The organism is Enterocloster alcoholdehydrogenati (genome assembly GCF_013282095.1).
In the GTDB taxonomy this organism is placed as follows: domain Bacteria; phylum Bacillota; class Clostridia; order Lachnospirales; family Lachnospiraceae; genus Enterocloster; species Enterocloster alcoholdehydrogenati.
The window spans coordinates 1-57671 of record NZ_BLTJ01000011.1 but is presented as its reverse complement, the minus strand read 5'-3'; the positions used below and the strand labels follow the sequence as shown (position 1 = coordinate 57671).

At 45.8% G+C, this 57671-nt stretch carries 53 protein-coding genes and 4 pseudogenes; 17 read left to right on the top strand and 40 right to left on the bottom strand.

The window, feature by feature from the left end; translation table 11 throughout:
• Positions 1 to 24 precede the first annotated feature (24 nt).
• The 21 genes from HW447_RS12990 to HW447_RS12890 all read right to left on the bottom strand — a co-directional run bounded on the left by HW447_RS12990 (position 25) and on the right by HW447_RS12890 (position 14690).
• The gene (locus tag HW447_RS12990; protein ID WP_024729853.1) at positions 25 to 480 is read right to left on the bottom strand and encodes a hypothetical protein; all 456 of its coding nucleotides are present in this window, start codon (positions 478 to 480) and stop codon (positions 25 to 27) included.
• Positions 481 to 492: 12 nt separating this feature from the next.
• The gene (locus tag HW447_RS12985) at positions 493 to 933 is read right to left on the bottom strand and encodes a DUF7659 family protein (RefSeq protein ID WP_024729854.1); all 441 of its coding nucleotides are present in this window, start codon (positions 931 to 933) and stop codon (positions 493 to 495) included.
• Positions 934 to 1114: 181 nt separating this feature from the next.
• On the bottom strand, positions 1115 to 1798 hold the full coding sequence (locus tag HW447_RS12980; protein WP_024729855.1) for a YkgJ family cysteine cluster protein: 684 nt from the start codon (positions 1796 to 1798) through the stop codon (positions 1115 to 1117).
• 96 nt (positions 1799 to 1894) lie between these two features.
• Positions 1895 to 2143 (bottom strand): hypothetical protein, encoded by a 249-nt coding sequence (locus tag HW447_RS12975; protein WP_024738449.1) that lies wholly within the window; start codon positions 2141 to 2143, stop codon positions 1895 to 1897.
• Between the two features lie 38 nt (positions 2144 to 2181).
• Complete coding sequence (locus tag HW447_RS12970; protein WP_024729857.1) at positions 2182 to 2721, bottom strand: sigma-70 RNA polymerase sigma factor region 4 domain-containing protein; 540 nt, start codon at positions 2719 to 2721, stop codon at positions 2182 to 2184.
• Positions 2722 to 2819: 98 nt separating this feature from the next.
• Positions 2820 to 3665: a hypothetical protein gene (locus tag HW447_RS12965; protein ID WP_024729858.1), complete on the bottom strand. Its 846-nt coding sequence runs from the start codon at positions 3663 to 3665 to the stop codon at positions 2820 to 2822.
• A gap of 41 nt (positions 3666 to 3706) precedes the next feature.
• Positions 3707 to 4780: a DUF932 domain-containing protein gene (locus tag HW447_RS12960; RefSeq protein ID WP_024729859.1), complete on the bottom strand. Its 1074-nt coding sequence runs from the start codon at positions 4778 to 4780 to the stop codon at positions 3707 to 3709.
• Positions 4781 to 4812: 32 nt separating this feature from the next.
• Positions 4813 to 5628 carry a hypothetical protein gene (locus HW447_RS12955; protein ID WP_024729860.1) on the bottom strand — a complete coding sequence of 272 codons (816 nt, stop codon included), beginning with the start codon at positions 5626 to 5628 and terminating at the stop codon, positions 4813 to 4815.
• A 109-nt stretch (positions 5629 to 5737) separates the two neighbouring features.
• Positions 5738 to 6145 carry a single-stranded DNA-binding protein gene (locus tag HW447_RS12950; protein ID WP_024729861.1) on the bottom strand — a complete coding sequence of 136 codons (408 nt, stop codon included), beginning with the start codon at positions 6143 to 6145 and terminating at the stop codon, positions 5738 to 5740.
• A gap of 274 nt (positions 6146 to 6419) precedes the next feature.
• Positions 6420 to 7025 (bottom strand): hypothetical protein, encoded by a 606-nt coding sequence (locus tag HW447_RS12945; protein ID WP_009258038.1) that lies wholly within the window; start codon positions 7023 to 7025, stop codon positions 6420 to 6422.
• A 167-nt stretch (positions 7026 to 7192) separates the two neighbouring features.
• Entirely contained in the window at positions 7193 to 7633 is a 441-nt protein-coding gene (locus tag HW447_RS12940) for a hypothetical protein (RefSeq protein WP_330589212.1), read from the bottom strand.
• A gap of 44 nt (positions 7634 to 7677) precedes the next feature.
• Entirely contained in the window at positions 7678 to 8379 is a 702-nt protein-coding gene (locus HW447_RS12935; RefSeq protein WP_024729863.1) for a hypothetical protein, read from the bottom strand.
• Between the two features lie 62 nt (positions 8380 to 8441).
• Positions 8442 to 9017, bottom strand: a complete 576-nt coding sequence (locus HW447_RS12930; RefSeq protein WP_024729864.1) for a sigma-70 family RNA polymerase sigma factor — start codon at positions 9015 to 9017, stop codon at positions 8442 to 8444.
• 15 nt (positions 9018 to 9032) lie between these two features.
• The gene (locus HW447_RS12925; RefSeq protein ID WP_009258042.1) at positions 9033 to 9449 is read right to left on the bottom strand and encodes a zinc-finger-containing protein; all 417 of its coding nucleotides are present in this window, start codon (positions 9447 to 9449) and stop codon (positions 9033 to 9035) included.
• Between the two features lie 68 nt (positions 9450 to 9517).
• Positions 9518 to 9856 carry a hypothetical protein gene (locus tag HW447_RS12920; RefSeq protein ID WP_024729865.1) on the bottom strand — a complete coding sequence of 113 codons (339 nt, stop codon included), beginning with the start codon at positions 9854 to 9856 and terminating at the stop codon, positions 9518 to 9520.
• Between the two features lie 86 nt (positions 9857 to 9942).
• Positions 9943 to 10164 carry a DUF6133 family protein gene (locus tag HW447_RS12915; RefSeq protein WP_009258044.1) on the bottom strand — a complete coding sequence of 74 codons (222 nt, stop codon included), beginning with the start codon at positions 10162 to 10164 and terminating at the stop codon, positions 9943 to 9945.
• A gap of 64 nt (positions 10165 to 10228) precedes the next feature.
• Positions 10229 to 10375, bottom strand: coding sequence for a hypothetical protein (locus HW447_RS12910; protein ID WP_169897207.1), 147 nt, complete (start codon positions 10373 to 10375; stop codon positions 10229 to 10231).
• A 329-nt stretch (positions 10376 to 10704) separates the two neighbouring features.
• Positions 10705 to 11583, bottom strand: coding sequence for a hypothetical protein (locus HW447_RS12905; RefSeq protein ID WP_024729866.1), 879 nt, complete (start codon positions 11581 to 11583; stop codon positions 10705 to 10707).
• Positions 11580 to 12512: a type II secretion system F family protein gene (locus tag HW447_RS12900; RefSeq protein WP_024729867.1), complete on the bottom strand. Its 933-nt coding sequence runs from the start codon at positions 12510 to 12512 to the stop codon at positions 11580 to 11582. The genes HW447_RS12905 and HW447_RS12900 overlap by 4 nt, the downstream gene beginning before the upstream one ends.
• Positions 12461 to 13891 (bottom strand): ATPase, T2SS/T4P/T4SS family, encoded by a 1431-nt coding sequence (locus tag HW447_RS12895; RefSeq protein ID WP_024729868.1) that lies wholly within the window; start codon positions 13889 to 13891, stop codon positions 12461 to 12463. The genes HW447_RS12900 and HW447_RS12895 overlap by 52 nt, the downstream gene beginning before the upstream one ends.
• Entirely contained in the window at positions 13884 to 14690 is an 807-nt protein-coding gene (locus HW447_RS12890) for a hypothetical protein (RefSeq protein WP_024729869.1), read from the bottom strand. Before HW447_RS12890 ends, HW447_RS12895 begins: the two co-directional genes overlap by 8 nt.
• 111 nt (positions 14691 to 14801) lie before the next feature.
• Between HW447_RS12890 and HW447_RS12885 the strand changes: the two genes are divergently transcribed.
• A complete protein-coding gene (locus HW447_RS12885; RefSeq protein ID WP_024729870.1) occupies positions 14802 to 16229 on the top strand; it encodes an ATP-binding protein in 1428 nt (475 codons plus the stop codon).
• A gap of 38 nt (positions 16230 to 16267) precedes the next feature.
• Here HW447_RS12885 and cpaB read toward each other — a convergent pair whose 3' ends face one another.
• The 19 genes and pseudogenes from cpaB to HW447_RS12790 form a co-directional block, all read right to left on the bottom strand.
• Positions 16268 to 17113 (bottom strand): Flp pilus assembly protein CpaB, encoded by an 846-nt coding sequence (gene cpaB, locus HW447_RS12880; protein WP_024729871.1) that lies wholly within the window; start codon positions 17111 to 17113, stop codon positions 16268 to 16270.
• 15 nt (positions 17114 to 17128) lie between these two features.
• Positions 17129 to 17626: a prepilin peptidase gene (locus HW447_RS12875; RefSeq protein WP_009258050.1), complete on the bottom strand. Its 498-nt coding sequence runs from the start codon at positions 17624 to 17626 to the stop codon at positions 17129 to 17131.
• A complete protein-coding gene (locus HW447_RS12870) occupies positions 17598 to 19295 on the bottom strand; it encodes a hypothetical protein (RefSeq protein WP_024729872.1) in 1698 nt (565 codons plus the stop codon). Before HW447_RS12870 ends, HW447_RS12875 begins: the two co-directional genes overlap by 29 nt.
• Before the next feature lie 80 nt (positions 19296 to 19375).
• On the bottom strand, positions 19376 to 19945 hold the full coding sequence (locus HW447_RS12865) for a DUF6550 family protein (RefSeq protein WP_024729873.1): 570 nt from the start codon (positions 19943 to 19945) through the stop codon (positions 19376 to 19378).
• 72 nt (positions 19946 to 20017) lie between these two features.
• The gene (locus HW447_RS12860) at positions 20018 to 20353 is read right to left on the bottom strand and encodes a hypothetical protein (RefSeq protein ID WP_243176303.1); all 336 of its coding nucleotides are present in this window, start codon (positions 20351 to 20353) and stop codon (positions 20018 to 20020) included.
• 173 nt (positions 20354 to 20526) lie between these two features.
• On the bottom strand, positions 20527 to 20991 hold the full coding sequence (locus HW447_RS12855) for a DUF4320 family protein (RefSeq protein WP_024729875.1): 465 nt from the start codon (positions 20989 to 20991) through the stop codon (positions 20527 to 20529).
• A 267-nt stretch (positions 20992 to 21258) separates the two neighbouring features.
• The gene (locus tag HW447_RS12850) at positions 21259 to 22704 is read right to left on the bottom strand and encodes a S1 RNA-binding domain-containing protein (RefSeq protein WP_330589210.1); all 1446 of its coding nucleotides are present in this window, start codon (positions 22702 to 22704) and stop codon (positions 21259 to 21261) included.
• A gap of 174 nt (positions 22705 to 22878) precedes the next feature.
• The gene (locus tag HW447_RS12845) at positions 22879 to 24801 is read right to left on the bottom strand and encodes a VirD4-like conjugal transfer protein, CD1115 family (RefSeq protein WP_349146680.1); all 1923 of its coding nucleotides are present in this window, start codon (positions 24799 to 24801) and stop codon (positions 22879 to 22881) included.
• A gap of 11 nt (positions 24802 to 24812) precedes the next feature.
• The gene (locus HW447_RS12840) at positions 24813 to 25799 is read right to left on the bottom strand and encodes a hypothetical protein (protein WP_243176301.1); all 987 of its coding nucleotides are present in this window, start codon (positions 25797 to 25799) and stop codon (positions 24813 to 24815) included.
• Positions 25800 to 26084: 285 nt separating this feature from the next.
• Positions 26085 to 26747, bottom strand: coding sequence for a DUF6100 family protein (locus tag HW447_RS12835; protein WP_024729878.1), 663 nt, complete (start codon positions 26745 to 26747; stop codon positions 26085 to 26087).
• Positions 26748 to 27275 (bottom strand): DUF5697 family protein, encoded by a 528-nt coding sequence (locus HW447_RS12830; protein WP_024729879.1) that lies wholly within the window; start codon positions 27273 to 27275, stop codon positions 26748 to 26750. It lies immediately after the preceding gene.
• Between the two features lie 150 nt (positions 27276 to 27425).
• Positions 27426 to 28172: pseudogene (locus tag HW447_RS12825) on the bottom strand (radical SAM protein); the annotation flags it as partial.
• 285 nt (positions 28173 to 28457) lie between these two features.
• Positions 28458 to 31505 carry a PrgI family protein gene (locus tag HW447_RS12820; protein ID WP_024729881.1) on the bottom strand — a complete coding sequence of 1016 codons (3048 nt, stop codon included), beginning with the start codon at positions 31503 to 31505 and terminating at the stop codon, positions 28458 to 28460.
• Positions 31506 to 31541: 36 nt separating this feature from the next.
• Complete coding sequence (locus HW447_RS12815; RefSeq protein WP_024729882.1) at positions 31542 to 32918, bottom strand: C39 family peptidase; 1377 nt, start codon at positions 32916 to 32918, stop codon at positions 31542 to 31544.
• Entirely contained in the window at positions 32918 to 33910 is a 993-nt protein-coding gene (locus HW447_RS12810; RefSeq protein ID WP_024729883.1) for a hypothetical protein, read from the bottom strand. Before HW447_RS12810 ends, HW447_RS12815 begins: the two co-directional genes overlap by 1 nt.
• Positions 33911 to 33921: 11 nt before the next feature.
• The gene (locus HW447_RS12805; protein WP_009258066.1) at positions 33922 to 34632 is read right to left on the bottom strand and encodes a hypothetical protein; all 711 of its coding nucleotides are present in this window, start codon (positions 34630 to 34632) and stop codon (positions 33922 to 33924) included.
• A 40-nt stretch (positions 34633 to 34672) separates the two neighbouring features.
• Entirely contained in the window at positions 34673 to 34984 is a 312-nt protein-coding gene (locus HW447_RS12800; RefSeq protein WP_227123557.1) for a fimbrial protein, read from the bottom strand.
• Positions 34985 to 35317: 333 nt separating this feature from the next.
• A complete protein-coding gene (locus HW447_RS12795; protein ID WP_009258068.1) occupies positions 35318 to 35869 on the bottom strand; it encodes a hypothetical protein in 552 nt (183 codons plus the stop codon).
• A 16-nt stretch (positions 35870 to 35885) separates the two neighbouring features.
• Entirely contained in the window at positions 35886 to 37022 is a 1137-nt protein-coding gene (locus HW447_RS12790; RefSeq protein WP_024729884.1) for a MarR family transcriptional regulator, read from the bottom strand.
• Between the two features lie 380 nt (positions 37023 to 37402).
• Here HW447_RS12790 and HW447_RS12785 point away from each other — a divergent pair.
• The 16 genes and pseudogenes from HW447_RS12785 to HW447_RS12710 all read left to right on the top strand — a co-directional run.
• Positions 37403 to 37894, top strand: a pseudogene (locus HW447_RS12785) (lysine--tRNA ligase); the annotation flags it as partial.
• A 237-nt stretch (positions 37895 to 38131) separates the two neighbouring features.
• Positions 38132 to 38368, top strand: a complete 237-nt coding sequence (locus HW447_RS12780; protein ID WP_176255651.1) for a DUF6462 family protein — start codon at positions 38132 to 38134, stop codon at positions 38366 to 38368.
• A gap of 34 nt (positions 38369 to 38402) precedes the next feature.
• Complete coding sequence (locus HW447_RS12775) at positions 38403 to 38660, top strand: excisionase (RefSeq protein ID WP_176255650.1); 258 nt, start codon at positions 38403 to 38405, stop codon at positions 38658 to 38660.
• Positions 38639 to 39424, top strand: coding sequence for a ParA family protein (locus tag HW447_RS12770; protein WP_176255649.1), 786 nt, complete (start codon positions 38639 to 38641; stop codon positions 39422 to 39424). Before HW447_RS12775 ends, HW447_RS12770 begins: the two co-directional genes overlap by 22 nt.
• Positions 39414 to 40339 (top strand): annotated as a pseudogene (locus HW447_RS12765) (ParB/RepB/Spo0J family partition protein). The gene HW447_RS12770 and the pseudogene HW447_RS12765 overlap by 11 nt, the downstream one beginning before the upstream one ends.
• A 64-nt stretch (positions 40340 to 40403) precedes the next feature.
• Positions 40404 to 41382 (top strand): annotated as a pseudogene (locus HW447_RS18420) (DUF6017 domain-containing protein).
• 86 nt (positions 41383 to 41468) lie between these two features.
• Positions 41469 to 41690: a hypothetical protein gene (locus tag HW447_RS12755; RefSeq protein ID WP_243176300.1), complete on the top strand. Its 222-nt coding sequence runs from the start codon at positions 41469 to 41471 to the stop codon at positions 41688 to 41690.
• A gap of 498 nt (positions 41691 to 42188) precedes the next feature.
• Entirely contained in the window at positions 42189 to 42407 is a 219-nt protein-coding gene (locus HW447_RS12750) for a helix-turn-helix domain-containing protein (protein WP_039861699.1), read from the top strand.
• Complete coding sequence (dptF, locus tag HW447_RS12745; protein ID WP_176255648.1) at positions 42407 to 44131, top strand: DNA phosphorothioation-dependent restriction protein DptF; 1725 nt, start codon at positions 42407 to 42409, stop codon at positions 44129 to 44131. The genes HW447_RS12750 and dptF overlap by 1 nt, the downstream gene beginning before the upstream one ends.
• Positions 44128 to 45540, top strand: coding sequence for a DNA phosphorothioation-dependent restriction protein DptG (dptG, locus tag HW447_RS12740; RefSeq protein ID WP_176255647.1), 1413 nt, complete (start codon positions 44128 to 44130; stop codon positions 45538 to 45540). Before dptF ends, dptG begins: the two co-directional genes overlap by 4 nt.
• The gene (locus HW447_RS18025) at positions 45521 to 50857 is read left to right on the top strand and encodes a helicase HerA domain-containing protein (RefSeq protein WP_176255646.1); all 5337 of its coding nucleotides are present in this window, start codon (positions 45521 to 45523) and stop codon (positions 50855 to 50857) included. Before dptG ends, HW447_RS18025 begins: the two co-directional genes overlap by 20 nt.
• A gap of 68 nt (positions 50858 to 50925) precedes the next feature.
• A complete protein-coding gene (gene dndB / locus HW447_RS12730) occupies positions 50926 to 51999 on the top strand; it encodes a DNA sulfur modification protein DndB (RefSeq protein WP_176255645.1) in 1074 nt (357 codons plus the stop codon).
• Between the two features lie 11 nt (positions 52000 to 52010).
• Positions 52011 to 53585, top strand: a complete 1575-nt coding sequence (gene dndC, locus HW447_RS12725; protein ID WP_176255644.1) for a DNA phosphorothioation system sulfurtransferase DndC — start codon at positions 52011 to 52013, stop codon at positions 53583 to 53585.
• Complete coding sequence (gene dndD / locus HW447_RS12720) at positions 53582 to 55531, top strand: DNA sulfur modification protein DndD (protein ID WP_176255643.1); 1950 nt, start codon at positions 53582 to 53584, stop codon at positions 55529 to 55531. The genes dndC and dndD overlap by 4 nt, the downstream gene beginning before the upstream one ends.
• Position 55532: 1 nt before the next feature.
• Positions 55533 to 55916 carry a DNA sulfur modification protein DndE gene (dndE, locus tag HW447_RS12715; RefSeq protein WP_039861719.1) on the top strand — a complete coding sequence of 128 codons (384 nt, stop codon included), beginning with the start codon at positions 55533 to 55535 and terminating at the stop codon, positions 55914 to 55916.
• Positions 55916 to 57067, top strand: a complete 1152-nt coding sequence (locus tag HW447_RS12710) for a cysteine desulfurase family protein (protein WP_176255642.1) — start codon at positions 55916 to 55918, stop codon at positions 57065 to 57067. The genes dndE and HW447_RS12710 overlap by 1 nt, the downstream gene beginning before the upstream one ends.
• The last annotated feature ends 604 nt before the right edge of the window (positions 57068 to 57671 follow it).

Here is a 57671-nt window from a genome sequence, read left to right as displayed (position 1 = left end):
TCCATTTATGTGGTTTGGTACAGTTTAGACAGTGAAACCTTCCATACTGCAGCGAAGAATGCAGTAGTCGGTCCGAAGGCTTTTCATGTGCCGCAGAATATCTTCTTTGGACTGGTAGCCCTCCAAATTCAACACCTGCCGTTCTGGACACCCCTTCTCGCTGGTCAGGTTGCAGTACCAGTACCCGCTTTTGGTCTGGTAGACCTTCCGATTTCTCTTGTGACCGGGAATCGTGAGCGTCAAATGCAGACCGCCGACGCCATACTCTGCATGAACGAGCATAAAAGTCGCTTTATACAGCTCGCGTTCTTCCTTTTCTACAAAACCGCAGAGGTCAGGCAGCCTGGGGCACCTTCCAGATGTGTGGGGCATATCGCGCCGATTCCGTTGGAATTTTCCCCGGCACCAGCAATCCCGCACCTCGCATTTTTCACAATCCACAGCGCCATGAAGCGGTGGGAAATAGTGTTGCTGCTCCATCACATGGCCTCCTTAAAAACAGTCATTCTGCATTACTTTTTGGCAGGCCAAGTCCAAACCAGCTTTCAGCTGAGGCATGGCCTCCATGTATTGGGGAGTGATACCCAGGGCATCAAGCGTGTCTTGAACATCGCCGGTATAGCCGTATTCGTGGTTGGAAAGTTCAGTCAGGAACATTTCATAAATGAAATTGTCTCCAGCTTTATCAGCGGCAATGGCCTCCTCAAGCTCCTTGCGGTGCCGGGCAAACATTTCATGCAGCTTCGGCGCATCGCTTTTGCGGTAAAATCCACCGGTGCCAGCGATCGCATACACCTGATTCATGTCGGAAGGGCGCAGGCCGAGCCGGCGCATTCCCTCTGCGAACTGCTGTTGATCGAACGCAAAAAACATGGGAAAGGCGTTGACTTCCTCCTGCTGGCGATTCCGCAGCTCCTGATATTGGTTTTTCATATTATGCGGCCTCCTTTTTCCTCTGCTGTACAGATAGCCTGACACGCCATTCTTCTGGACGGGGCTGACTGCGGCAAATCCGTTCTAAAAGGTCTTTATTCGCACAAACAGCATATTGCTTCCACTGAGGCCCTGGCCCTTGACGGGTCAGGTGCTCCAAGGCATACATCATCACAGCACCCTACCTTTCCACCTCGAATTGCCGAAGCTTTTCTAACAGCAGGCGGGTGTTCTGCGCGTATTGCTCAAGGAACGGCTGATCCAAATCGAAGTTATAATATCGGTAAAACAGCACTTGGAAGGTCATCTGTTTGCATAGTTCCGGAGAGATCGAGCGCATCCGCTTACCGATTTCCGTGATAGCGGCATATTCCTGTTTCAAATACTCTTTCTCCACTCTGGGGAAATTGCGATAAAACCAGTCTTTGACGGAAACCTTTCCGCCGTTGAAATGATACTGCTGATTGCGGTCAAAGCAGAGGCAGTATTCAAAATCACGGCCCCGCTCGCCGGGTCCTACAGAAAAGGGATAGAGCCGGCAGGTCCGTGGGCGTGCCTCGTAGATGCTGCACAACCCATCCTTCAGGAAAATACAGGAATCGTCCGGCCCCGTGGTTTTCAGCATGAAGATGGGAAAGCACTCTTGGGTCAGCGGCATAGGCTCGCAGTATCGGGTCAACACATCGTCTATAGTGCAGATGTTGGGATCACAGCCACGCAAATAGTTTGCCAACCGGTAGGCATCCAGGCTCTCCACCATCAAACTATCCTTGATATGACGGCAGCATTGTCCACACCTGCGGCACTGGTAGTCCACACAGTCTTTGGCATGAACGGACACTACTATTGTTTTTTGATCATCCATGACAATCCTCCGAAAAAAGGGCCGTGGCGGGAAATCCGTCACGGCCCAAAACATATAGGACAAGCTCTGTTGTCCCGGTATCTTCTTACAACCGCTTTACGCGCACACGGCCAGACTCACCATCGGGAGCGGGTTGCAGGCCGCCAGCGGAAAAGGGGCCATTGAGAGGCAGTAATTGGAGTTGAGCGTTTCAAAGCGTACCATATCATCTGACTGATCGTGGATGGCTACCACACGGGAGGTATGATAGATCTTACCACCTGCATGAAGAAGTGCGCCCTGTCCAATCACCAGCGGACGCAGAAGTGCTCCGCGCATCACAATAGATTTTTTTGATTTCGTCATATACTTCGACCTCCATTCTGTTTGTGGTAGATAGAGGGTTACTCGCGGCATAACCTCAAAAACACAGTATGGACCTCATCAAGAAGTTCCTGGATGCGTTTCATCGGTATTTTTTCGTGGCTGGAAATCTCCCTGATGCCATAGCCGTAACCCTTCATGCGGACAATTTTCATCTGTTGTTCAGAAACATGGGAAGCCAGATCATGGAGCATCTGCTGCATTTCAAATTCCTGCATGAGACGGTCCTGACCCGGCAGCACCTCTTCCAGCGGAACGCCATCCGAGTATAGGCCCAGATGGATGCTGATGACTTCTGTATTACGCTTGCGGCGCGCCTGTGTACGGAAATAATCGTATAAGCGAAATTTCATTTGTCGAATCGCAATAGTGCTAAAAGAATACTTTTGTGCAGATGCGCTATTACAGTAGTCCTGCACAGCCTTCAAATACGGGAAAATAACCACATCATAGAATTCATTCTCTGGAAGATGGTTGTCATTGAGAAATTTATAGACCAGGCCATGGTGTTCAGCGGCAAAATCCTGCTGCTCCTTTGTCAACGGTACTTCACACAACATAAATTTTCCTCCGTTCTAAATAAAAAAGGGATACCTCCGACTTACGCCGGAGGTGTCCCTTGATGATGTATCATGCGGCATTGCCGCAACAAAAACAGTTACGCCGGCAACTGTTCATAGTCGCCGTTGATCTCGCCGACCACATAGCTTCCATCCGAGGCCGGGGCCGCAGTGGCAGATTCCGGGATCTCATAGTCGCAATCGTTGGCCCGCTGTTCCTCATTGATCAGCGCCCGCTGAATGTTGATAGTTTTGATTTGCCCCTTGAAGACATTGGCATAGGCGCGGATCTGGGCCAGCTCTTCCCCCTGGAAATCACGCAAAAGGCGGAAAGTTGCAACGCTATAATCATTGCTGCCGTTGCTATCTTTCTTGAGGCCGATCTGGACCAGACTGCCATAGGTGGCACGCTGGCGATAGACAAAAGCCCTGTTCAGGAACTCCTTGAACGGCCTGATGCTGGTGGGCGGCAGGGAGACCAGCAGAGGCATATATTCACCACTGCGCAGCAGATAGAGATGCCTCATATTCTTGCACGCCTTGCCGCGGCCGCCATCCTTGGCCGATCCATACGCATTCATGGGGCAGGTAGCACACGCACCTCCCGGTACGCCGATCCCTGTTTTGCCATCTACAGAGGAGCAGAGCGGTTTGGTGTCTTCGTCATACTCGCTGCCTTCCGGCCACAGAGTATAGGCAGAGTGGTTGTAGAGGATGATGCCCTCCAGCGTCCGGGTATAATCCGGATTGTCGGGATCTTCCGTGGGAACTTCAAACTGCAGGGCGCCGCCGGCGGGAATCTTCACCCGCTGGAAGCTCATCATCTGAAGCCCATCCGCATCTTCTGCGATCTCATCGCGGCTGAAGTCGCCCTCCACCATCGCCGGAAGCAAGAATTTGTTCTGCTCGTTTGCGGCCACCATAGAAGTGTTCTGTTCGTACATAGTTCATTCCTCCTGTTAATTTTTTGATGGATGGCAGCCATTTAAGCGGCCATCTGGTTAATTCGGCTCCACTGCCGTGCCGGCATGGAGAGAATGTTGTAGCCGATGCCTTCCAGCGCGGTTGCCCGGTCATAGTCCTTAACATCCTGGCTGTGGCGCGTTACGGCGTTGGACAGACCATATAAGGTCAGATCGTTGCCTTCAATCAACCGCTGCAGCACACCGGAGCTTTCATCGTCCGTGATGTGAAAATCCTTGCTTACGAGCTTCACAATGTCAGGGACAGCGGCAGTATTCATGGGGGCATCCTTGGCTTCCCGCATCATGTTGACCACACGGGTAAAGCGTACCTCGTCTACTACGGCCCGCACCGTGTCCTGGATCTTCATGGCGAAGGCTTTGTCATCGGCCTCCAGCGTCTTTTCCGAATACAGCTGGTAGTTCTCCGAAGCCTCATTGACACGGCCTACATGGTTGCGGCGCGTCTGGGCGTCGTTTACCACCATACCGTTGCTGCACACCAGACGATAGACCAGCGGCTGGATGCTCACCGAGCCCAGGCCTACCTCGCTGTTGCTGATAATAATACCGGACTGCACGATGTCACCGGGTACGACCTCTGCCTCCAAACGGGTGTTGACAACCTTGATGTACATACGGCTGTCGGTGAGCTGGCAGCTCTCAAAGTGCATCCCTTCCATCTCCTGAAGGACTGGAAGGACAATCCCGGCAATATCGAGGTTGTCGATACGCCGGTAGCGGTTGCTGAGAAACGCCCGCGCTGTGCCGTCTATGGTGCGAACCATACGCACAGCCGGCTCCCGCTGGAACCAGGCATTCACATTCTGCGCCAGCAGCTCGGGGTATTCCTCCAGCATCTTGTCATAATAGGCTGCCGGGATCTTGAGGTGCGTTCCGATCTGCCTGTGTGCGATGGCGTTGACCTCCAGCGGCTCCACGGCATAATCACCGGATTGGTCGTAAGCGTTGAGATACAGCCCGCCACCAAAAGGCTCCAACCGGAGACTCCGGGTGTCCAGCATATAATCGGCCTTCAAATCGTTCTGCCGCTGGATTTCCTGTGCCATTTCCACAAGACTGATCCCTGATTTCATGTTATTTCACTCCCTTCTCATGACGATGGCGGTTACCAGGAGACCTGGATGCCCTGCGCTGTTGTTTCAGCAGCCAGACCGTTGCTCTCAAACACTTCCACCAGACGAGGCCAGTAGACCTTTGCCGGAAAGTTGGAAAGATGTTCCTGCGGGACAAGCTCTTCACCCTGCTGGATGCAGATGTCCCCGTTTTCTTTCAGTGTGAGTTTGCTGTGGCCGCGTGAGTTCAGGTCAGCAATCAGCGTCTCCATGACTGTGCGCCCGTTGTTCTCATACCAGATACGCGGGTCGATAGGCTGCTTGTTGGGCGGGATGTCTGCCTGTTCCCCCTGTTCCGTCCCCGCTTTAGACAGCGGTACGATCTTGAGCAGGTCACAGCGAATGGTTGCGTCCTTACCGAAGGTGATGTCCGCATGGTCGAACGCCTCCACATTGTAAAGGCGGATACGCCCTGTGCCGTTGCTGCGAATCAAATCCGCCGGCCTCTTTTCACACCACTCAAAGCAGGCGTTGGGAAAAGATGAACGCAGATAAGTCAAAATCCGGTGGTTGGCATAGCGGAGCAGCAGATCGTCTGGTACAGGTCCTTCAAGCTCCGGCACCGTAAAGGTGTTCTGCGCGATACCCTCGGCATGGAGCTGGCGTTCCCTCTGCTGACGCTGACGGCGGCGCCTGGCCTGCTGCATATAGGGGAGCAGGAGGATCAGCACGACCCAAAGCCCCCAGAGGGTAAATACCCCTATCAGAAGCCACGCTTGCCAGGGTCCGCGTACCAAAGCCATGATGGCGATGACAGCACCGATCAGGATTGTGATGCTGCCGCTCAAAAGTCCTTTGTCGTTACTCATGTTGTTACCGTCCTTCCTTTTAAGTTTTGCTTGAAAACAAAAAAAGGGACCGCACCAAGCTTCAGTTCATTCTGAAAACTTGATACGGTCCCTCTTGCAGTGCCGGATTTTATTCCGGCAGGGATTCGCGGTCGCCGTCCATTACCTCGGAGGGGGCTGGAGCGGTTGCCGCTGCGTCAGAGTCATGCTGCTCATGTTCCGCTTTTGCTCTGGAAGATTGCCCAGGAAGAAAGCCAAAGTCCGTCAGCCATACTTTCAACTTTTTGACTGTGGCCCCGTCCTTTTGCCGTACATCCACCAGTTTCTGCGATCCAGTGAGCCAGATCATGCTTCCCTTTTTGACCTTGAGCCGTGCGAGCCGGGCAGCCTGGTCGCCGCGGGCCCATACTTGATAGAAGTTCGGATGTTCACCTCCGGAGCGTTCCATCAAATCAAAACAAACATACGGCTGCTTTGACTGGCTCTCTTTGGGAGTAAGCTCGTGCATGACTCGGCCAAATACATAGATTTGTGCCATAACACTCCTTTCTTCGCCATCGGCGTTACTATCTATATATAAAAAGTGCCAGCGGATACCAACCCGAAAAGGGCGTGGCAATACCACTGACACTTGATACAGCATACAAACTTAACTGCGTGTGCAATGCAGGGCTTTGGGCCTTGCGGTACAGATGTTTCATCTGTATCCCACATGGGGAACGCACAAAAATCAATTACAGGTTAAGTGTAACACCGTATCTTGTGTTTGTCAAGTGATATAATACTATATATAGATATTTTAGCCCGGCGAGTTACAATATGTGGTTCATGTGGCGGTAGTAATCGTCCAACAGGTAGAATTTCAGTTCCTTGGCCCGGGGTGTACCATAGTTGAAGGTCAGCGCATAGAGATTGCCTGTTCCATCTATACCGAGGGGGCCGAGCCAGCAGTCGGCAGTGTTGCCGTTGAGATACCAGAGCTGAATGTCCTGGTAAGCATCTTCCGAAACAAGCCCTGATGCGGCCAGACGCTGGGCGTCTTCGTCTTCAATCAGGGTGGAGGAAAGAAAACGGCGGTAAAGTTCATCCGGCAGACCGAGAGCCTGTTGGTAGGTCAGCGGATTCGGGTGATTCAGCCACCAGCGGGTGACATCTTCAAAGGTGCGCAGATGTGGTTTAGCTCCAAGCGCCCGAAAGCTGCGGATGAACGATTTCACCTTGTCCGGGGATGGCGCAGAAGGGATTGGGATTTCACGCACTTCGTTGTCTGAAAAGGAAAAGGCAATCCGCTCACCGCATCTGTCCTCCAGCATGAGTGCGGAGCGGGATAATGGAGAGACCAGAAAGTGCTCCATAGCAAAGGTATGATCCAGAAACTGTTGGATTTTGTATTGCTCAATCGTGTGTGGTTTGTACATGGGGGTAGCCCTCCTTTTTAGATTCTACCTATTAAATAGGAAAAATCCCCCGTTTTTCTGCAGCAAATCAAACTTTGTAAAAATAGTGGATAGAGGAGTAAGAAAAAGAGATACGATGCTGTGGTTATGTAGCCTGCACCGTATCCCTTTCCTATTTTGCCGTAGGTTTAGCCGTTCTCCTTAGCCTGTTCCTCTTGGACAGCCGGCTCGCCAAGGGCCTCATATCCCAGGAAGCTGTTGGTGGAGAGAGCCGCGTCCAGATAGTCGTTTCCAACAGTGGGGTGGCTGCTGCTTTGAAAGTAAAAACGATACCGGGCGCCAATCTGGAACTTGGCGGACTTACTTAACAGTAAAGTGCGCTCCGCACCTTGTTCGTCTATTAGTTGGATCTTGCGATACTGCCGCATCATAGGCGAGACAACGCTGGAGCAGACGCCTTCTACGATCTCATACTGGCCCCGGGCGATGGTGCTCCATAAGCTCCTAACCAGTACCAGAGAGGCAAGAAAGATTATGCTGCCCAGTACCAGCAGGATATGGTCTGTGGTAATAATGAAGATGATTAGGCTGAGGGCAATGCTTGCGAGCCCGGCCAAAAAGGTCAACAAAATCTTTCGCCGCAGCACGAACGGGAATTGGTTCCATTGATTCTTCATGTGGTAATCCTCTCAAAAATGATTTGCTGGCGCAGGTAGAGGTTGGCAACGGCCAGCGTTACTGCCTGACTGCTCCGGCTGTTTTTCATTATGCCGGCGATATTATAGCAGGTGGTTTCGTCGTCGCCGTACACGGCCTCCATCAAGAACTGCTCATTGGGAAGATAGGCAACATCCTGCTCTACACACTTGATGATCTCGGCGGTGGACAGCAGAGCTTGCTGGGCCAGCCTCATAACACGGGTCTCATAGTCGGTACGCCGGTCTTTTTGGAATAATTTTAGCGCCTGTTGAATAGGGACTCGGCGGCCTGCCACCAGTTTGACAAATGAGATGCTCCTCATCAGCATTGATCCGCTGGCTGGAATAATGCCGAGAGAACTCAACAAATCATACAGAGCATCGTATTCCGTTTCACCGCAGCCAGATACCAGCAGACCTCGGGTGAGCAGCCGATTTACGCAGGCATCCCAAGAGCGGGAAATACAATCTCCCAGAGAGGACACCAGCTTGTCACACTGGAGGGAAATATCCTCTCGTTTAGAAATTCGCCAGTTTAGGGCGGTCCAAACGACCATTTCCTGCATATCCACCATGTAAGTTTGCCCGCTCAGGCGGATGACCGGGCAGGACCGGCCACAGCCATTCGTTTCCCGGTCCAGACGGCCGATTGCAGTATATAGGGTTTTCTGTTCCATTCATCAGTACCTCCTTCTTTTATATATCCTTTACTGCGGAAAGGCCGCGGTTTTCAACAAATTCAGAGCAGGCTTTTCAGGAACTTGGAGTCTCTGCGCAGTTTTGCGGTGGAACGCGAGATCCATGCCCCCACATGGGAGGGCGGCACCTGATAAAGCTCCGCGATGTCTGTGACCCGCATTCCTTGAAGTTTGAGGGCAAGCGCCTCAATGCCAAGCCGGGTTACACCATCGTAATCTTTTTTACAGGCATCCAGCAATGACAGAGTTTCTATCAGAGATACTTGGGTGTTAAAGGTGTCGGGCCGGGACTCCAGGGCCTCTCCGTCTGCCGCCAGTTCTCCATGTTCTCCAATAATAAGCCTGCTGAATTTTTTCTTCCTGTTGCAGATCGCCCGGCAATAGGACAGAAGCCCGTTTTTAACGACCGTTTTGGCGTAGGTAGAAAACTGGGCCCGTCCGTCATTCTTATAAGTAGACGCGGCTTTACAGAGCCAAAGGCACCCCTCTTGGAACAGGTCTCCATATTCCATACCGCAAATAGTCGGATTAACATGGATGTAGTCACAAATGACCCAATGTACAATAGAAAGATTCCGGGCAACAAGTTCCTGCTGCTGTTCTGTTAAACTGGTCATCGTTTCACCCCCCCTTTAAGCGGCCGAATGCAGATTGCCCAAAGGAGCAGCGGCTTTGTAACAGAGGCGAATTACCTCATCGCACATCCCGTCAGAAAACATGCCAATATGTGCCTGCTGGTCATTTAGTCCCAGTTTGGCCTGGAGCCAGATGTAGACCTCCCATTTTTCCATGTGCCGGCTCTGCTGCAGATGCTCCAGCGCCCGGTGAGCCAGGATTCGTTTGTGCCGGAGATCCCCATTTGCCAGAGTCCCCATAGGCCGGTGTGTCCGGTCATGGGCACTCACATAGGCATCACAAGCCGGCCAGCGATCACAGAGATAGATATATTTGCCCTGGGAACGGCGGTTACAGCCATAGACTGTGCTGGCGGGGCGAAGAGAGGCGTTAGCATGGCAATAAGGGCATTGGATATGTTTTTGCTTCGTCATAAAAATCATCACCTCCAAATGCGTATAGATGACGGCGCAAAGGCGTCTTTCAGTGTGAAAAAACAGTGTTAATTGCAGCCCGGGTCCAGAGAAAGTTGTCTGAGCGCACAGGCGGAAGGCTCCGGTGTGTGCCATTCGATGTACTTGGAAAAGGCGGCGTCAAAGGCGCGCCGGGACAAAATGGCAATGCACTCAGACGAATCTACAGTTTCTCCGGATAGTCTTTGGATGTCCTCGGCAGAAAGCAGCATAACCTGTCCGCACTCATCCACAGCCAGAAGAAAACCGGAACAGGGCGTTGTCCGGCCGCACATGCAGTGGCCGCAATCGCAGCTTACAAAGATAGCGTTGCGCCAGTTGCCGCGAACAGCCCGCAGGAAAGAATAAATTTTGCAGGATGATTTCATCCTCTACCTCCGTTATTCGTTTTTTCAAAAACTAAAAAAGCGGGGACCGGCCGTGGAAACCCACAGACCGATCCCCGCCGGTGATTTTAGCCAAACAGGCCCTCGATCTCGCTGGTGATACGCGGAATCACCGTGTCGTTGAAAATGAGGGTCAGGGCCGCCAGAAGAAGGGCGCCCAGCACTACGGCGATGATGATCTTAACAGCGTCCGAAATGTAAAAATCACCGCGCTGGTTGGAAAGCGCCATACGGGCACGAAGGGCCAGTGCATTCGCCTTGTTCTGGATACGGGTGGTAAAGTTTCTCATGGTAAGACCTCCTGAAATTTTATTGTTTTGATGTTGATGGTTTTATAAAAAGACTGCTCACCGCTCAAGAACGACGAATCGGTTTGAGCATGTCCTTTTTATTGGAAATGGGCCGGCTGGGATAGGCTTTCGGCTTTTGATACAGAAGCCATCGGAAACGGCGCTTTTCTTCCCGTGCGCCACCAGACGGGGAAAATTTTTTCTTAGGCATAAAAGTCTCCTTAAAATAAGGGCCGGCCTGTATATGACAGGCTGGCCCAGAAATAAATGACGGCAGCTGACTACCGCTACAAAAATCCGCTATAGAACAAGCACTTACCTCCTTTACACTGCAAGAGGTAGAAAAATGTGTTTTTTCTGCTTCATACATTCAGAAAAATGTGAAAAAATGAATTGCAAAACAAAGAAAAATGTGGACACCTCGAATGTGCATCATCATTTATCACGAATCTTCCGCTGTATCTTGCAGAGAAAACCATAGAGCTCTTATAGGAAACGGCCCTCACATTCAGATGTGGGGCCGTTCCATTCGCAGTCCGATTATCCAAAGAAAGCGCCCAAGGAGCCCATAACCTCGGTACAGAGGACCACCAGATAGATGATCATGATACAGATGAGCATCATCATGGAGTAACGCTGGATTTTCTTGGGACGCTTGGCAGCTTCCTTTTTCAGATTGTTCTGCTCAATCTGTCGCATATCAAAACAGATCATCTTGAAGTACATCCGCTGGTCATCGCCGCGAAGAACACCGATCAGTCCCCGGATTACATCAGACAGCATGGGGCTGCCGATGCGGGTTTCAAAATGGATGAGGGCGTTTTCATAGTTTCCGGTCTTCATGTCGGCAATCGTCTGGTCCAGCTCCGCGCCGAAGTCTTTTCCCGCCACCCGGCGGTAGGAAGTAAGGATCTTCAGCACATCCCGGTCGTTTTCCAAATTCTGCCCGATGGTAAGGGCAAAGCGCGGGATCTCATTCTCAATGAGCTTGCGCCGCTTTTTCACAAAGTCAAAAACCTTGTAGTAGGTTGAAAACCACAGCGCCACGGCCAGACCAATCAGAACAGGCACCATAAGCGGTATCAGAAACGCCATCAGCAGAGAACTGAGGCCGACTGCCCCGGCTGTGACCCAGGCCCGGGCGGTGTAGACTTCCGGTGTCAGCTCCATGGCGGCAATGTCCAGCGCCCGCTGCAGTTTATTCCGCTTGAGCTTGTCCAACTTCAGGTACGGAGCGATCAGGCCGGCGATTTTGGTGATATAGACATCCAGCAGTTTCTCGGCCTTTACGCCCTGCTGCTTGCGGGCCAGAAGCATCATACGGGAGGTGCGCTTGGTGGGAATGTCCGCAAAGGCACAAGTCAGGTTATAGACGGCAAAGCCGAAACAAATCACTGCTGTGAGAGCTAAAAGCGTCATGCGCTGTCACCTCCATATTCAATGGGCCTGCTCAGTTTCATGATCTGGGTCAGGGCAAACAGGATAATGGCTGCGCAGATTGCCAAAGCGATTTTGCCCGGCGTGGTGAAGAGCAGCGTGTGAAACCAATCTTCATTCAGGAAATAAAGCAGCGGTACATTGGCGATCACAAGGAACATCATCGTGATCGCCTCCCGGCGCGGCCCCTGCATCATAGCCTCCAGCTCCGACTGCACCACACGAACATCAGAAAACTTCTGGGCGATGGTAGGCAGCGTATTTTTCATGGCCCGGTCAGACTGGCACTGAATGAGGATGTTAGCCCACTCATGGAAAACACGGTTTGGAATCTTCATTTTGAGCGAATTGATGGCACTCGTAGTATTTGCGTTGATCAACTCTGCCTCATAGACAAATGCCTCAAAATTGGCCTTCACCGGCTCATTGATGTAGGGCAGGTTTTCCTTGACTGCCCGGATCAGGTCCTCCGTGCGCAGGTAGGAAGTGGTGATGATGGAGATGGCCGTTTCCAGTTCTTCATTCAAATGCTTTTTATAACTGGCTGCGGTGCTGCGCAGATACCAAATAGGAGCGAGTGAAAATCCGATCCCTAAAATCGGGACCATGTACACATTGCCAATCAGCAGCGCCAGGGCACCGCCCACCGCGAATAGGATCAGAGACAGCCGTTTGACTGCTTCATACCGGTCAGCCCGCCCGGTGCCTTTGAGAATCTGCTTCAATTCAAAGTCCTGATTAAAGAAGCCTTTGGCCGGAGTGCCCATCAGAACATTCAGTTCATCGGTCAGAGTGGCCGACTTGCGCTGTGACCGGAAAAGCGCATCAATGAAATCGCCCGGCCGCACACCAAACAGCGTTAGGAGTCCAGCGGCGATGAGGGCGAAGCATATGATGTAAACCCACGGCATCCGTTCAACACCTCCTTGTCGTGCTCAAGAAATTCATCCAGCTCCTTATGGGAAATCCCATTGTCCAGGAGACGCTTCTGCAATGAGCTGGACATCTCGGAAACTTTTTTGTGGCGGCCGACCACAAGAGGCCGTCCATCTGCATCAACAGTATTGTCCAGCACATTGTAAGAGTAGAGGGTGCGGTAAATCAGCCGTTCCCCCTCGCAGCCTTCTCCTTCGATGATCTCCATGATTTTACGGCTCCGGTCTTCCAACTGCTTTGTGAACACGATGATTGGATAGGCTTCGACCATGATCTGCATCAAAACATCATCGCCCATCATATACTTTCGCTTTGCCAGCGTCATCATGCGCCGGTAAGTGGAGGCGCAACTGTTAGAGTGGATTGTGGTGCAGACGGTATGGCCGGTACGGGAGCTTTCAGCAGCGGACAGGCTTTCTGCCGCAGACCGCATTTCACCGACGCCGATCACATCCGGGTGCTTGCGAAGGACCCGCTCCAGCAGGAAGTCCTGGTTGATGTTCAAGGATGGATTTTCACTGGGCCGGGTGAGCAGATGGACTACGGAATTCAGAATGTTTCCATTTTCGTCCCGCTTGACCAGATCAAATTCGCGGCTGCCTTCCTCAATCGTGATGAGGCGGCGGTTGTCAGGGACCTGGGACAACAGCCATGCCATGATGGTAGTTTTGCCGGAGCCGGTGGCCCCGGCAATGCAGACGGATACGCCATAGCGGATGCAGGCGGTCAGAAAATGGAGCATTTCCGCGGTTGCGCTGCCGGAGTCCAGCAGCTTCTGTGCGGAAACCGTTTGCTGATTCACGATACGGATGGAGGCGTTGATCCCCACCTCCGGGTCAACAATCGGTGTCTTATCCACAGAGATACGCACATTCTTATCCAGAAAACCGATCACGCTGGGCATGGTATCATCTATGACCATGCCGCAGGCGTTGAGCATACGCCGGACCACATCAATGGCGTGCTGTGGGGAGGAAAACTTGTCCGGGATCTTAACGCTGCGTCCGCCGGCTTCAATTACCTCAATGTCGTTGTAAGCATTGATGTTGACCTCCTCAATACCAGGCTTGTAGATCCACTTTTTCAGGAAGGAGTACCCGGCCATGTCCTCATAGAGCTTCTCGCACAGCTCCTCCGTGGTCAGCCCCTCGATGGCGTATTTTCGCTTGACGATGTACTGCACCATCAGTTCTTTCAAAAGGGAGGAGGCGCGGTCGGTATTTCCATCGCCGGCCTCTGCAATCGTGGCGGCGTGGTTTTCCGCAAAGTACCGCTGTACATCTTCCAGAATCTGTTCGTAGGTAAGTTCCTGATTTGCCGAAGGTGCGAAGAAAATGTCATTGAGATTATTCATCGGCAGTTTCCTCCTCAAAATGCTCGGTTTCGCTTACATCATCCTCTGCGGCATCGTCAGCCAGTTCCATCTGTTCCAGCGCATCCAAAACCTTGTTGAGTGAAGCTGTGTATTTGGGGTTGCAGTATTTGATGGCCTGGAACATCCCTCCTTCGGTGGCGCAACGGTCAATCTCCTTGCCATAAGGCAGAAGACCGTCCCAGCCGCCGATGATATGGCCCATCTCATCCAGCGCATGGAAGGGGCGGGCCATACCGGCAAAGGTCATATGCTGATCGTAATGGAAGCGTCCGTCTCCCAACAGGGGTTGGTGGGCCTTTAAGTAATTAACACCTTTGAGGTCAGGCGTCAGGATGCGAATGACCAGATCCCCTGACTCAATGGCGGCAGGCGTGAACACATTCGTCATATTGGAGCTACAGTCCAGAATGACGAAATCCACAAGCCTTGCGGCGGCATTGACCAGCTGGAGTACCATGGCGTACTTGACTTCCGGGTAACTCAACGGATTTTCACCGGCAGCATAGCCCATCACGCCAATGAAGGGATAACTTTTGAGCACGGTAACATGCCCTGCCACCAAAGAGGTATCGATTTCCACGCTGCTCAGTACCTGCCCTACGGAGGCATTGGTCTGAATGATCTGCTCCGGCAGCCAGACAGGGAGCATGGGGACACTGATTTCCGCATTGATGATGATCGCTTTCCGCTTGTCGCGGGTCAGGGCTTTTGCCAGAATGCAGGAAAACATACTTTTTCCGCTCCCTGGGCTGCCCCAGACGGTAATAACTTTTCCCATAGTCGAAGGCTCCTTTCAAAAGAGGTGGGATACCCCTTGACTTTTTCATTGTCAGTTGTATAATATAAATGAAATTATCATAAAATAAATTATGATAAAGGAGGTAGCAATATGAAATTTATCGGCAGACGCAGGGAGTTGGAATCCCTTGAAACCGCGTATCAAACAGACGGCGGCTTTGTTGTTATCTATGGCAGACGGCGCGTGGGAAAAACGACGCTTATCAAAGAGTTCATCAAAGACAAGCTCGCTTTTTACTTTCTCGCAACAGAGGAAGTAGAATCCCAGAGCATGAAGCGGCTTGCCAGTGTTGCCGCACGGATCACGAAAAATCCTATGCTGCAGAGAGTCGCATTTTCCGATTGGCTGGATTTGTTCCGTGTGATTTCGGAATACCGTCCGGAGGAGAAAAAGGTGCTCGTGATCGATGAGTTCCCGTATCTGGTCAAATCGAATCCGGCGTTCCCCTCCATTCTCCAAAACGCATGGGACGAGATCCTCAAGGACAGTAATGTGATGTTGATCCTCTGTGGCTCACTGATCGGAATGATGCAAAAGTATGCCCTCTCATATGACAGCCCGCTGTATGGGCGCCGGACCGCGCAGATCCGCCTTGCTCCGCTGCCATTCCCGGATGTGTATGCGGCACAGAGCCTTTCGTTTGAAGATGCGGTGAAGCAATACTCAATCACAGGCGGCGTACCCAAGTATCTGGAGTTCTTTAATGAGCGGGACGATTTGCTGCAGCAAGTGGAATCTGTTATCCTCTCGAAAAACGGCTTTTTATATGAGGAGCCCAACTTCCTGCTGAAAGATGAAGTGACCTCAGCCGTAAACTATTTTTCCATTATCCGAGTGATAGCGGAGGGCAATCATAAGCTGGGTAAAATCGCCGGCGCTATGGGGATCGAGACTTCCGGCCTGACGCCTTATCTCTCTACCCTCAGCGATTTGGGCTTTATCGTCAAGGACACGCCTGTGACGGAGAAAAATCCAGAGAAGTCCCGCAAAGGGCTTTACTTCATACAAGATAACTTTGTGCGCTTCTGGTTCCGGTATGTCTACCCGTATAAGGGAGAACTGGAATTGGATAACTCCCGGCTCGTCATGGACGAGATCGAAAAAGATTTTGAACAAAAGTTTGTAGCCTTTGCTTATGAGGATGTCTGCAGGGCCGTTTTTGCGGACTTGTGCAGAAACAGGGAAATTCCATTTACGCCATCCCGTATAGGGGCCTATTGGCTGAATGACCTTGACAGCGATACCGAAATCGATGTAATGGCGGTAGACCACCAGAATCATCAGGTCTTTGCCGGCGAATGCAAGTTCCATGTCAAGCCAGTGGATGCGCCGGTTTTCTTTGCCCTGCGGGACAAAGTGCAGGTGTCCGCAGAAATCCAATCAGCATTCAAAGGCTATCAGTTCCTCTACGGGGTGTTTTCCAAGAGCGGCTTTACTCCACGGCTGCTTGATATGGCCGGACAGAATCCCAGCCTGTTCCTGATCAACGAGGACAAACTCATCCAAACAAATACCTGATGGTAAAACCAGGGCGGTGAAGCGATTCACCGCCCTGGTTATTTGCTATCCTCCTGGCCGCTTTCAGGGGAGACGGTTTCAGGCTCGCCCCCTTCGGTGTTTTCGGCGTCTCCTTCGGCGGCAGGCTCGCTGCTTTGCGCATCAGCGTTTTCATCCACCAGCGTTTCCGGGAAGTAAATTTCCTGGAGCGTCTTGTCCTGTTCGGCCAGCAGTTCTTCAGCCAGCTGGTCATTGTTGCGGGAGATCAGGGCCACATGAGCTACGCCGTCGTTCTCCAACTCAGTGATGATGCGGGCCTGCTCTGGGCTTGCCAGCACTGTGATGGTAGCAGACTGCTGCGGCTCTTCATCTTCTGTGGGCTCTTTGGTATTGTCCACATTGATACCATCAGAATCCGTGACGGAAAGGACCTTGACAAAACGCAGTTCGGGTACTTCTTCCGCAGTCTCCAGGAAGTGATAGATGCGGACAATATCATTGGGCTGGAGCTTATCCGACAGCCCGGAGGCCAGTGTTTTTACGGTCAGAGAGATAGCAACCTTACCAGAGGGGATGTCATTGAGCGCCACATCGGAGGAAATCGGGACGCTGCTCACCTTACTGGTGAGAATATAGTCGCCCGCAGCCAGATCGGCCGTCACATACAGGCCCTCCACATCATCAAGACTGTGAGCCACATTGGCGGGAAGGTTGTAGCCGCCGACCTCCACAACCTCGGCGTTTTCTTTTGTGACCTGCTCGCCTTTGAGCACAGGCTGGGTGATGCGGACAATTTCCGTTTTCCCGTTGGTCTGCCGGGCAATGGTGGGCAGAGCCACAAAAGCAATGACTGCTGCCAATACCAGGGACAAAATACCGAAAATAAATCGGTTGTTGAGTTTCATAAGCACATTCTCCTGTCATAAAAATAGTTCAGCCAGCGTTGCAACAGAGCAGCCGCAGGCAAGAAAAGGTAAGAACGGGATGGCGATGGGCTGGCGGAGCCGGGAAAGCCTTCGGAACAGAAGGACCATCGGCATGGCAAAGACTGCGGCCACAAAGAAAACCAGAGCCATCCCGGAAGGGCCGTAAATCAGCCCAAGTATCCCACAGAATTTAATATCGCCTCCTCCAAGCCCAGTTCCACCCGTTGCCATGGCAGCAGCCAGAGGGATGCAAAAGCCAAGCAATGCCCCCGCCAAAGCCTCGGCAACGGTGGGCCAGAGCTGCCCACCGTCCCCGGCAAGGCAGACCTTGAGCAGCGGAGCCAGAGCGGCGAAGGGCATAAAAAAGGCGAGCGCCCGATCCGGCACCCGCCTATATAGAATATCGTAAACAGCAAAACCAGCCACAACAGAGAAAACGGTGAGCAGGTATGCCGGCCACAGGCTACTCGCGGTTGGTGTACCAATCATCATAAAGGCTCCCATCGATTGAAACATAGTCGTTCAGGTTGATGCTCAACATTCCATCAGGGGTCCAGGTGTCCCAGACTTGGGTGAAGACGGTATAATCTGTGGAATCCGGGAACCATAACGGACTGAAATGCACAGCCCGGTTATAGGTAGAGAACTCGTTGGGCTGGAAAGTGAATTTGGCACTCCGGCCGCTGGACACCCGCTGCAGAAGGCGTAAGTATGTTTCGTACTGGAACTCGGGAAACACGGAAAATGCCGTCTGCGGATGGGTGATATGGCTGGTGGGCGCGTCGGTAGAAAGGGTGGCTGTCACATCCTGCTTGACGCCATACCCGCTCTTCATTGACTTCCCGGAGGCCGTGGGCACAATATCATCCGGCATCAGGGACATCACACCGCTGGTGGAGGCAGAATAGCCGGTGTACTCGTATTCCCAATAGCCTTCATCGACCCAGTGCCCCCAGTCATCGTGGTCACACCAAACCCAAACCGGTACCCAGTAGCAGCTCCATACGCCCCAGTTGGCAGTGAGCTTCTGCGGCTCATTGGGGAGTGAGGGCACGGTGTAGTTGGGGTTGGTATCCGTTGCTGTCGGATCTGGAGGGATATGTTCGTTCAAGTCCACGATCTCCGCAACAAAGGTATCTTGTGCGGTATAGGCTCCGCTGACGGAAACCGTGATGGTTACCGACTGTGGAGTGGAGGGCGTGTGCCACTTGACCCAGACCACCTGGCTGTCGCCCGCCGGGATGACTATATCATTGACCCGGTAGGTGGTGCCGAGAATATGGAAGGTCACCGAGGCCGGATTGTCCGGTGTTAAATCCGTATCCGTCCGCAGAGTGACGGATGTGATCACATCCGTGTCTACCCGATATTCTACATCGGGCGCTTCAATTTCCCCTTCGGGCGGGCGCTCATCAAACCAGACGATGCCGACGCCCAGACTGCTGATGATGTCAGCGTTGCTCTGCTTGCTTGTGGTGCTGCCTGTCCATGCGGGCAGGCCGAGATCGCTAAATTCCAAAAACATCGACAGAGGCAGATTCTTGTGGGTGAGGGAAGTCATGGTTTTCCGAAGCGCCCCGCCGGATTTTTGGTCATACAGCGCCGCCTCTGTAGCGGTCATACAGTAATACTGGCCGTTATGCGTAAAGTATGCAATGGGCTCGATCAGCAGCTTATAGTCGCCAGCGATCATCCGCTCATAGTCCACACCGGCCGCCTGGGCAACCATCTGGCAGGCATATTCCGAACAAAAATACCGCTTGATGGCCTCAATATTGCTCTGCCCCTTGCTGCTGACGATGGTGGGCATAGACTGCGCTGGTTTGATGCAGGAGTATGCCACGCCAGACTGGAGGGAGAGTGCGGTGCCGCCCAGATACTGTAACTTGTTGACTTTCCCAAAGTGCAGGACGCTGTTTTTTTGTACCCGGTTGGAGAAGTCTACGGGGGAAGATATTGCTGTACCGCTATCGGCATCCACAACGGTAATTCGCACACCATCATTTCCAGGATTCCAGAAATTAGAGGATGTGCCTTGGCCCATGCTGCCGCCACCGCCGTCAATATTTCCGTTACCGCCCTCTGCAAACGCAGTGGAAGGGAGCAAACAAAATACCAGGGCAAGGCTGCACAGGAGGGCGAGAAGTCGCTTCAAATACATCACACTCCGTTCTTCTTAAAATAGAAAGGCCGCCACAGCTCTGTGACGGCCAATCAAGGTTATATTCAGTTGTAGATGGGTCAGCCCATATTGCCGACTTGCTTGTTGATGTCACCATCACTATCACCAACAGACTGTTGAACATCGCCGGGAACTACCCACCCAAACACTGGATCATACACAGCGCCGTTGCCATTGCTGGCTCCGGGGGCCGGCTCGTTATTGGCCGGCTCCTTTTCCGCAGGGGGAGTGGTGACCTTGGGCACTTCCGGGTCAGGATTGACCGGATGATCTTCACCGGGGTCTTCCCGCTCGGTTTTCCCTTCTGGCGCGGGCGGGGGCGTTGTTTCCGGTTTCTCCGTGTCCGTGAAGTCGATCACGACTTCATCCTCAGTTTCAGAGGTCACCTTGGGGTACTCCTCTTCAGGACTGGAGGACTGGCCGGGCGTATAGGCTCCGGCTCCGCTCTCACCATCTGTCTGTGTACCGCCATCCGACCAATCGCTGGTCGTGCTGCTGGGCGGGGATTCTTCCGGCTTGAAATCTTCTGTGCAGTCCCGGCTGGCGAACCAGCAGACGCCCAGGATGGCAACACAGAGGACAGTCAGCGAAGTAACGATAAAGCCTTTGGATTGAAAAAACTTCTTCATGTGTGCTACACTCCTTTTTTGCTGTTATATAAAGCCTATACTGTAGTTCTGACTGAATTTTCAACAGCACAGCTAAAATTTGGTGTTGTGGTACCCGGTCAGCTCTACCCGCTGGGTGATGGTAGGATAACTATGTCCAAACATCCGCACATAAAAGTCAACATCACAGTAAAAGATGTACTCCACACGATCACCCACCACATTGAATTCAAGGCTGATGTCGGAAACTGTGTAGTCATCGGTAGAGAGAGGGATCTTTTCGGCAAGGCCGCCGGCAACTGTGGCCTCCAGCATTTCTGTGTAGTCCCGGCTGGAGTAGAGGGTGCGTAAATACTCTTCAAAATTGGTTTCCCGTTGGGAGCGGTAGGTATCTGCGTAGATGGTGGCGCTCAGATTGTTCAGCTCCATTTTAGCCCCGTTGCGGATGTTGATGCAAGTAATTCTCACCGAGGCATACAGTAGCAGGAAAGAGATGAGCATGACGACTCCAACCACAAAGAAGCAGGCGAAGAAGGTGATCTCCCCCCGCTCGTTGCGAAGCGGCCGATGCAGCCGTGAGAAAAAACGCTTCATAGGCCACCTCACTTCCAGTAATGTTCGCTGACGCCGGAGCCGCGGGCCACCACCGTGATGTTGACCAGATCCAGATTCCAGAAGCCGCCCAGCTTGGCATCCCCCTCAATGGTGATATAGAAAGGTGTCCCCAGCTGGATGGCCCGGGACATCCCGGAAGGTGTGGGAGATTTATATGTGGCGTCAATCGAATAGGTGATATTGTCGGCTCCCTCGATCTCCGAACAGAGGAAATCAAAGAGGGCATCCGTCTCGCTGTTGATGCCGCCGGACAACTGGATCTGCTTGACCATCTGATCGGCTGCATGGTCCAGCTCCTGTTTTGTAGAGATGATGCCGAACAGGTCGATGATAAAGGCCAGCAAAACAACGGCAATGAAGATAAACACTACCGTGGAAAAGTAGTTGGCCTCACCCCGCTCATTTTTTAATGCCCTGCGGAGCTTTTGCAGTATGCTATGGATAAAAACCACCACCTTTACTCAGAAATAAAAACAGCCGCTCCCGGCCGGAGCGGCTGCATTACAAATTTTTGACTGTACCAAGTATAACAGATATGGATTTGCGGCTCAAGGGCAAGGCTGTGCCAATGTAGGGACAATCCTGTGCCAATTTACAGAAGTGATTGCAAAACATAGCGGATGCCGGGGCAGGATTGGCTGCATGGCTATGAAGTAGCTGAAATAATAAAATAACCGCCCGAGAAGCAGTTATTTGATACTTCCCAGGCGGTTTTCGGTTTACAGATTCTGCCGGATGATCCGGGTGATGATTCCAAGAGCGATGCCGCGCTCCACATCCAAATGGGTGACGGCAAAGGATACATCATCCTTCTTTCCGGGCATCCGGTAGTCATAGCAGGAATGAGCTACCGCATTGACGCCATTGGCAAGCCGGACATAAACCACACCCTTGTGTACATCGGTCACTTTTCCGGCGTATTTACCCTGGATTCGGCACTTCTGGAGATTGTCCCGGTCGGTATTTTCAGATGTGCTCTTGATGTCAGCACGGATTCCGAGGTCTTCAAGGCTGTTGCGCCGCACATTGAGAATGCGGACCAGCACTTCATCGCCCACGGAGAAACGCTCGTGGGCATCGCCGATCCAGTCCCAAGCCAAATCACGGGCCAGAATTGAGGTTTCAACGCCGAATACCTCGACGCGGATGACCTTCTCCGCAACAGCGATGACCCGGGCCTGAACAATACGCCCCTCGTAGATGCGGTACTTCCCCTCGGCGTCCAAATCGAAATAAAAGGTCTGACGCTTCCGCATCATAGCCTCACGGCGGCTTGCGACAACGCTGCGGGTCTTGGAGTCGATGCCGCGCACCACAAAGTCAATGTCCGCCCCCAGCATATTCCCTAAAATCTTGTTTTGACGCAGCATCAGGTCAGCGTACTCCTGACCGGAAGGGCTGCGGCCCAGATTGATCATCATCTCCTTGATGGGGATAATGATGCGGAAGCCCTTGTAATCCACTACGGCCACAGTTTTGCGGTTGTCCAGCTGCTCAATGCCGCCCAGCTGACCTGTGAGGATGCGGCGGGTGCGGTAGGCGTTGTGGATCTCGTGCCAAATGACATCCTCGCGGTCTTCCTGTGTTTCCACCTCTTCACGACTACGGATGGTCAGGATAGAGGCGTCACTGCGGTGTGTTACGGCGGTCCGGCGCAGAGCAGACGCAGTATCTACCGGCGCCTCCTCTTGGGGAGCGGTATCCTCTGAAATGGGTGTTTCTCCCTCATCAGGCGGCGCCGTATTCTCAACAGAGGCGGAAGATTCCACAGCCTGCTCTTCAGCGGCCGGAGCCTCCGCAGAGTCCTCATTCTCGCCATGTACGGGATCTTCCACAGGCGCCGCCTTTTTCCGCCGGGGGGCCCGCTTGGTCTTGGAGGGAGCCGGCTCCACAGCAGTTTCGGAAACCATCTCCGCTGGGGTGCCATCTGCACCTTCAGCAGACAAATTGGAAGGAGTCTCTTCCTCACCGTCGCCATCCTCACCGGCCGCCGATCCGGCAGGCTCATCCGAATCGGAAGGGGCGCCAGAGGCCGTGCCGTCATCCTCGGGGGCAGCCTCATCAGACGCCTCCGTTTCCATAAACTCAAGGGGAGGGTCAGAGCCTTCCAAAGTGGCGTCGCCATCAGGCTGATCTGTAGAGGCGCTGTCATTGGTCTGATCCATAGAGGCCAGCAGCGCACTCAAATCGTCACTGTCAGGCGGCGCCGCCGCATCAGCCGGGGGGCCAGCGGAAGAAATGGTACCGTCCGCGGGGGCGGTGTTTTCAGGAACAGGAGTTTCCTGCTCCAGCAATACTTTTTTCTTGGTTGCCATAAAATTAACCTCCTATGTTTTGTATTAAGAAAGGATCGAGTCCTTATCTGTCGTGATGATGCCATTCGGAGCCTCTGCGGTTGGAACGGCTGCGGTCTGCTTGGTGCCGGTAGATGTGCTGGCCGCTTTCGGCTTTTTCTTCACTGGCTTTTTAGGCGCGGGGGCCTGCGGCTTTGGCTGTGCCGCAGAGGGCTTCGATTGCTCCTGTTCCAGCCTGCGCCATTCGGGGATGTGGGCGGATGCCTTGCAGGAACGGAGCTTGGATGCCTCCGGATGTTTGGAATAGTCCATTTTGTCTACCTTGAGAACTTTTTGCCCCCGGATGATGACCAGCGCCTGCTTGATAGGCAGCCGCAGAACTTCGTCCGGGGTGAGGACAGGACGCTTGCCGACACCAGAGGTTTCCCGGTATTCCGGCGTGTAGTTGGAGATACGCCAGGTACCCAGCTGCTTGGATTTGCTGGATACCGACACAGAAGCCAGTCCCGTGCGGGAAGAAATAAACTCTGCCGTCAATTCATCTGTGCAGCCCAGGAACAACTGCGCGTCGCAGTTGCCCAGAATTTCCTGCCAGAGATTGAGAGGATACCGATTCTGCAAGCCCGCCAAGTTCTGAAACACACAGCTCATAGAGATATTTCTTGAACGAATGACGCTTAACCGGCGGGAGAGGTCTGGAATGGTGCCGCAGGCTGTTAATTCTTCACCCAGGACATGCACCGGTACCGGCAGTTTGCCTCCTTCGCAGTTCTTGTCTGCATACCGCACCAGCTTGATGAAGCAGAAGGACAGGAACAGGCTTGCCAGAAAGTCAAAGGTGCTATCCTGGTCGCTGGTAACAAGGAAGTAGGCGCACCGCTCCTGGCCGGGCAGCTCCAAGTCAATTTCATCCCGGGTGGTGATCTTCTTAATCAGCTCCGACTGGAACACCTGCAGACGGGAGCCGAGGCCGATGATGACGCCGCTGCGGACTGTATCGCTGGCCTGCTTATACAAGCTGTATGGCGCTTTGGCCGGATGGGTGGGCGGCAAGTTCTCAAACAGGCTGTCCAAATCGGACTCGCCGCTTAAAGTCAGCAGCCGGTACACCTCTCCGATATTGCGGTTTTGTTCAGCATAACTCTGGTCCACATAGAGGACGAGGGCTTTCAGCAAGTTCATCTCACAGGAATCCCAGAAATGGTCGCCCTTGCCGTTGTTGATGGTGTTCTTAATGATGACATCTACAAAAAGCTGCGCCATCAGTTCCTGCCCCTCCACTTCGGAAAGGCAGTTCCAACTGTCCGAGTTTTCCGGATTGACTAAATTGAACACCTTGACACAGTACCCCTGATCCCGCAGATACTCGCTGGATTTTTCGTAGAGCTCGCTTTTCGGATCTGAAATGATCAGGGATTCTCCGCGGACCGCCGCCTGAAGGATGCGATTCACGCAAAAGGACCGGGTTTTCATGCTGCCGCTGGAGCCATACACAGCCAGATTGCCGTTGATATGGGGATTTTCAGGAATACAGACAGCCTTGTTGTCCAGCATTCCCAGTACAACGCCTTTATGCTTGCGCAGGTCAGGCACCAGATCCAACACACCGGCCATCTCCTTGCGGCTCATCCAGCCGGAGGTACCGTAGGTGCCCTTGGCCGAGTAAATGAAATTCCGGTCAGAATCATATTCTCCGGTATCGCTGTAGCCCATGCGCATGACCATGAGCAGCAGAATTGCCAACAGGCCGATGCAAATCAGGACACCGTACACTCCGTAGGGCGGACGAAACACGGAGGCCAGACAGGTAAAAAAATCGGGCGATGCCATCGCCGGAGAAGTTCCGTCTCCGGGAATGCCGCCGCCCTGTTTCCACGCCGCGTAATTGCCAAACAGCTGTGCCAGGAAACCACCTGCGTATAGGATCGCAAATACGGCGGCCGGCGCTGCTGCCAGGCCTATGATCAGTTTCTTTTTGTTTATGGGAACAACCTCCCCTCGAATTTTGTAAAGTCAATGGTTTGCAGGTGTACCCGGTCACCGCAATAGTGGCGCAGCACATCTGCTTGAAAATCAAAGCAGATCAGCGTACCGGGGCGTTCCATCAGTTCGAGGGCGGTGTTGAAGCGCACGATCCGGGGCAGATCGCAGAAGTAACCGAATAGCACCGGCGTTCCATCCGGCTCTGCGGCATCCTGCTCCATGGCACTGCCGGGATTGCCGGCGGAGAGGCCCTGTGACAGAATGCGGTCAAGTTCCGCGGTTTTCACAGGGTCACACAGTAACGCCAGTATCACCTCTCCCTGATGGTCATTGGTTAGGAAATAAAAGTGGTCGTAGCTGCCGTCCAGCATGAAGTAGTCATGCTTGGCCCCGCCGGTACTGGTGAGTATCTGGTAGGCCAGATCCATGCTGTCCCCCAATACCAGTCCATGTACCTGCTCGACACGGTACTGCTGGGCCAGACGCTGCTGGCATAGAATGTTCCAGAGGAGCGTTTTTACCCGCAGTTCGGATTTGTAGCGCCACTTCATCAGAGCGCCCCCGCTATTGTAGGTCACAAAGATGCCGGTGGGGGCCAGCAGCACCCCTGCGAAGCGGGAGCTTCGAATCTGGGTGGCATCAGCCCCCAATTCCTTGACTTCGCGTGAACTGTAAAACACAGGATATGTTACAGCTTCGCCGCCAAAACCGGTCTGGGCAAAGACCTTCGGCTTTTCATCCGGGTAGAGCAGTACCCCGGCATTGCCTATAGTGATATAGGTTTCCGCGAGGCGGTGGAGCCGAAACCTCCGGTTTGCTTCGCTTTTGAGCCGGTTGGTTTCTGCGTCTCCTGTAAGGCAGAATGTAAAACGCTCGGGCCATCCGTCCAGCAGAACTGACTTGGCTTTGATCCCCAGCCGATAGCCCCGGAGCCGGTCCCGGTAGTAGGTGCGCAGCAGTCCGGCCTTTTTGAGCGCAGTCACGACCGCCTCCAAGTAGTAAGGACTGGCGGGAAGGCGGTTGAGCTGGCTGGTGGGGAACTCTCCCGAAATAGCGGTCAGCGATAAAAGCCGGAACGGAAGCGTATCCGGCTGTGGAAAATAGTTGGTGCTTTTCCCAAGTAGTCACCTCCCTTGAAAGCACAGGATTTTTACCGTAATGACTGAGGACTTCGGTAAAAACGGCCCTTCCCATGAGTGAAAAAAGCCCGAAAAAACGGGCGTTTCAGCCGCTTCGCTGAATGTCGGGCCGGAGAAGGCCTCAAATGGTCAAAAATCCGAGATGGATTTTAGACTCGTTTTATGCTCTGTCAGCCATTGCGGAAAACGCTGCTTCTCCATGATATAGATTTTTGTGCAATCCTGGTCACCCAGTTCAGCCGTGTTATAGGCGTCGCACAACAGGCCCGTATCATCAGCCATCACAAAGGAAGAGAGAAGATCCAGTAATTGCTTTTCCGATAAATTATCGTAATCGCGTATCCGCCTGTCGGGAAGTGCCCGGTCATAGACCTGGGCGAAACAGACAACGCAATCGCGGTAATACGGAAGTGGGTGTTCTCTTGCGTATTGATCAAGGACAAAATAGAGCGGGTCCAACAGGAACTCATCGCTTTGCCGCTGTTTGCGCTTTGGCAGCAAACAGGGCAGCGTCACCTCCAGCACCCTGTCCTCGCAGTTGACAGTGATGCCGTGCGTTGCACCGGCGGATTTGAGATAGTCACCTTTGCGGATGGTTGTGCTGGAATAAATCAGATGCCGCAGCCGGCAGGCAATCCGCTCTGCCCGTAAAGCGGCATCTATGGAAAGTGTTTCATAGTTGTCGGGGTAACGCTGGATGTCAGTGGTGTCCAGCGCGTACAGCGCATTACTCAGACGGGATATATCGTCGAGAATGCTTCCAATGCGGTGGGATATTAGTTTTCGATCCAATCATGTGCCTCCTGCTTTCTTGAAATAATTTGTCCGGCCTTCCTCGTCTACAGTACAAAATCCGGATATGCCCGGACAGTCGATTTGGGCGATTTGCGCCGGAGTATCGACCAGCATGATACGGCGGCTTCCCCCTTTGTTGCCCCGCAGAGCATGGCAGACAAGTGCCTCCTGCCCGGCGGCAATATAAGCAATCTCATATAATTCACCGTCGGCAAAAAACACGAGTTTAACGGGAAAATCAGCCGGAGCGTGGTAATCTACCTGCCGGATGAAGTCCAGCAGGACCCACACTGCCCGGACAAGCGCATGGTCAGTTTTTGGTGTTTGCCCTGCCAGGAAATAACCACCGCCGTCTGTTTGAAAAATGCGGCCCTGCCTCTCCAAATGAGAGAGCAGGGCCTTTGCAGTATCTTCTTTGCCAGGGTGAAAACAAAGAAGCTGGTGTTCACAGAGGCCGGGGTACATCGTCACGATCCGTAGCAAGTCCGTAGCCTCGTTCCCATAGATTTCAGCCCTGGTCTTCATGGGGCTCACCTCCTTTATTAAAGGCGCCAATCAGACGCCTTCAAAGCGCATTGTTAAATAGGAATTGTGGAAAGACGCCATTAGAGCGTCAATCCGGCGTTTTTCGAGAATAGTAGGAAAAAAAGGCGTCTTATAGGCGTATTGGAACTGTCAATGATGCGTTTTCCGGAGATTACAGCAATCCTCTTTATTGGGATTTACAAAATCCCTCCAGAATTGATAGTGTTCCGTTACATCTTCACAGATTGTCTTCTGCGGAATATGGATTTTTTCCACGATCCGCTGCTTTTCTTTCAAAGGAAGATGATAGTAGCCTCCCTGCCGCACGGTATATTTAGAGAAATCAACACCCCGAAACCACTGCCTGATCCACGAATTGACGCGCAGAAATTCAACCACACACCGCTCAATTCCCAAATCATTCAGCTTGTCGAAATCCATGTATTCCTCAACGATGGGGCTTAATCGGATTGCCACATCATACCCTTCCGCTTGCAGAGCCTGAATTGCGCGGATACGCTGGCTGGGAGGACTGGCCTTTTCAAATTGGGCGGTTTGTGTATCGTCCAGACAGGTCACGGTAATTTGAATATGGGCCAGTTCCTTGTCCAAGATCTCTAAATACTCCGGGGCAGCGGGAAGTGCAGACTTCGTGACGATGAGATAGCTTACCCTGCACAGATTCATCTCCTGGATGGTCTGGTAGGTAGTGCGGTAGTGAAGTTCACAGGGCTGAAAACAGTCTGTCATGCCTCCAAGCCTGATGATGCTGCCGGATGGGAGACTGCGGATTTTCCGCCGGACCTTTTCAATATCTGCAACACGAGGATGCGCCGAATCCCATAATCCACGAAAATGAAGCAATGAACGGGCATAGCAGTAGTTACAGTTGTGTTGACAGCCGCAACCGTAAGTATCTAAACGGGTGTTATATTTGCATTTGTCGCCTTCATTGCCTCCAACTTGCTTAAAGAAACTCTTAAACTCGCTTTATATCACCTCTAAATTCATTGTTTGATTACTTTATTGTCGGATACATTGGACTCACCTCATATAAAATTCTAAATGGTTGCGGAGGACGGTACTGCCCCGCCGTCTGTTGGTAAAGCATCCAACCATGTTCTTTACACTACTCCGCGCAATAAAGGGAGGCGCTTCCGCACCTCCCAGAGAAAATGCCTTTTAAGCGGAATCAGCTTGTTCTTGGCGCTTGCGCTCCAAAAGCTCCCGCAGCTCCCTGCGGTCTGTGGTTATGAGATCCTTTTCCAATGGACTGGCCTTGAACTCCACCATGATATTGTTGTTATTGGTAGAGATCAGACCGCTGCCGCGCTCAAAGTGTGTGACCTCCATCGTTTCTGCGTCAGAGAGATGGAGGGTTTCCTGGACACGCTCCGCTTCGTCATCCTCCAGGTTGAGAATGATCTTAGTCTTGCTGTTGTTGATGATGCCTTTCCCGAAACGGCCTTCGTCCAGATTGAAAAAGTCGTTAAGGTCCTGGCTGGCGCAGATCGCTGATCCACCGAAGCCGCGAATCGTCTTGAAAATTTCCAAAACGAAATCACCGGCCAGCCGGGTGCCGGTGGCTCCGGCGCCGGAAAGAAGCTGCCAGCACTCGTCAATAAAAATGGCTTTTTCCTCGGTGCGGTCAGCTTTGGCGCGGTCCCAAACGAAATCAAGGGCCACGAACATCCCCACAGTCAGCAAATCACCAGTAAGCGAGGAAATATCCAGTACGGTGTACTTATTATCCAGCCGCACATTGGTCTGCTTGTTAAAGGTACTGGCGGAGCCATTCACCAGACGGTTGAGGATATGGGCCATGCGAGTGGTTTCCGGGGCGGCCTTCAAAATCTCATACAAGTCGCCCAGCACCGGCATCTCCCGGTAGCAGCCCGGATTGGCCGGGTCTTCCAATGAGGCGTTGTCATGGGTGATACCTTTGGAATTGTAGGTGCGGATCAGAGCCTCATCCAACAGCTGTCGTTCCTCGTGAGACATATCAGGGATCAACAGACTGAAGAATATGTGGAGTTGCTGGATTTTGGCGGCCAGTTCGGAGAGCTGGATTCCCGGTCCGTCCAGAAGCTCGCTGACAGACCGATCCACCTTGCGGATCTCCATCACATTGATGCAGTGCGGGCTGGCCGGGGAAATCTGGATAAACTCCCCGCCTACATTGGCACAGGCACGGTGGAATTCGTGCCCTTTCAGCGGCGCAATGATGAAAACGGGAATGTTTTTCCGCCTCATTCTTAACGCCATGAGCTGCATCGTAAAGGTCTTGCCTGCGCCGCTGGTACCCAGGATCGCCATATTGGCGTTCTTGTAAATCGCAGAGTTGAAAATATCCACGATGATGAGGGAACTGTTATATTTGTTGACCCCCAGAAGGATTCCGTTGTCGTCGCACATCTCAAACGAAGTGAACGGATAGCAGCTGGCCGCGCCTCCAGTCAACAGGTTGCGCTTACCACGCTCGAACAGTCCCTTTTCCATGGAAACCAGCGGGAGGGCAGAACAAAATGCCTGCTCCTCCCGAAAATGGCAGGTGCAGACATCCATATCCTGCGAAAGCAGGAGCTTTTTTATTTCGCTGGCCTTCCACTCCAGATCCTCCACAGAAGGGGCGGTCACAGTAATCAACAGGTTGAGATAATAGAAATCCTCATTGTTCGCAAGCCCCTCCTTCAGAAAATAGCCGCTCCGAATAGCGCCGTCTATATCATCGAAGTCCGTGTTCGTGTCGCTGGCATCCTTGATTTTTGACCGGTTGATGCGGAGCTGCTGGCCGACCCGCTGAATAATGCGCTCTTTGGGTTGACGCGAAAGAAACATATCGAGGTCAATACCATCACCGGCATTGACGATTAAACTCAGCCAGCCCGCGGGCACCTGGGTTTTGTAACCATCTGATGGGACGAGCAAATAGGTATAGTACAGCCCGTCTATACAGAGATACCGTCCATGGGTGAAGTCGATGCTTTTGGGAGCAGCAAATTCAGCCGCCGGGATGCGGTCAATCTCACCCTCCCGCCCCTTGTCGAGATACTGCGTCACAACTTCCTGCACCCGCACCGACAGAGGCTTGACCGCACTTTCATTTCGGCACAATAAATTATAGAAAACATCTACGGTAAATTCGTCCTCGTTTTCGTGGACAACGACCTCGTTGCCGCATTGACGCAGGTAATTGGATGCCGTGTGGACAGCACTTTGGAGAGATTGAATTGCCTCATCTTCCTGTTCGGAGCGCCGTGTGTTGTTCCAAGGCTCATACTCAAAAATCAAAAAGAAGCGTCGTGTAACCGCCTCATGGGAGCCGACCTGTTGAACAAAATCCAAATAGTCCTCTTGCATCAAGCGGCACTGTTCATTGTCCTCCTGCGCCATTTCACGGCGTACTGTGTCCAGGTGGCGGTTGATGTCGGCACGCCGGGTAAGCACTTTGATCTGCAATTTAACAGGACTGATTTTTAGGTATGAGACGAAAGAGTAGATAATATTTCTCTGTTCCCGTGCGCTCCGCAGCATGAAGTTGATGGGGACCACCTCAACCACCTTGACAAATCGGTGGTCTTTCGTGTAGATAATGCCGTTGGCGATCTTCTCAATGGGCAGATAGTCTGCCACCGGATTGACGCAGGGAGGCTTATCCTCCTTGATATGGGCGGGGCGTTTAGGCATTCGCTCTTTTTCAGGCCGCTTCTTTGCTTTCTTTTTCGCCTTATTGGCCTTGACAGGCCGTTCCTTCCTGGTGTTTTTCTTGGGCCGGAGCTTTTCGCGGATCTCATATCCACGGACTTCATCAAACTCAGCTGGGAAATCTGCTTCACCAGACCGCCGGTGCTTCGACGCCTTGGGCGTTCTCTCCTTTGGAGGCTTCTGTTTGAGATGCTTGCCGACTTTTTCACAGGGCTGTTCACCGTCACCGCCGACAACGCGGCGATTCCGCAGGTATTTCAGAAAAGTGACCAGAAACTGCGATAGGCTTTCTCCTGAAATGCCAATGAGGGCAACCAATGCCACCGGGAGCGCAGTCAGGCATAAAGCAATAATGCGGGCAGTCAATCCAAATGGAAGGAACAAAAAAACCGGCGTCCCGATGGCAAATGCCAGGATGCCGGCTTCAATCACATTCCGCGCACGGAACATACCGCCAAAAAAAGTGCCTGTTTCTATAAAGTTCGGCGGTATGATATAAATATCATGGTCATTCTTGTTGCTCATGTATTACCTCGTTTCTGATGCCGGGGTGCGATACAGTCAGCCAATAATCCAGAAAGGACCGCCTGCTGCCGCACGGCGGCTTGCTTCGTTTAAGATGATGGATAAATCCCAGAGTTGTTCACTGCGCTTATAACTGGCCGGGTCTGCCACCATGATCTGACCATCCTTCACGCCGCGAAGAACGATGAAATGGCCGGATGAAGTGAAATGCCCCTCGGACATAATTGCCACAACCAGCTTGCCGTCAGCAAGAGCGTCCAGAATCCGCTGGGGCTCGGAAGTCGTGCAGCCGGATACCGGAAGCCCCCATTCCTCTGCAGCAGCGGGAATCAATGCGTGATAAGAGCCGCTGCTTTTGCACCAATAGCCATTATCATATGACCACTTTGCCATTTCCACCGGGTCCACCATATCGTCCGTGAGGGAGGAAACCACGATTGCCATGGCGGTGGGGCCGCACCCATAGCCACCAATGTTATCGGTGCCATAGGGTTGACTGGCATAGCGTTCATCCAACTGATTGTAATAAACAACCGGGGTCCCGCCGTCGGTAAAGGTCACATCTCCAAGGGAGGGGATGCTGTTGCCGGTCCATTCAACCAGATTTTGCAGAAGTCCGTCACCAAGAAACAAACTGAGGTTGGAGGCATAATCAGCGGCCAGCTCCTTTTGTTCATCGGTAAGAGCAAAGACAGTATCAGCAAGATATGACTCACCATTGTAACGGATGGTGTAAACTATCCAAGTTTCCGTAGTTGTGATTTCTTCCCCGGTTTCCGGGTCCTCAGCCGTGACCTCACGGCTTTCCTGTACGCTGGTATAGGAGTAAAGATGTTCTTTATGCTCTCGCAGGGCAGAGGCCAGGCCATCCAGTGAAATGCTCTCAAAGTCTTCATCCCGGGCAGCACAATACTGCGAGATGATGAGGTTGGCGTTGTAGACAGGGCCGGAGGAATAGGGATTTTTGATCTCCATCTGGTCAGCCCCAGAAGAAGCAAAATCCTCCTCGATGCGGGCGATCACATCATCCAGGGCCTCACCCAAGATGGCGTTGATGGTAAAAGTGATGTCATTGGCGTTTTCCACGATAGCAGTTTCGCTGTTGAGGATAGGCGTATCAGGATCAGCTGGTGAAAAGGCATTGACCAGCCCGCCAAAAATCAAGCCGGGCAGCATCAAGAGGAAAAGGACAGGCAGCAAAAGCAGAATCGCAATGATAGCAATGATTTTGCCGATGTGCTTTCGGCCGGCCCAGACGGCCCCAGCCACAGCCCCATAGTGGCCGCCGGCGGCAGCACCTTTTGCGGCTCCAGAGATGGCCTTGCCAGCTTTGATAGCGCCTTTGACCGTATGTGCGGCAGAGGTCGCAGCATCTACTGTTTCGGCGGAGCTGTTTTTTTGTTCTTCAGCCATTATAGTTTGTCCTTTCTTTTGGGAGTAGGCGGCAGTTTCTTCACGATGGATTCGTGATAGGCAATCGAGCCGTCCGGTGCCATATAGGGAGATTTTTCAACCGCATCCGCAGCATACTGCTTATACCAGGCGGTACCATCTACGGCGTGAACGGTTGTGTACTGGCCTTCCGGCGCCACATACTGGTCTGCATGATACATACCAAAAGCGATGCCTTCTGGATGTTCCGGAGTGACTTCTGTGCCGGTAATGCGGCCACCGCCGATCTCCACATTCTGATAAGTGGGAATATTCTCGGCCCCGGGCTCCAATGCCGCATGACCCATGTAGGAATGCAGAGCGTCTACAGCTTTATCCCCGGTCATAGTTCCCATCTGGGTGATACTCCCGGTAGCAACCGATCCTATGACATTGTTGGCAAAATTGCCTCCCTTGCTTACGGATGAAGCGTAGATATGTCCGCCGATGCCGCCTGCAGCACCGCCGACCAACCCGCTTAACCCGGAGGGTTTGGCATCTGGTGGCGTTGTAGCTGTTTTGACCGCATTGTTGGTAACATTCCTTTTAATCACACCAGCCAAACCGCCGCTGGCAAAACCAGCGCCGAATCCAGCGCCGCCTTTTCCGCCACCGCTTGCATTGACATGGGAGGAATGGCTGCTGCGGCCGCCCGCAAAGTGATTGCTGGCAAAGCTCTTAAATCCGCTGAATCCTCTGGCCGCAATCATAGCCTCCGCCAGCATACTGCCGCCGGTATGGCCGACATTGACGCCCAGACTCGCCATAAAAGAATCGATCTTCTGTGATACTTTAAGGAATCCGATTGCGCACATAAACCAGATCAGCACATTCCCCGAAACGGCCTCCTTGCCTACGGCGTCCACTTGTGCCTGAACTTCTTCCTCCGAAATAGCGAAAGCAGGCTGGCAGAACAGGCAGGAGAGGGCTGTGACCATCAGCGCAAGGAACAAAATTTTCTTGAGTCTTTTCAAAATGGCCCTCCTTACAAAGAGAGCGGGTTGGAGATAAACGAACCAACCATGCTCGTGAACAGGCGCAGGCACCAGGCGTTCATCAGCAGAAGAAAAATCTGACCGCCCAGCATCCGGCACCAGGATTTCCAGATGTTTGATGTTGTCTGGCTTGCCCCCATGGAAAAGGCTACTGGAGCCGTATAGACCAGCACGCCGAGCAATACATATCGCTCTGCCGCTTCCAGCAGCAACTTCAGGTAGTTCCACGCCAGAATGATGACTAATATCAGAGTGATAAGGGCCACAGCCCCATTGGCGCACACCCCGATGATGACCAGCATGACAGAGTTGAAATCTGCAAAACTGAGTGCCGGCAGCTCCGAATCCATAATCCAGTTGTACGGTGTGCCGCCGATGGTCAGGATCATGCTGACAATCTCATTGGAGAAGAACGCCAAAAGAATAAAAATGACGGATCGGATGCTCAATTTGAGCGGGTCTTCCGCTTCAATACCGGCTCCCAGGCCAAAGTTCTTGAACAGCTGCCACACCCAGTTGAGGAGAATGATACCGATGCCCAGTGCGACAAAAACGCTGTACATCGTTTCGGCTGCGGGAAAGTAGCGCAGAAATACCGCCATATCGCAGCCCAGTGCCCCCAAAACCGAGGTGGTTATCAAGTCAAGGCCCGCCATGACCTGCTCTGCAATCCATTCAACAATGCCGTCCAGAATACCCATAGGTCATGCCTCCTTTCGTCGGGTATCAATGTGATGCCGATCAACCTGCCCACTGACCACCCTCAAAGAAGGGGACGATATAGGACATGATAAAGCCCAGACTGTTTAAGATGGCCCAGGTGATAACAATTCGTTTGAGCCAAGCTCTGCTTTCATCCACCGTTTTACCAGAACGGGAGAAATTCATGAGCAGCAATGCTACCGAAGCGGTCACAATGGCCGCAATCGTGGAGATAGCGAGGATCTGCGTGTAGACATCCTGCATGATTTCTGTGGCCTTTGTCCAAACATCGGTTGCGGCAAAGGCCGGCTGGCTGAACATCAATGAGACGGTGGGACACAGAAACGCCATATAAGCGATTCTGCCAATGGAAAAACGGCGCGGAGGGCTGGTATCGCCGTTTCGCTTTTGGTGAGGAATCTTGCGTTTTTTCAATTTTCGGACCTCCAGTCCAAATGTAATATGCGGGACTCAAACAAAAGAGGAGCCCGCAGCTCTTGTAATAGATGCGGGCTCCCTCCCCAATCGGCCGATTATTAGGGCAGCAAAAAAGCACCTTGAAAAAGGTGCCGTTCACTGCCTGCATTCAGTTTTGGGTGCAAGTTTGAGCATATTCAGTTTAGCACACCAGGATTTACGGCTCAAGGGCAGGAATGCGCCAATTTCATTCCCGTATTCTGCCAATTATTTGCCCTTGGCCTTTTCATCTGGTTTTGGCGCTGGAAAGAACTGTTCCAGCATATCCAAACTGTCTTTGGAGGTGTACCCCCATAGTACGGAACTGAGTGCGTCAATGGCTTCCCTGCGCCTGCGGTAGTAAGTACGGAATGAGATGTCCCGGATATGCGGACGCAAATTCTCGATGATCTCCTCCACATTTTTGAGTTGCTGCGGGGAGAGGAAGGAGTAGTAAAGCAGCCAGTAATAGGCCTCGCCGTTCTTGTGGCGGGTACGAAGCAATTCGACTGCTGAATCCAAAAGTTTCAGCATCTTGTGGCTGCGCTCAATGCACTTGGCATGGTGTTCAATATCGCTCCCATTCAGATCGGCGCCGGCCAGATAGATGGAATCCAGAAATTCCTCGATGGATGTGCCGTATTCGATCTCAAACTTGGACCGCACATGCTGGACAGAAATCTCCAGGCTCCACACCACATCGCGGTATTTTTTCAACAGTTTCCATGTATCATGGTACAGCGGGTTTTCTGCGACATCTTTTTCAACAAATTTTTTCATGGTAAGACCTCCTTGTTCAATTCTCCGCGATGGGAGAGAGTGTAAGTTCAAAAGTGGTGACCTGTCTGTTCCCGCACAGAATAGACAGGCCAAAACAGAGCGTTGACTGTTCCCGCACGCGGGGTAGTAAATCTTCCCGGCAGTCACCCGATAAGGGATATAACTTATAGCGGGAGAGGGGGCAACCAAAGCACGAAATCCCTTGTGCCATCAGGATTTGAGCCATCTTTTGGATGATAATTTCAATGTGCGATTTTGAAACGCTATTGAGTTCGTTTGAAACGATAACCTCATGCTCTATACTTGGTGTGTTTTGGCTGGAGCCTGATTCATCGGGGAGTTCCAAACGGATGTTGAGCGTCATAGCGACCTCCTCTTTGTCCACCATAACATCCGATATTTCAAACATGGTGGACAGGTAATTTTTCAAATAGACCACGCTGCCGTGTCGGCCCGGGAAGGACATAAGGGAGATATAGTCCAGCGCGGCCAGCTTTTTGAGGACGCGGCCGACTGTCGCCCGGGACAACCCCCAGCGGACAGCCAGTTCAGTGTAGGCAACAAGAGGATTGCCGGTGCCGTTGCGGAAATAGACTACTGGCCCCAGGTCTGACCCCTGTACCTGATTATCGTTGTAGACGGCTGAAACCCAGAGGTCCAGAATAATATCCATTTCGGAGCATCGGCTTGTGCTGATGAGATCTGTGACAACGGAAACGGGTAGAAAGAAAAAGCCGGTATCCTTTTGGCAGGGAGCATTATATTCAAGCACCGTGTTATGCCGCGCCCAGTCGCAAATTTTATAGCGGATCACATTGCCGCGATCCAGTGTCTGAAAAGTGATAAAGTGCTGTTTCTGCAGTTGTTCCAGCACTGTCAACGCCTGGCATTGAAACCGTGTGCGAAACCATTGGGACACTTCCTTGAGTGTGCAGACCCATTCGCCCGGATAGATGGTATAGCTAATACCATCTATCCGGCGGTATGAAGTGCGGAAGTTTGCGTAGCTGCAAAGCACGGTAAAATAAAAAAGACCAGAGCCTCCGCTTGCGCGAATGCTCCGGTCTGCCATCAGCCGATGGACGAATTGCCGATAAATCCGGCATCGTGGGTAATCCACGACCTGTTTGATTTGCAATTGATATTCTGGCATGGTGTACTCCTTTTTATATATAAGGTATGAAATTCGGTATCAGGGTTAAAAAATCGTTGACTTGAACATCTACAAAGCTTATGCTATACTTGTTTCTGTATGGATCTGCTTGAAATAATATGTAGAGTTTATACAGACCTTATTACAGCCGAGCAATTTTATATTGTGGTCGCTTGTAGGCCGATGAAGCCTATTGCTGTGCCAATTTCAAGCCGATTTTGTGCCAATACAACTTTCTACAACTTTTCTACAACTTTTGCCTCAAACCAGACGGCACAGGAGGACATCCTATGGAATCCAAAAAGTTAGAAAAACCATGTGAGAATGCCACTTTTCAAGCTCTGCAAGGCGTGATGAAACCGGATGAAGAGACCGGAGGGGTGTTCCCCACGATGAAGAGCATGGGAGCTGCAAAGAACGAAGCTAACAACGCTGCACAGTCTGCTACAGTTGAAAAAACAGTGGAAAAAGCAATCGCTGAAGTGAAAGAAACCTATGATTTCTCTAACGTAGAAGTGGAACCATTATTCAAAGATATGGTTGATTTTGACACATTCAGCAAGTCTGATTTCAGAGCTGTAAAGGTGAAAGAATGTGAAGCAGTTCCGAAGTCTAAGAAGCTTTTGAAATTCGTTCTGGATGACGGAAGTGGAGAAGATCGCGTGATTTTAAGCGGTATTCACGATTATTACGAGCCGGAAGAACTGGTTGGAAAGACATTACTTGCAATCACAAATCTTCCGCCACGTAAGATGATGGGAATTGATTCCTGCGGTATGATCATTTCTGCTACACACCTTGTAGAAGGAAGAGAAGGGCTCAATGTTTTGATCCTTGATGACAAGATTCCGGCAGGAGCGAAGTTGTACTAATAGAGTAAAAAATCTTCACGATTTGACAACAAAAATTTTCTTTGACAACAATTTGACAACAAATTTGTATTCCAACATGAATCATCATGAAGAATGGTGATAAGTTGTCAGTAAAACTACTCCAACAATATGGATTGTTGAGGGCACTTTTTGAAAGAAAAATCTTTCAGAGAGTGCCCTTTTTTATTCATTAACAATGTCCGCTGTGGTTGAGTAAAGTTGAAAGGAGAAACAGATTTGAAAACAGAAAATATGTACTATAACCAACAGAAACGTTCAGAGGTAAAAGAAGAAGTTCGTAGACTTAGAAGAAAATTTCTTCGTTATCAACAAGCGGAAATCGTGTATAGTCTGTCGCACAAAAAGTTGATGGAACTTGCAAATGATGCAGGAGCAATTTATAGAATGGATGGAATTGTTTTGATAAACAGAGAAATTTTTGATGAATATCTCGAACAATTTCATGAAAAATAAGATGACAATGTTTCAGAGGAGGAAATCATTTGAGATGCATGGAAAAGTGTGGATGTTTTCTGATCTTATTGATGATGAAGATATGGAATTTATGCAGCATGAATTTATAAGTTATAAACAAGCTATGGATTATTACAATCTTGGGTATAAGCCAATCGTAAGATTATCTCATAAGGCAGGAGCAGTTTATAAGATTGGAAAAAAAGTTCTAATTAAGCGGAGTACATTTGAAAAATATTTACGGGAAAATATCAGAAGGGAGAAAGAAGAATGGGAAAAGTTATTTCAATAGCGAATCAGAAAGGCGGAGTCGCAAAAAGTACAACGACCTTAAATCTTGGAGTTGGACTAGCAAGACAGGGAAAGAAAGTGTTATTGATCGATGCGGATCCACAAGGAAGTTTGACAGCTAGTCTTGGATATGTGGAACCGGATGATATTGGAACCACTCTTGCAACCATTATGATGAATATTATCAATGATGAGGAAATTGTGGAGGAAGAAGGCATTTTACATCATGAGGAACAAGTGGATCTCCTACCGGCAAATATTGAGTTATCAGCCTTGGAGGTAACTATGAGTAATGTAATGAGCAGGGAGCTGATCATGAAGGAATATATTGATACGATGCAATCACGATACGATTATATTTTAATTGATTGTATGCCAAGTTTAGGGATGATGACCATCAATGCATTAGTAGCTTCTGATACGGTTCTGATACCTGTACAAGCTGCATATTTGCCAGTTAAAGGGCTTCAACAGTTGATCAAAACTATTTCTATGGTAAAAAAGAGATTGAACCGAAAACTGACGATACAGGGTATCCTTTTGACAATGGTAGATTTCCGTACAAATTATGCAAAGGATATTGCATCAAGAGTAAGAGAAACTTATGGACCTAAGATTGATATTTTTGAAAATGTGATTCCGTTATCTGTAAAAGTAGCTGAGGCAAGTGCAGAGGGGAAAAGTATTTATCTGCATTGCCCGAATGGAAAGGTATCTATAGCATATGAAAATCTGACACAGGAGGTTTTAGAAAATGAAAAATAGGAGCGGAGAAAAAATCAAATTGACAAGCATTGATGAATTGTTGGGAGTAGTCAATGAAGAATCTGCAATGGAAATAGAGATTAGCAGAATCCATGCATTTAAAAATCATCCTTTCAAAGTATTGGATGATGAAAAGATGGCAGATTTGGTAGAGAGTGTAAAGGTCAACGGGGTACTGACACCAGTTTTATTAAGATTTGATGGTGAAGATGGATATGAAATGATATCTGGTCATCGAAGGATGCATGCGGCAACTATAGTTGGATTGGAACTATTCCTGCAATCGTGAGAGAACTGTCAGATGATGATGCAGTGATCGCTATGGTAGACGCGAATATTCAACGAGAAGAGTTACTTCCGAGTGAAAAAGCATTTGCTTATAGAATGAAATTAGAAGCAATGAAGAGACAAGGGGTAAGAAACGATTTAACTTTGTGCCAAAATGGCACGAAGTATCGTATTGATGTAGCTATAGCAGAACAGGTAGGGGAGAGTGCCCGTAATGTTCAGCGGTATATTCGCCTTACAGAATTGATCCCAGAATTGTTGGATATGGTGGATGCAAAGAAATTGAATTTTACCATTGCTGTTGATATTTCTTATATCGATAAGGAAATGCAAAAATGGATTTATGAGTATATCCGGGATACAGGATTCATAAAACCGAAGCAGATTACAACTTTGAGAAAACAGTTGGAAGAAGGAGCGGTGAACCAGGGATTTATGATTTCGATTTTCAATAGCTGCATAGTAGTAAAAGCGTCGGAACGAAAAGTAGTGTTATCCGGAAAGAAGCTTACAAAATATTTTCCGGAAGATTATTCAGAAATGGATATGGAAAAAGTGATTGAAACATTGTTAGAACAATGGAAAAAAAGGGCAGGAATAAGGGATGTCAAAATAAGGCATCCCTAAGAAAAAAGAGATACAGAAGTTTAAAAAGAGGACTTCTTTGGGCGAAAGGAAAGGAGGAAGATACATGGATAAAAAGATGAATTTTAAATATTTTTATGGAACAGAATCAGATCAATTTAGCTTTTACAGAATACCAAAAGCATTATTTACTAATGATTGTTTTAAAGAGCTTTCTAGTGATGCAAAAATTTTATACGGACTGATGTTGGACAGAATGTCTTTATCTATTAAAAATCAGTGGTTTGATGAAAAAAATCGTGCATATATCTATTTTTCAATCGAGGATATTATGGAATTATTAAATTGTGGTAGAAATAAGGCGGTAAAATCCCTTCAGGAACTGGATGACGAGAAAGGAATTGGTCTGATTGAAAAACGAAGACAGGGATTTGGAAAGGTAACGATCATCTATGTGAAATCATTTATACAGGAGGGATATGAGGAAAAGAAAACGGAAGAAACAGAGGTAGTGAAGTTTGCAAATCAAACTTCTGTAGAGAAAGACGATACAGGTGAAGTTTTTTATAAAACAAACTTCTAGAAGTCCTGAAAATAAACTTCAAGAAGTTTACATTTCAAACTCTAATAATACTGATATTAACAATACTGATCTTAGTGAGAATAAATCGAATCATATTACATCTGCAGATGAGAGTGGATCCGATGTGGATGAGATAGAAACACTTTATGCATATTAATCTTTGGTCAAAGAAAACATAGACTATGAGGCTTTGATAGTGAGCCATCCACATGATCAAAGTCAGATTGATGAAATTGTGGACTTGCTCGTGGAAACCATTATGTGTAAGAGTGATAAGGTTTTGATTGCAAGCAATTGGTATTCAGGAGCGTTGGTAAGAGGGAAATTTATGAAATTAGATTATTCACATGTGGAATATGTGTTGTATTGTCTGGAGGGAAACACGAGTAAAATCAAAAATATCAAGAAATATTTGCTGGCTGCGTTGTTTAATGCACCTTCAACGATCAACGGATATTATAGGGCAGAAGTAAATCATGATATGCCATGGCTGGCAAGATAAGGAGAATGAGTATGTGTATTTTTAAAATAGCAGGAAAAGTATTATTGATTCCATTGTAGTTTATCATTTCAATCTTAGGTGTTGGAGTGAAAGTTCTGGTACATATGGTATCAATTGCGAAAAAGATATTGGGGTTGGGAATTATTGGGTTGCTTATAGGAACTGTGATCTGTTATCAAGACTGGTTACAGGCAGCATTTTTAATCTGTATGGGTGGCGTTCTGCTTTTTATTTTATTTGTCGGAGTATTTATGGATACGGTAGTTGATTTAGTTAGAGAAAAAATAAGTACATTGATTTTAGATTAAGAAAAGATGATAGTTGAAATAGCCATAGTGATTACAGATAAAATTAGGAAGCTGTAGCTTCACGATTTACTAATTGCTAAAGTACAGTCCCTTCTGGTTTTCAAGGAAAGTAAGTTTGTGTAGAAAGCAATCAGATGGGTGGAAAAGTATGTGTCAGAAAGATACTCCAATCTGGGAAACTCTCTGAAATCAAAAGACAAAAGCCTCATGACCATGAAGGAAATGTATTATAATCAGATATGTGAATCGACTTTTTGATATGATTGAGAAAGGGCGCCTGGAAAAAGAACAGGTAATGCATGGATAAGGGATAGTACCTTGGTGGTTGAGACGGACTACCAAGGTGTTTTTTATTTTTTAGTGCGATTTTCTATTTATATGAGGTAAAAAAGACGCAAAAACAGAATTTTTCAAAGTGGAATCCTTGATGTATCAGTTTCTGAAAGGTATAATAGAAACAGTTAATTAGTTATGTAGATGCTTATTCGAGGTGACAATATGGAGTTAAGTTATAACAATCTTTGGAAAACACTTATCGATAAAAAAATGAAAAAAGGTACATTATGCCAAGAAGCAGAAATCAGTACTAGTACAATATCAAAAATGAAAAGAAATGAGCCAGTCTCATTGGCAATAATATTGAAAATATGTGAAGCATTAGATTGTAATATTGATGATGTAGTTATAATTGAGTCTTCTGATCAGAGGGGTGCGTAATGGGAAATTGTAGACTTGTAGATGAACTGAATAGATTAAGGAAGTCCTCAAGTGATTCTATTGATGGAATAGGTGCTTTTGATGATTTTAAAAAATACATGCACGTTTCAAGAAGTGCTGAAGAAGACTTGATTGAAATATTGCATAAAATTGAAGCTTCTGGTAGAAAAAGTCTTGTTTTGCTTTGTGGTAGTGCAGGTGATGGGAAGTCTCATCTTTTATCGTATTTAAAAAATAATTTAAGACTTTTAGATAACTATGTCATATACAATGACGCAACTGAAAGCAGTGCGCCTTCTAAAACTGCTATTGAAACATTGAACGAATCATTGCAAGGGTTTTCTGATGAGAACTTAGAGCGGCCAGGAGAGAATTTTATATTGGCTATTAATCTTGGTGTTTTAAGTAATTTTGTTGAATCTACTTATGGAGATTCATTCAAGCAGTTACATAAATACGTTATAAATAGTAATATTTTAACTAACCAGTTAAATGAAAAAGGTTATGAAGAGAATAGTGCCTTTCAGCATGCGAGTTTCTCTGACTATCATATGTATAATCTTACAGCGCGGGGAGTTAAGCCAGAATATTTAGAGCATATATTAGAAAAAGTGTTCCAGATGGATCTCGATAATCCGTTCTACAATGTTTATAACAATAATTGTAAAGAATGTCCTCTTTCAGAAAAGTGTCCGGTTAAACATAATTTTGAATTTCTTGCCAATGAAAAAAACAGAAATTATGTTGCTAACGCTCTTGTTGAGGTGACAATAAAAGACAAGGAAATCCTTACTACTCGTGAGATTTTAAATTATATTTATGATATTATTGTTGCTCAAAATTTCAACTATAAGAAAATGGCTCAATCTTTGACTAATGAAGTATCATTTTTAAAAGAATATATTAGCGATATTACTCCATCGTTAATGTATGAATATACTGATAAATCTGTGCTATTAAATCAGTTACAAAAATATGATCCGTTATTGGTACGTTCTGAACAAGCTGATGAAGATGCTATTTCCTACTATGTTTCATCAGATGTATCGAAAGAAGTGGTATCTGTGATTGATAAGGAAGCTTATTCCAAAGTTTTGTGCCAGTCATCTGCTATTGAAAAAATTAATAGTGATAAAGTTTTGAAAGCACAGCTTTTCAATGTATTGGAGCGGTTGAAGAAAATTAAGGGCGATATAATACAGGATAATGCATATACGTCATTTTTAAGTACGTTGTATTATTTTAATACAGGAACAACAAAAAAATATGGAGATTTCTATGGTCTTGTTGAAGAGGCTGTTATTCAATGGTGTGGTAATGAAGATCGAGATAATGTTTGTTTTGATGATTGTCATGAAGGAATTGCATTATATGAGCATATTGAATTCGAACCATATTTAGATATTCCGTCAAATGTGAAGAAGGATGAGGAACTTCAACGTTTCTTACCTTTTATTACTGTGAAATATGAAAACAAAAAAACTGGAGAAATCATACCTTTAGATATCGATTATTCTTTGTATGAATTAATATATAAACTTGCTGCAGGGTATATTCAAACCGCTGAAGATAGAAATAATCATGCTGATTTTATAAGTTTTATTTACAAGATATTAAGAACTGGTTCAGCAGATAAAGAAGTTTCTCTGGTGACTGATGATAACAGAAAGGCAATTATTGAGAAGACAAAATTTGGAGTCTATAAATTTAAGGTGGTGAGATGATGGAATATCAATTTGATTATGCAACATTTTGCAAAACATTTAATGTAAAAGATGACAAAGCAATTGATTCCTTGCGTCTTACACATACACAAGATATCAACTTTAAATTATTTCCATATAAGGCTAGTGGAAAGGCACAAGCTCCAATTATTACAGAATTAGAAGAGGTTGTAAGCGATTTCTTTAGAAAATCATTAAAATTAGAAACTGAGCCAGTAAAATACGAATCTTTATGTAATGACATTATTGCTGAAATGGATATTGCAGATGAAGATATTGAAATTTTTAAAGAAATGATACATTCCCTATTTTTTGAAGGGGATGATTTTGTAGCAAAAAACTTAGGACTTTATCCATATCAAACGAAAGTGAATAATAAAAGTGCTGATCGACTTGCAGGTTTTTTGCTTGATGTTTTTGGATTGAATGGAAATGATTGTAATATTATTGAAGAGGCTATGAAAAACCATCCGTATAATGTTGTTGAAAAAGTAGTTGTTGATGCAATACAAGCTTTAAAAACAGGAACAGCAGGAAATAGCAAGTCCTATTTTCCAATTATACTTGATGTTCAGGAAAAATTTAAGAAAGATTTTCATTTCATGCTAAATACAGGGATGACTTCATTAGATGATTTATCTAATCTTTTAGCTGTTTATTATTTTTACTATATGTCGCAAGCCTGTGTGACATTAGATAATTTTGGATCAGGGAGAAGAAACTCTCCAGTACAGTTATACTATGCTTTAGATTGGGAAAAAGTAAGCAAAAATAGGAAATGCTGTCTAGAAGGTTGGGAAAGAATTCAGTTAAGTGCGAATCATATGTTTAGCCATGCACTGACATTAGAAATATTAAACCAACATATGCTCTCAGATGTGATGTTAGATTATATTTCATTACAAGAATATGTTACAGAGCATCCAGATCAGGACGAAGTTATCGCAAGTGAAATCGAAAAGGCTGAAAAGGCATATACATCTTGTGTAGGGGATTATAAAAAGTTTGAACAAATTCCATATGCTTCGGGAGGAACAAAAACCGATATTGCTATCCGCCATTTATACAAATGTGTAGAAGAACAATTCTTGAATACGGATCGGAAAAGAGCAAATCAATTTTACAACGAAAAATTTACTGAGTTTTGTAAAACAAGGTGGGTAAAAAACAGAAGAAAATCCGGATTAGTTTTGAATCTTACAGAGAGAGATATTATTTTTTTGACAAAAATCTCTATTAAAGATAAAGATAAAATCCGTCTGATTGATTTGTACAAGGAGTATGAATACAGAGGTATTTTTCTTGATAACACATCAAAAGAGTATCTACAAGAGTTTTTTACTAAACTGAACCTTATTGACAAAAAGAGTGATAGTGGAGATGCACAGTATGTTAAAAGAATTTTATGATTTTATTGCAAAGAGAATAAACCGCTATTTCTTAGAGCTGTCAGCTGAAGGAGCATTGCAAAAAGGGGAAAGTTTTTGCCTTAAATTAGATGATCCTGATACTGTTCAAGCGGTGTCTGACGCAATAAAAGAATTAGCAACAAGAGAAAATAATTGTGGAGAATATGAATATCAATGTATGGATGGTTCTGTATACAGAACTTTTACATTACAGGTTATTGATAATGAGATAATAATTGCGGCACAAATCAATGATATGACAAATGACTTTCTTTGTGCGACTCTGAGAAACGCAGCAAATGTTGCAGGTAAACCACTTTTGATGATTTCTTCAAATCTTATTGATAGTGCTAAAAGTGGTTCTATAGATATGGCGGCAAATGGTATGCCGTTCTATGCGGATAATTTGATGACAGAGATAAGAAAAATGGCTGAGGAAAGCACTCAGTTATCAACTCTCGAAAAAAGAATTCTTGACTTTGAATTAAAGAGAAGAGATAGTGATGTTTTTAGTGACAAGGCTTCTTTGTATGAATATAGAGATCTGCTTTCAATTATGAGTAGTGGAAGTATTGAAAAAGAAAATTATCCTGGATTTAGACTGTTTTCAGTAGACGGAAAAAAGGATTATCAGAATGAAGGAAAGGCTCAAATTGATAAGAAAATCAAAGAAAATCACGAACTTTTTGAAAAGATTGATCGAAGCATTCGTTTTGGAAATGTAGAGTCTGACTTAGCAGAAGATTTTGATGAAGGATTTTTGGTTCGAATTGAAAAAAATCGCAAAGATGATCCTGAACATTGGAGCATTCTTTTTACCTACGCTGAAATGATTGCTGCTATGGAAAAGAAACAGGCAAAAAAAGACAATCCTCTTAATATTGATTTGAAGGATATTTCTATTTATGGTGATATGCCATTGAATGTACTTCCGATCGATGAAAAAGTTCTCGTTCGAAACGAAGGTTCTATGAAAACAAAAAAAAGAACTAGAAGTATGATGGTTTTCAATGCAGATAAGTATCCAGAAATACATATGAGAATAGAGTGTAATGCTCGAATTATGAATAATGATATTTCAGCGGATGATACTTCATATATCCGTGATGGTAAAAGCTTAATCTTTTGTTTTACAAGAGAAGGTGTTTCATTCCATAAGATAGAGATTAAGGATGCTGTAAATAACATTACGTATGTATTTAAATTGTGTATTATTGATGTTTCGCCTGGGTACTTAAGTGGTATTAAACGAAATTTTGTTATCGATTATAAAAAGAGAAAAAAGAACTGTAAGGTAAAATTAGTTGGTATTGGAACAGACCTTGTATTTAATTCTAAAGGTGCTGCTAATGTCTCTGAAAAACTAAATGATAATACGCAGTATAAATGCAAATATGATGAACGTTTACATTTATATACAACAGAAGAAGAACTATCTGATTTCGGAAGCGGAATTTATATTGAAATTAATTTTTCTGGTATTGTACTTCCACTTATACTCTTCCCGGATGAGGTGAAAAGTGTTGAAATGGTTGGACGTAAAATTCTTCGAGAAAAGTTTTCTATGGAGAAAAGTTTTGAAATCGAAGAAGATGGAGATCATTTCTATAGGGGATCTCAGGAATATCATGCTAAGACAAATTTATTAAAGGAATTACGAATCGAAAAAAGAATTATACATGAGAAAATTCTCCATGGAAAATGTAAACAAATACATGGAACAGAGGATTTGGAAATTGATGCGGAAGAATTGGTGTTACCTCTTTCTTTAAAGCAAGCATACTATGATTTGCTTCAATCTTATAAAAAAAGTAATACAATTCCTACCTTGGCATATATGTCCGGAGATTTAAAAGTAGCTGCAGAAAACTTTTTGAAGGAATTTAACTTGCTATATGAATTGCTTGAAGATGGTAGTTATTTGAGTCCAGAGCAAGAAAATGGTCTGTTATTGGGGACACTTTTCGTTGGAAGAAACGATGAGGAATTGTTGCTCACACCATTTCATCCGTTAAATCTTGCTTACCAGCTTCAATTATGCAAGGAAACGAAATTTGAGAATGCTACAGATATTGTGATTGATCGTCTTAATTCGATTTATCTGTTGCCTTATACAAAACACAACAAGAAAATCTATAAGGTATCAGACCAAATGTACTCTATGGAATGGAAATATTATGCTCCGGTAGAGAACAGAAAATATCGTGGTAGCAGAAGGTATGTTCCTAAATTAATTGAAGAGAAAATTACAGAATTCATTTCTCATTTTAAGTATATTTTCTCTGATATTAATAACATAACAATACGTGTCAATCTCATAAATATGGGAGACTGTAGCGATGTGTTTAATGGTATTGCACAGTATTTTATTCATGCCATCGGAAAGACTCCAGATGTTGATCGGCTCATGAAATTTGAGTTGCACATATATTCTGACGGAAGAAAGGCAAATGTATTCGAAAATATAAAAGAATATTCTCGATTAAAGGCTTATTTAACAGCTTCGAAGCTCTCTTTTGCTAATGGTGTGGCTATGAACAGTTTAGAGGGTGTTCTCTCTAAAAATATCGAATGTTATTTCCATAAAGATACTGGAAAGCAATACGAATATGCCCACATTTCATTTTATGAAATGGAATCTGAAATTACATCAGAATCTGCTACGATGGATCAAATTGAAACAGGTATTTCTCTGGGAGGTATTGTTTCTGGAGTTCCATCTAGTAAGTACGGACAAAAGTATAGAACTGGATTCGGTACGAAATATGCAAAAAAAACACCAGTGATAGAACTTGCTACAAAGTATAATTCACTTGTCCAAGTGGGAAACACCGGAAATCCTTACCATTCGGGAACGAGCATTTCTACTCAGATAGATAAATTGGCTGAAGATAAAATGGAGTATATATACAATGCATCCAACTGGGTTGTTTTTGTTGATCCTAAAGTAGACCTTGATTTCTTTAGCGAAAAAGAAGCCAATAGCGAGTTACTAATTATCCACTATAGTGATCAATATACTTCAAGCAGTGGATATGACGCTATTACGGTAACTCATAAGTCAAAGCAATACTCTAAAGTTATTCAGGAATATCTAAAAGAAAGGGGAATTTCTGCGGAATTAGAGGACGTTGCAAAAATAATAAATTTATTTAATGCAATAAATGGTGACTGGTTGCTACGGCTGGTATCATCTAAAAAGTTGATTGGTGCAAATAAGGAATCTACATTCTCACGTGAAAAAATAAGTATTGTTGCAGCAATTAAGTTCATGCTTGCCTTTTTGAGACATCCGGATATTGTTTGGATTCCTATATCTTTGGAAGAAATGTTGCGTGTTTCTGGTGGAGCTGGATTATCTAGCGCTGACGGCATATTATCTTACAAGAATCTTGGCTTTGAGAAGGGACCAACAAGTGATGATTTGCTTTTTATTGGTTTAAATCATGTATCCGATCAAATAAAGATTTATCTGTATCCGACTGAAGTCAAAACAGGTATAAATGCCAATGATGTTATTAAAAAAGCTTTTCAACAAGTATCAGCTACTGCAACAGGTTTGCAAGAAGCGATGAATCCGGAAGAAGATATAACTAATACTATTATGTATAAGGTTAATAGAAATTTTTTAATGCAACTTTTAGTAACAAGTTGCAAAAAAATGAAAGTGTATCATGTTGACGATTCCCAGAATTGGGAAATAATTTTGGACAAATTCAGACTAGCTCTTTTAAATGAGGAGTATATTATTTCCACAGATATTCAAGAAATATTAGGACGTGGTTCAGTCTTGTCCTTCCGGCAATCATTGGCTTCAAGAAAAACATCTTTTAAAGAAGACACGATTAACTTTATTGAGATGCCGGAAAAAGATGAGTTTGACCTTATTTTGAGTAGTGTTGATGAAATACATGCGGATATTCAAAATGCAAAAAATAATGATCTTCTATTATTTAAAGAATGTAAAGTTGAGAACTTAACTGGAGACATCACTGAAATAATTTCTACAGAATTCGAAGAATCAGAAGAGGTAAATGAAGCAGACTCAGATAATAATGATAATAATCAGAAAAGTTGTGTAAAAAATGATTCGGGGGATAATGAAAAAAATCAGAAAACTGTTGAAAACAGTGATATCACAGAGATTAAATCTGAGGGTATGAAGATTTTGTTTGGATTGGACCAACAAGACGGTTCAGATATAATTTGGGAACCTAATAATACCGATATTCTTTTTCATACCAATACTGGTATCATTGGAACTATGGGGACTGGTAAAACACAGTTTACAAAGTCCTTGATTACTCAGTTGTATTTGCAACGCAATAATAATATTGCTGAAGACAATTTAGGAATATTAATTTTTGATTATAAGGGAGATTACAATGAGAGTAAACGTGATTTTGTAGATGTGACAAATGCAACTATCTTAAAACCCTACCAATTGCCTTTTAATCCTTTAGCTTTGACAAAGTCAAAAGTATTCAAGCCTCTGTTGCCAATACATACAGCTAATGCTTTTAAAGATACTATTTCGAAAGTGTATGGATTAGGACCGAAGCAACAAGATACATTATTTCAGTGTATTATTGAAACTTATGGTATGTGTGGAATACAAGCAGCTAATCCTTCAAGTTGGGATAATGAAGCTCCAACATTTGAACAGGTATATCAAAGATATGCAAATGATGAAGAAATAAAAAAGAATGATTCACTTGCAGCGGCTATGAATAAACTACATCAATTTCAAGTGTTTGAAAATAATCCTAATCAAACAAAACCGTTATTCGAAATATTAAATGGAGTAGTGGTAATTGATTTGTCAGGATATGATTCGGATATACAAAGTTTAATTGTTGCTATCACACTGGATTTGTTCTATGCTCAGATGCAGGTGGCTGGTTCAAGTAAATTAGATGGAAAATATAGGCAGTTAACAAAACTTATATTGGTTGATGAGGCGGACAATTTTATGTCTGAAGGATTTTCATCGTTAAAGAAAATATTGAAAGAAGGTCGTGAATTTGGTGTAGGCACAATTCTATCTACTCAATTCTTAAAACATTTTGGATCTGGTGATGATGATTATGCTAAATATATTTTAACATGGATCGTTCATAATGTTGCTGATTTAAAAACTAGTGATGTAGATTTCGTTTTCAAAACAGAGAGTAAAAGTATTGAAAGCCAGAGGTTGTTTAGTGATATTAAGCAATTAGAAAAACACCATAGTATTGTCAAAATCAGTTCTGAAAAGCCAAAATATATCAGAGATCGTGCTTTTTGGGAATTATATAACGAGTTGAAATCAAATTGACGCAAAAAGTTCAAAGTGATATACTTAAGTATACTACTTAAGTATATCATTTTTTCTTGGAGGTCAAGATGGATTTTGCATATAAATTTCCTGTTGTAAGGGGAATCCAAGCAGGACGAGAATATTACATAGCCATGATCCCTATGCGAATGCTAGGAAAGTTATTTCCGAACGAGGATGAATTTGTTTTACCGGAATATCGTGCACAAAGAAAACTTAATGAAAGCCGAATTCCTGTAATTAGTCAATATATTACAGAAAATAGAGATTCATATGTTTTTTCTGCCCTAGCTGCTTCAATTGATGGTGATTTCAAATTTTTATCAAGCAATGATAGCTCTGATATTGGAATATTGGAAGTATCAATGGATGCACGTTTTTTAATAAATGATGGACAACATAGAAAAGCTGCTATACTTGATGCAATTAATGAGGAACCTGATTTAGGTAATGAAACAATTTCTGTAGTACTGTATGAAGATTCGGGGCTTTCACGTAGTCAACAAATTTTTACTGATTTAAACAAACATGCTGTGAAGACATCGAATTCAATTGCAGAGTTGTATGATTCAAGAGATGATATTGCAGTTATTACAAGGAGTGTTGTTTCAAAGGTTCCTTTTTTAAATGAATATACAGATAAAGAAAAAGATAATTTGGGAAAATATTCATCTAATTTATTTACATTAAATACTTTTTATAGTTCTATCAAGAGAACAATAAAAGGAAATATTCCGAATGATGCGATACAGACTTTTCTATGTAAGTATTGGAATTGTGTTGCATCAAATATTATCCAATGGAATGAGCTGAACAAGAAAGAAATATCAAAAGTAGATTTACGAGAAAACTATATCGTAACTCAAGGGGTTGTTATACAGGCCATAGGTCAAGTTGGGGCATATTTCATAAATAATTCTGAAACAGATATGTATAAAATTTTAAAAGGATTAAGAATTATAGATTGGAGAAGAAGTGCTACTAGTTGGAAAAATAGAGTAATACGTGCAGATGGTAAAATTCTGACAAGTAATAAAGCTATCCTTCTTGCTTCTAATCAAATAAAAAAAGAACTAGGTATCCCACTTCTGCCAGACGAAGAACTGAAAGAGAAGCGATATCTCGAAAGTTTAACTATTTAGGAGACAAAATAATGGCAGATAATAATATAAGTTGTGAATTAAACAAAAAAGGACCAACCATCACAAAGGAAACTATTGAAGGATTAAAGGACACGGTCAGAAATCTGTATTTAGCTGATGATATTCCTTGGGTTATTGGATATTCGGGAGGTAAAGATAGTACTGCTACATTGCAGTTAGTATGGTTGGCCATTGAGGAATTGCCAGCAGAACAATTAAAAAATGCAAAAAAGATTCATGTTATAAATACTGATACTATGGTTGAATCTCCTGTTATTTCTAAGTGGGTTCAGGATTCACTTGAAATTATGAATATTCGAGCTGAACAATCAGGCCTTCCTTTTGTGACTCATAGATTGACACCAGAAACAGATAATACCTTTTGGGTAAACCTTTTGGGAAGAGGTTATCCTTTCCCACGAAAAAAACTTCGCTGGTGCACAGATAGATTAAAAATTCAACCTGTAAATAAATTTGTTAAAGAACAAATTGCTGAACACGGAGAAATTATTTTAGTTATTGGTACACGGAAGGCAGAAAGCGCGCGAAGAGCAAAAACAATGGCTTATTATGAGAAGAAACGTGTTAGGGAGCTTCTTAGTCCAAGTTCAACGATGGCAAATGAATTGGTATTTTCACCTCTCGAGGAGTGGACAGACGATGATGTGTGGATATTTCTTATGCAATACAGAAATCCTTGGGGATATTCAAACACAGATCTTTTGACATTGTACAGAGGCGCGACAGCAGATAATGAATGTCCATTGATGGTTGAAAAAGGTCTTCCTAGTTGTGGAAAAAGTCGTTTCGGCTGCTGGGTTTGTACAATGGTAGAAAAAGATAAATCTATGGAAGCAATGATTGCTAATGATGATGAAAAGGCATGGATGACTCCGCTATTAGAGTTTAGAAGTCACTTTGGGGATGAAGCTAATGACAGAGAACGAAGAAGTTTTAGAAAAATGCAGGGTTATCTTCAGGGTACATATAAACAATTACACCATGGCCCGTATTTGAAATATTGGCGCGAAAAGTGGCTTGAGGAGCTTTTGGAGATTCAAAAAGATATAAATGAAAATGGACCGGAAGAATTTGCAAATTTAGAGTTGATTACTATGCCAGAACTTAGATGTATTCGAAGAATATGGGTGTTTGATAAACATGAATTCGAAGACTCCCTTCCAGAAATTTATAAAAAAGTAACTGGCAAAAAATTTGATGATCCGGAATGGGTAGGATCGGAAGCATTTCGTAAAGAAGAATGGGATATATTAGAAGAAGTTGTCAATGAAGTAGTGAATGATTTATATCCAGGAGAAGAAATGGCTTTTGAAATGGCCTATAGTTTGATTGATATTGAAAATCAGGCTACTAGTTTAAATAAACGAAAAGGAATTACTGAAGCCTTAGAAAACTGTATCCGTAAGACATTTTATAAAAATGAAGAGGATGCAACACAATATTATATGGATCGCGTAATTCGAAAAAAAGATTTGGGTGGAAAATATAATCCACTAGCATTAGATGGTCGATATGATTATCTTAATGATGAAAATGAAGATGAAGATGAGGACACTATAGAATGATTTTAAAGAAATTGATTATGCATAATTTTGGTGTATATGCATCAACAAATCAATTTGAATTTAATGGCACTAATCCAGTAGTGCTTATAGGTGGTATGAACGGAAGAGGTAAAACAACTTTTCTTGAAGCCGTTCTTTTGGGCTTATATGGTTCGAATTCTTTCGCATATACAGAGAGTAAATATAAGACGTATGGTCAATATTTAAAATCATACGTTAATAAAGCCGATGGAACAAAGAAGACATATGTGGAGTTAGAATTTTCACTTGATGGTTCTGAAGAAGAAAGTTATCTGGTTCATAGAGAATGGGATGGGAATACGCAACGAGTCAGAGAAAAAATATGGGTAAAAAAGAATGGCGAAGATCATTCATTCTTAACCGAAAATTGGCCAATGTTCGTAGAAAACATTTTGCCAAGTGCATTATCAAACTTTTTCTTCTTTGATGGAGAAAAGATTGCTGAGCTAGCAGTAGAAAATACAAATGACCAGATGAAAGAGTCAATTAAAGCACTCCTAGGAATATCTATATTGGATCAATTGAACAATGATATTGGAAGAATTATATCGCGTTTAAGTTCTGCTTCCAATGAGGATCAAGATTTACAGTATTTGGAACAATTGAGGAAGAAAAGAGATCTTGCAGACAATGATTTAAAAGATATTGATGATGAGATTCAAAGATCTCATGAAAGAATTCAAGAGTTGAATATTGAGTTAGAAAAAAAGAATTTAGAATATGCTATTAAAGGTGGCGATATTGTAGAGCAACGTCATGATCTTATGAAACAAAGATCTCAACAATTAGCTCTGCTCGAGAGATATGAAGATGATTTTCTAGAGGTGGTATCCGGTGCAATGCCATTAATGCTTGTAAAAGATCTTCTTTCTGATATTGAAGAACAAGGTCGATTGGAACAAGCTTACAAGACATCTGTTGTGGCAACGGAAAAGGTACAAAATCTCTATATTGATTTTATTCGCAAGCATCCTGATACAAAAGAAACTTTAAATAAATTTGTTGAATTTATTCAAGAGGATAATGAAGCACAGAAGAAAGATGAAATTTATGGTCTTACAGATAATGCCTTATACCAGTTAAATAGATTAAATACGTTTGGATTGGAACAATGTGCAAAACATGTTGAAATGCAGTTGCATCGTAGAGATACAAGCAAGAAAAAAATTGATGAAATAGATAATTATTTATCAGTGGACATTGATGAAAAGGCTTTGAATAGAATTTTCAAACGAATCAAAGAACTTGAAAAAGAAATTCTGACCGAAGAAGTTAATTTGTCTTCTTTACAGCAAAAAAGAACGACATTACATGGAGCGGCTATGATTGCTGAAGCAGAATTTAGTAAAGCTGCTGAACAAGTATTATCATCCCTTGAGTCGAATGACGATAATAAGCGAACCGTTAAGTATGCACATATGGCAATAGAAATTATAAAATGTTACCGTATCAGACTTCAACAACGTAAGACAGATATCTTAGCAAACACGATGACTGATTGTTATAAGAAGCTTGCGTACAAAAAGCACCTGATAGAAAAAATAAAAATGGATCCGGTAACTCTTGATATTCACTATCTTAATGGAAGAGATGAAGAGGTTGAAAAGAAAAAATTATCGGCTGGTGAAAAACAGCTTATGGTTATTTCGTTACTATGGGCTTTAGCTATTTGTTCAAAGAAAAAGCTGCCAGTAATTATAGATACCCCTTTGTCACGTTTGGATTCAATTCATAGAGAAGCGTTAATATCAACGTATTTTCCGAATGCCAGTGATCAAACAATTATTTTATCAACAGACTCAGAAATTGATCAAAAATATTACAAATTAATGAAACCGCATATCGGGGATGAGTTTACATTAGTTTATGATGACGAATTAATGAAAACGACGATAAAAAAAGGATATTTATTTGAAGGAAAATAATATGATAGTAAAGCAAATAAAATTATCAAGTCAGTCAAAAGATAGGCTGGGAAGGTTAAAAGGTAAAACTGGTATTAAAAATTGGAATGTTCTCTGCAGATGGGCTCTTTGCTATTCTTTAGGGGAATATTCTATGCCAACAGATGTCCCTGTTAACGCAGATAGTAATGTTGAAATGTCATGGTTTACTTTTGCCGGAGAGTATAGTGATTTATATGATGCTCTTATGAAGGCTTGGTGTATCAAAATGGGACTTCCGATAGATGATGAAACCCTTTCTAAGTATTTTAAATTACATTTAGAAAGAGGAATTGCACATTTATCTGGAACAAATTATATTAAAAATTTAGACGATTTAATAAATATCGCAATAAAGGAGAACTGATGGGAATATATCTTGATAATAATTCTTCATCGCCTATAGACGAACGAGTTCTTGCCGTTATGGTAGATACATATTTGAATTCATATGGTAATGCTGACAGTAGAACCCATAATCATGGTGAGCAGGCAAGAACAATTGTGGAAAATGCACGTAAACAAGTGGCATCATTACTGGGGATTAATTCTTCGGAAGTCTTTTTTACAAGTGGTTCTACAGAAAGCAATAATATAACAATACAGGGATTAGAAGAATATGCTCTAGAAACAAATAAGAAACATATCATTACATCTGCTATCGAACATAAATCCGTACTCGAAACTGTGAAGATGATGAAAAAGAAAGGTTTCGAGGTAGATATTGTAAATCCAGATTTATCGGGGCAAGTTAATGTTCAAGAAATATTAGATAAAGTTAGAGAAGACACACTTTTAGTCTCTATTATGCATGTAAATAATGAGACTGGGATTATTCAACCAGTAGATATACTTGGAGCAGAATTAGAGAAACGTAATATACTGTTTCATGTTGATGCAACACAAAGTTGTGGCAAATTAGTAGATGAGATTAGAAACCTCAAATATAATATGCTTTCATTTAGTGCTCATAAGTTAAAAGGACCGCAAGGTGTAGGAGTTCTAATTCTGAAAAAAAAGAGATATAGATTACCTCCTGTAAAAAATATTATGTATGGAGGACAACAAGAACATGGAATACGTCCAGGTACAATACCAGTAGCTTTAGTAGCTGGATGTGGAAAAGCATGTGAAATAGCAGAAAATGAATATAAAGAGAATTCTCAAAAACTCAAATCACTCAAAGTTGTCTTAGAAGAACTTTTGAATGCTTCAGGTGTGGAGTACCATTATAATGGGAACCAAGATTACTGCGTTGATTCGGCGGCAAATATCTGTTTCAAAGGGGTAATGTCAGAAGCATTGATGCTTTCAAGCAAGCAATATTGTAGTGTTTCAAATGGATCAGCATGTACGTCAAAAAGTTATTCGCCAAGTTATGTGCTTGAAGCTATGGGTATACCAGTAGAAGATATTGAAAGTTCTGTTAGAATTAGTTGGGGAGCTGAAACAAATGAAAATGAGTTTTGTGATAACATTAGTAAGATGATAGAAATAGCCAAAAGCCTTGTAGTGTAATTTTCTTTAAATCATAGAAAGATTCTGCATTCAATATTTTGAACTCGGTCATTTCAGGCCGAGTGCGTTTTTACAGTAACTATAGGGGGTAAGATAATTCTTCTTCATGCCGCTTTCTGGTCTGACGGCTGGAATCAACTCCAAGTATTTCATCCACATTTGTAGCTGTGGTTCGAAGATCTTTTTCATAATCTCGATAACCTTAATTTCCAGCCCCAAGTAGCCATAAAGTCATATCGGGTCGGATGAAGATTCGGCTTTGAGTTGTGGTATGGGTATGAGACGATAAAAAATAAACTTATAAAAAGTACAAGGCAGTGGGATGTCCCATTGCCTTGTTGCTCTTTTAGTAGAAAATCAGTCTAACTCAGATACCGGTTCATACCTTCAAAACGAAGCGACCTCATACTTGCTAGGCTCTGAAAGCATTGGGATAGTGAGGAGTTCAACCGGAATGCCAAATGTTGATGTGAAGAGTTGAGAGTATGAGAAAATTTCTGTAAATAAGATTCTTCTATGATAATGAAGGGTGGGAAACTTCTAAATCAGGTTTTTCACCCTTGTTTTATATATAACAGGTACTTCCATGCATGTCAAGAGCAGG

Coding starts and splice junctions, on each gene's coding strand:
- HW447_RS12990 (WP_024729853.1), bottom strand. CDS start 480: ATGGAGCAGCAACACTATTTCCCACCGCTTCATGGCGCTGTGGATTGT.
- HW447_RS12985 (WP_024729854.1), bottom strand. CDS start 933: ATGAAAAACCAATATCAGGAGCTGCGGAATCGCCAGCAGGAGGAAGTC.
- HW447_RS12980 (WP_024729855.1), bottom strand. CDS start 1,798: ATGGATGATCAAAAAACAATAGTAGTGTCCGTTCATGCCAAAGACTGT.
- HW447_RS12975 (WP_024738449.1), bottom strand. CDS start 2,143: ATGACGAAATCAAAAAAATCTATTGTGATGCGCGGAGCACTTCTGCGT.
- HW447_RS12970 (WP_024729857.1), bottom strand. CDS start 2,721: ATGTTGTGTGAAGTACCGTTGACAAAGGAGCAGCAGGATTTTGCCGCT.
- HW447_RS12965 (WP_024729858.1), bottom strand. CDS start 3,665: ATGTACGAACAGAACACTTCTATGGTGGCCGCAAACGAGCAGAACAAA.
- HW447_RS12960 (WP_024729859.1), bottom strand. CDS start 4,780: ATGAAATCAGGGATCAGTCTTGTGGAAATGGCACAGGAAATCCAGCGG.
- HW447_RS12955 (WP_024729860.1), bottom strand. CDS start 5,628: ATGAGTAACGACAAAGGACTTTTGAGCGGCAGCATCACAATCCTGATC.
- HW447_RS12950 (WP_024729861.1), bottom strand. CDS start 6,145: ATGGCACAAATCTATGTATTTGGCCGAGTCATGCACGAGCTTACTCCC.
- HW447_RS12945 (WP_009258038.1), bottom strand. CDS start 7,025: ATGTACAAACCACACACGATTGAGCAATACAAAATCCAACAGTTTCTG.
- HW447_RS12935 (WP_024729863.1), bottom strand. CDS start 8,379: ATGGAACAGAAAACCCTATATACTGCAATCGGCCGTCTGGACCGGGAA.
- HW447_RS12930 (WP_024729864.1), bottom strand. CDS start 9,017: ATGACCAGTTTAACAGAACAGCAGCAGGAACTTGTTGCCCGGAATCTT.
- HW447_RS12925 (WP_009258042.1), bottom strand. CDS start 9,449: ATGACGAAGCAAAAACATATCCAATGCCCTTATTGCCATGCTAACGCC.
- HW447_RS12920 (WP_024729865.1), bottom strand. CDS start 9,856: ATGAAATCATCCTGCAAAATTTATTCTTTCCTGCGGGCTGTTCGCGGC.
- HW447_RS12915 (WP_009258044.1), bottom strand. CDS start 10,164: ATGAGAAACTTTACCACCCGTATCCAGAACAAGGCGAATGCACTGGCC.
- HW447_RS12910 (WP_169897207.1), bottom strand. CDS start 10,375: ATGCCTAAGAAAAAATTTTCCCCGTCTGGTGGCGCACGGGAAGAAAAG.
- HW447_RS12905 (WP_024729866.1), bottom strand. CDS start 11,583: ATGACGCTTTTAGCTCTCACAGCAGTGATTTGTTTCGGCTTTGCCGTC.
- HW447_RS12900 (WP_024729867.1), bottom strand. CDS start 12,512: ATGCCGTGGGTTTACATCATATGCTTCGCCCTCATCGCCGCTGGACTC.
- HW447_RS12895 (WP_024729868.1), bottom strand. CDS start 13,891: ATGAATAATCTCAATGACATTTTCTTCGCACCTTCGGCAAATCAGGAA.
- HW447_RS12890 (WP_024729869.1), bottom strand. CDS start 14,690: ATGGGAAAAGTTATTACCGTCTGGGGCAGCCCAGGGAGCGGAAAAAGT.
- HW447_RS12885 (WP_024729870.1), top strand. CDS start 14,802: ATGAAATTTATCGGCAGACGCAGGGAGTTGGAATCCCTTGAAACCGCG.
- cpaB (WP_024729871.1), bottom strand. CDS start 17,113: ATGAAACTCAACAACCGATTTATTTTCGGTATTTTGTCCCTGGTATTG.
- HW447_RS12875 (WP_009258050.1), bottom strand. CDS start 17,626: ATGATGATTGGTACACCAACCGCGAGTAGCCTGTGGCCGGCATACCTG.
- HW447_RS12870 (WP_024729872.1), bottom strand. CDS start 19,295: ATGTATTTGAAGCGACTTCTCGCCCTCCTGTGCAGCCTTGCCCTGGTA.
- HW447_RS12865 (WP_024729873.1), bottom strand. CDS start 19,945: ATGAAGAAGTTTTTTCAATCCAAAGGCTTTATCGTTACTTCGCTGACT.
- HW447_RS12860 (WP_243176303.1), bottom strand. CDS start 20,353: ATGGAGCTGAACAATCTGAGCGCCACCATCTACGCAGATACCTACCGC.
- HW447_RS12850 (WP_330589210.1), bottom strand. CDS start 22,704: ATGGATCAGACCAATGACAGCGCCTCTACAGATCAGCCTGATGGCGAC.
- HW447_RS12830 (WP_024729879.1), bottom strand. CDS start 27,275: ATGAAGACCAGGGCTGAAATCTATGGGAACGAGGCTACGGACTTGCTA.
- HW447_RS12820 (WP_024729881.1), bottom strand. CDS start 31,505: ATGAGCAACAAGAATGACCATGATATTTATATCATACCGCCGAACTTT.
- HW447_RS12815 (WP_024729882.1), bottom strand. CDS start 32,918: ATGGCTGAAGAACAAAAAAACAGCTCCGCCGAAACAGTAGATGCTGCG.
- HW447_RS12805 (WP_009258066.1), bottom strand. CDS start 34,632: ATGGGTATTCTGGACGGCATTGTTGAATGGATTGCAGAGCAGGTCATG.
- HW447_RS12800 (WP_227123557.1), bottom strand. CDS start 34,984: ATGGCGTTTCTGTGTCCCACCGTCTCATTGATGTTCAGCCAGCCGGCC.
- HW447_RS12795 (WP_009258068.1), bottom strand. CDS start 35,869: ATGAAAAAATTTGTTGAAAAAGATGTCGCAGAAAACCCGCTGTACCAT.
- HW447_RS12790 (WP_024729884.1), bottom strand. CDS start 37,022: ATGCCAGAATATCAATTGCAAATCAAACAGGTCGTGGATTACCCACGA.
- HW447_RS12775 (WP_176255650.1), top strand. CDS start 38,403: ATGCATGGAAAAGTGTGGATGTTTTCTGATCTTATTGATGATGAAGAT.
- HW447_RS12770 (WP_176255649.1), top strand. CDS start 38,639: ATGGGAAAAGTTATTTCAATAGCGAATCAGAAAGGCGGAGTCGCAAAA.
- HW447_RS12750 (WP_039861699.1), top strand. CDS start 42,189: ATGGAGTTAAGTTATAACAATCTTTGGAAAACACTTATCGATAAAAAA.
- dptF (WP_176255648.1), top strand. CDS start 42,407: ATGGGAAATTGTAGACTTGTAGATGAACTGAATAGATTAAGGAAGTCC.
- dptG (WP_176255647.1), top strand. CDS start 44,128: ATGATGGAATATCAATTTGATTATGCAACATTTTGCAAAACATTTAAT.
- HW447_RS18025 (WP_176255646.1), top strand. CDS start 45,521: ATGTTAAAAGAATTTTATGATTTTATTGCAAAGAGAATAAACCGCTAT.
- dndB (WP_176255645.1), top strand. CDS start 50,926: ATGGATTTTGCATATAAATTTCCTGTTGTAAGGGGAATCCAAGCAGGA.
- dndC (WP_176255644.1), top strand. CDS start 52,011: ATGGCAGATAATAATATAAGTTGTGAATTAAACAAAAAAGGACCAACC.
- dndD (WP_176255643.1), top strand. CDS start 53,582: ATGATTTTAAAGAAATTGATTATGCATAATTTTGGTGTATATGCATCA.
- dndE (WP_039861719.1), top strand. CDS start 55,533: ATGATAGTAAAGCAAATAAAATTATCAAGTCAGTCAAAAGATAGGCTG.
- HW447_RS12710 (WP_176255642.1), top strand. CDS start 55,916: ATGGGAATATATCTTGATAATAATTCTTCATCGCCTATAGACGAACGA.